Origin of the sequence: Erwinia sp. PPS120 (assembly GCF_047918655.1) — a bacterium.
GTDB classification, from domain to species: domain Bacteria; phylum Pseudomonadota; class Gammaproteobacteria; order Enterobacterales; family Enterobacteriaceae; genus Erwinia; species Erwinia tasmaniensis_A.
In genome coordinates, this window is the sequence record NZ_JBLREF010000023.1 from 1 (window position 1) to 57671 (window position 57671).

Here is a 57671-nt window from a genome sequence, read left to right on the forward strand (position 1 = left end):
GAGCCCGTCATCACCCACCACTTCGGGTCGTTAGCTCAGTTGGTAGAGCAGTTGACTTTTAATCAATTGGTCGCAGGTTCGAATCCTGCACGACCCACCAATGTCAAAAGGCGCCCTAAAGGCGCCTTTTTGCTTTTCTGCATGTGCTCAGTATTTGCCCCTGCGGCATCATTACTTTCACTGACAGTCAGAGAGATAAACCCATGGCTTGCCGTACGGCGCAGAGTTAATATCCGGCGGCATAGCCACCGAGTAGAAGTTCTGCCTGTAAATTTTCTCTTTATATGAAACCTCTTCGCCATAAACACTGTAGATTTTTTTACTCTCCCACTCAGTGTAGCCCGGACAGTTACCTGAAGGATTGGGAACGGGATCGGGAGAAGTGGTATAAAAGTTTGCAACCGTTTCGCGGCGTTCATTTAGCCGACGGGCATTATCCTCATATTTGGCACTCCCCATGGGAACACCATTGTAGGTGATGCGCGGATTAGAAAAATAATTCAGGCGCGTACAGTTCCCGGTCTGACAATTATAGGACATAATAGTACGCCACTTAGCCTTATTCGCTTCCCCTTCATATTTAAATCCATGCCGGTAACAGGGCTCACGCGTTGGCGCTCCCCCGCTTTGATACAGATCGTGGCTGGCCCCTATGTTGTGCCCCATTTCATGAGCAAAAGTATAGGTGCCCGTCAGAGACGAATATCGGATAACCGACGCAGCATTTGCCCTGGTGGCATCTATCGTTCCATTCCCTACACCCGAGGTATCTTTCACCACCATCATTACCAGATCGGCACCGGTTTTATCCCTGAAGGCATCAATCTCTTTACTCAGCGCGGAACCCGAGCTGACCAGCATTTGCGTGCGCATACTGGAATAACTCCCCGTTTCATCATATGTCGCATCCAATATGCCCGCGTTTTCAAAGGTTATTTTAACATCACTGTTTTTCGCGCCCTGATTCGCCTCTGTAAAGGCGACCGATGCGATAGTGTCGATGTCCAGTGAAGCCATGACAGCTCGGGACTGATTGGTCGTCACTAATGCCACTCTGATCGTACTTTGCTCTTTAACCGGATCAATAAATTGTCCTGGATTATCCGGGCAGACAATAGCCGCTTTGCTGCCCGAAAAAACAGGCAAGGATTCATCGTTGCTATCTTCCAAAACTTTAGCTTCATCAACCCTGACGATAGCAACCTGCCCGGTACTACCTCTGAGCGGGAAGATTTGATAAAGCTGCCCGAGGGTTCTGAACGTTCCCGCCAGCGTATTATGTTTAAATACCAGCGTTGCCACATTTTCAGGATCGATAATCGCCCCTTTCCCCGTTTCGCCTCTTACCGATATCGGATCTGTTGAAGCAGGCTTTGCTGCTGTCCCCGTCCAGGTATAACTCCCATCGTTGTTAACAGTGGAGGACCAACGCTTATATTCAACGATATCACCTGCCGTAGTCAGCAACGTCAGTCTGACGGCATCGGGATTTAATAAGGCATAGTCAACACTTGCTAAACGTAATTCACGAGTGGAACGAGTTGCAGTAATATCTGAAATAAATGTTTTATTTGATTGATTAACGCTACCCTTCACGTCTGGGTTTTGCAGATGATAAATAACAGGAGATGCAGCATGTGCCAGCGTAACCAGACATATTGCGATATAAAAGATACTAAATATAAACGTTCCGATCGCCCATTTTTTTGGCATTATAGTTTACCTGTCTGAAATAAAAAGAAGTCAGTCGCCTGATAGGCCCCGTTTTCTTATTTTGGCAAAAAGTGGAGGGATAGCAAATTCACTCAGAGATAATCTTAATTATTTTTTATTGATAAATTAATTATTATTACCCTCTAAAAACAGTAAATATATTATTTACACCTACACTCTTACCTCATATTTTTTCTACTACCCAGGCGCGGCGTTTATCGTCTCTCTCACCCTGCACGCCACCGGGTTTTGAGCCCTTCCTGTGCGCCTTTTCGAATTTTTAGCGAATTTTTTACGAATTCTCTTATCAAGTATCTCCGCTTACCCTCCGATAACCGTACTGGTCTATTACAAAGGAGAATACGATGACAACTATCAGTGGTAGCAGCACAAGTTCAATTGGATCGGCAAGCTCGGGCGGCGGTTCAACCTCCCAGATTGCCACGCTGACCAAGCAGATTACTCAGCTGGAAAATCAGCTGAAGAGTCTGGGCACTGACGATTCGCTCACGACCGAGCAAAAGTCAGAGCAGGAACAGCTTATTCAGAGCCAGATTCAGATGATTGAATCTCAAATCGCCCAGATTGAGCAGCAGCAGGCGCAGAAAGCTCAGGAAAAGCAGGAAGCGAAAAAAGAGACGGCCGCCACCAACGTAGCCGATGGTATCAACCGCCCCACCGCAACTAACTCAATTAATGTTTACGTCTAAAACGCCGGCATGATGCGGCGTTGCTGCGTCAGCAGGATTGCCTGCTGACGCACTTCCTGCCAGATAGCTTCTGCTGCCGGTGTAAGCGAGCGGTTTTTACGTCGTACCAGCATAATCGTCCTGTTGATTTCCGGTACCATTCGCCTGACAAGTAGCGGTCTGCCCCGCGGCAACGGTAGCGCAAGGGCGGGCAAAATGCTGATACCTATCCCCGCCTCGACCATCGGATAGAGCGTAGCCGGATGACCGATCTCCTGCACAATCTCCGCCCTCACCTGCTGTGCGCGCAACGCTTCATCGATCAGTACCCGACTGCCAGAGGTATAATCCTGAAGCACCAGCGCCCGGTCGTTCAGCATTTTCCAGCTGATGATTTGCTCTGCGGCCAGCGGGTCGTCCTGACGGCAAAGCAGGAGAAAAGGCTCATCAAGGATTGGTTCACAGGTGAAATCTTCAACCGTTAAGGGGCCAATGACGATGCCGAAATCGACTTCCGCATTACGCACGCTTTGCAGCACCCACTGCTGAGGCCGGTCACGCAGCATTATTCTGATGTCAGGATAATTTTGCTGGCTGGCCGCCAGGCACTGAGGCATTAAATGGGCCGATATCGTCTGGCTGGCCGCCACTCTAACCGTACCGCTGCGCTGCTGCCCATAGCTGCGAACATCCAGCAGCGTGGTATTCAGCTCTTCCAGCAAACGTTCGAGCCGACTGGCAAGCTGTTCGCCCGCCTCGGTCAGCATCACTTCCCGGGTGGTGCGGTCCAGCAGGCGAATCCCCATTTCCCCCTCCAGCTCCTTGATGCTGTGACTGACCGCCGACTGGCTCAGACCAATCTGTTGACCCGCCTGGCTAAAGCTGCCCTGCTGTGCGACGGCGACAAATACCCGCAGCTGACGAAGCGTATAATTCATCTGTTTTATTCATATATGGATTCAATAAATCAATTTTATTTCTAAACCCGTCCGGCGCACAATAGCCACATTGTTTTTTAACCAGGCATTAACAATGGGACTCTTCCGCATTGATCCACTGATGTTAAAATTGATTATTACCGTGCTGCTGGCGACGTTTATCCCTGCTCGCGGTCATTTCGTCGATATATTTGAATGGCTGACGACGGCGGCTATCGCCCTGCTCTTCTTTATGCATGGCGCCAAACTGTCGCGGGAGAAAATTATCGCGGGCGGCGGTCACTGGCGGCTTCATCTCTGGGTGATGTGCAGCACCTTCGTGCTCTTTCCCCTGCTTGGGCTGCTGTTTGTCTGGTGGCATCCCCTGCCGGTCAGCGCAGAGATTTACACCGGTTTCCTCTATTTATGCATCCTGCCCGCAACCGTTCAGTCGGCTATTGCCCTGACTTCACTGGCAGGGGGTAACGTGGCGGCAGCTGTGTGTAGCGCCTCAGCCTCCAGCCTGCTGGGCGTGTTTATCTCCCCGCTGCTGGTCAGCCTGGTGATGGACGTCCATAACGATGCCGCCAGTGGTAACCTGGAGCAGATAGGTAAGATTATGCTGCAGCTGCTGGTACCCTTTTTAGTCGGTCATCTGTCACGACGCTGGATTGCCGGATGGGTGGAAAAGCACCGTGGGCTGATTGGCAAGACTGACCAGGCCTCCATTCTGCTGGTTGTCTATTCCGCCTTTAGTGAAGCCGTCGTAAATGGTATCTGGCACCGCGTCGGCGTCAGCACCCTTCTGTATATCGTGGCGGGCAGCCTTGGGATCCTGTTTGTGGTGTTACTGATCAACCTGCTGGTGGCCAGGATTTTCGGATTCAACCGCCCGGATGAGATTACCATTCTGTTCTGCGGCTCGAAAAAAAGCCTCGCAAACGGTGTCCCTATGGCCAATATCCTGTTCCCATCGGCATCAGTGGGGATTATCGTGCTGCCGCTGATGATCTTCCATCAGGTGCAGCTGATGGTCTGTTCACTGCTGGCACAGCGCTATAAGAAGGCCGGAGAAAAACTGGCGCAGGAGCAGCAGGCGCAGAATGAAAAAGCGCCTTCAGGTGTGGTGCCATCGCAAAAATAGCCACAGTAAGAGTACAGCGGAGGAAAAGCGTTTACCGGCTTGCCTCCGCTGGCGTCAAAGCGACACCTTCCTGTTTTCCGCCCTTCGTTTTTACTGTGCCCGGCTCAGCCCGCGACCTGGCAACGTCTGGCAGGCACCGCCCTTATCCAGGGGCGCAGCATCAGGATAGCTTTCATCCGGCGTAACATAGACTTCCGTAGTCGCTACATAGCCATCCCTGAATATCGCTTCAACGTAAGCGGCCTGCCAGCCTTTATCCGGCTTCACCAGCGTCAGCGTTATATTACTTTTTATCGGCAGACCAGAGGACTCATAGTGAACGCCGCACGCCAGACGGAAGTCGCGAGCGTCAGCATTATAGGCCCGCCACAGGGTTAACTTTTTAGGATGTTCCGTAAACTTAATATCCAGCAGCCCTTTTTTTAACGACGTATGGATTTTGGGTAAGGGCTTGCCGCTCTGAATACGGTTGATAAAGGGGATCAGTGACTGTTCGGTAAACCGGCGGATACCGGCATGGTCGCTATTGGGCACGACCCTGAGAGACTTCATACCCGGTAGTTGGTGATAATAGTAGCGGGAATTATCAGGCACGTAGAAATCGTCACCGCTGGCATTAATAATGTATTTTTTAATGGCCAGCCGTTTTTTATAGGCCGAAAACTGATATTCAAGCGGATCCTGTATCTTCAACAGCATGCTGAAATTCGGCATATTAATGCTGGTGTCAATCCCCTCCTGATAATAAGGCGAGAACGCTACTGGCCAGTTGTGACCGTAGACCCGATACATGTGCCTGAGTGCCTGCCCGGTACCCAACATGTCCATCACAAAGGGCGCGATTGCCTCGACCCGCGGATCGGCAATGGCAGCGAGCCAGCTGCTCCAGCCACGTTTGGAAAGCCCGGTGACGATGAACTCTGAAATTCTCCACTCCCTTAGCTCCCTTTCTGCCAGTGACATCGCCTGAGATACGCTGGCGGCCATAGGGATATGAAGCGGTAAAAGCGATCGCTCCGTTGGGTTTTGCATAAATAAAGACCAGCTGTGGGCCACGCTGTCATCCTCCGCCCGTGTTTTATTATCGTCACGCCAGGTCTGATACTGATTGGGGACATCACTCAGAGAGAGAATAATGGTGCGCGTTGCCTGAGCCAGTGCCATCAGCTGGGCGGGTGTCATATCGCTGGGTGCAACGGGCGGCTTATTGTCGATATTATTACTAGTGCCATTATTAACAAATATAACTGCCTTCCCACTTTTAGCTCTGGGAGGGATATAAATATCCACATTATGCTGCCACTTTTCAGGCTGTACCAGACCAGCAGGCGACCATGACTGCGAATTCATGCGATAATGTAAAATATCAATCCCCGCCACCTGTTCATCGCTTACCCTGCTGTATTTCGGCCGAAACTCGGTAATACGTTTAATATAACAGGGTAGTACATCACTAAAGTCTCGCCTGTCACTGAAGCAGCGGTCGTTGTGCCTGCTCGCTTCAGCCGCTGAACTAATAGTGATAAACAGCAGTAAGGCTGTTCCATATTTTATTTTCATCACATTACCTCCTCGCCCACTATTGTCCTGAGCTGAGTGTTAATATGAATCATAATTTTTAATGGTACAAATTAATTAATAATGTTAAAGGCATATTTAAGCATTAGTGACGCAGCGGCGTAATAAGCCCCTCAAGCCCCTCTATTTTAATGGCCAGCGTCAGCTGCATCAGCTCGCCCAGTCTTCCCTCAGGAAATTCGCCCTTACGGGCGAACCATAGCAGATAAGGCTCCGGCAGATCGATAAGTCGCCGCCCTTTGTATTTACCAAAGGGCATTTCTGTGTTGGCAATGTCAATCAGCTGCTCTTTTTCCATCTCAGTTATCCAGCAGGCGAATAAGCTCAGCCTCGTCGATAATCTTAATATCCAGCGCCTGCGCCTTCACCAGCTTAGAGCCTGCCGCTTCACCGACGATAACCAGATCCGTTTTCTTCGACACGCTGCCGCTGACCTTAGCGCCCAGCGCAGCCAGGCGATCTTTTGCCTCATCGCGAGACAGAATGGTCAGAGAACCCGTCAGCACCACGGTTTTTCCGGCGAAGGGGCTGTCAATTTCGTCTTTATTAACCACCTCAACTGCTGGCCAGGTGACGCCTGCCACCTCTGTCAGCTGACGAATCACTTCCCGGTTACTCTCTTCATCCATAAAGTTTCGCACGTGGCTGGCAACAACGGTGCCGACGTCCTGCACGTCGATTAGCGCCTCCAGGGAGGCATTGATAATGCGGTCAAGCGTACCAAAATGTGCGGCCAGGTTGGCGGCGGTCGCTTCGCCCACTTCGGTAATTCCCAGCGAATAGAGGAAACGCGCCAGCGTGGTCTGTTTCGCTTTTTCCAGCGAGCTGACCAGGTTTTGTGCCGATTTTGGTCCCATACGATCCAGGCCCGTCAGCTTACCGGCTGTCAGGCTGAATAAATCGGCGGGCGTTTCGACATACTGTTTCTCCACCAGCTGGTCGATAAGTTTGTCGCCCAGACCATCAATATCCATCGCCCGGCGTGAAACAAAGTGCTTCAGTGCGCCTTTACGCTGCGCGCCACAGATCAGGCCACCGGTACAGCGTGCAACCACTTCTCCTTCTACCCGCTCAACGTCTGAGCCACAAACCGGGCAGTGGCCTGGGAACGCTATCGCACGGGCATCATCCGGGCGATCCGCCTCTACCACGCCCACAACCTGGGGGATCACATCTCCGGCGCGGCGGATAATAACCCGATCGCCAATACGCAGCCCCAGACGCTCAATTTCATCGGCATTGTGCAGCGTGGCATTGCTGACCATCACCCCCGCCACCTGCACCGGCTCCAGTCGGGCGACCGGCGTAATCGCGCCGGTACGCCCCACCTGAAACTCTACGTCCCGCACCCAGGTCAGCTGTTCCTGCGCCGGGAACTTAAACGCAATCGCCCAGCGCGGCGCGCGGGCGACATAGCCAAGCTGTTCCTGCAGTTCCTGAGAATCCACTTTGATGACCACGCCATCAATGTCAAAACCGAGCGTCCCGCGCTCCGCTTCCACCTGATGATAAAACGCCAGCACCTCTTCCGGCGTGTGGCACAGCCGGATACGATCGCTCACTGGCACCCCCCAGGCTTTAAGCTGCTGGAGTCGGGCGTGATGCGTACGCGGCATATCACCGCCTTCCAGCAGGCCGAAACCGTAGCAGAAAAACGTCAGGGGGCGTCTGGCTGTAATGCGGGGGTCAAGCTGACGCAGCGAGCCTGCCGCAGCATTGCGCGGATTGGCGAATACCTTGCTCTCTTTGCGGCGCGCTTCCTCATTCATCGCCTCAAATCCCGCCTGCGGCATAAAGACCTCACCCCGCACTTCGATACGCGCAGGAATGTTGTCCCCCCTCAAACGCAGGGGGATGGCACGTATTGTGCGCACGTTGGCGGTAATGTCTTCACCGGTAGTGCCGTCACCGCGCGTTGCCGCCCGCACCAGCAGGCCATTTTCGTATAGCAGGCTGACGGCAAGACCGTCCAGCTTCAGTTCACAACAGAAGGTAATGTTACCGCTATTTTTCAGCCGATCCTGTACCCGCTTGTTAAAGGCGAGATAGCTCTCATCATCAAACGCATTATCCAGCGACAGCATCGGCACTTCATGCCGTATCTGTCCAAATGCGCTAAGCGGTGCAGCCCCCACGCGCTGCGTCGGCGAATCCGGGGTAATCAGCTCAGGATGCGCCGCTTCCAGTGCCTTTAGCTCCTGCATCAGACGATCGTACTCTGCGTCAGGCACCTCCGGCGCATCCAGAACATGATACTGGTATTCATGATGGCGGAGCGTAGTTTGAAGCGCGATAATTTGGTCTTGAACGGGTTGCATAGCGGCACCATAACGATAAAAAACCCCCGGCAGGCGGGGGTCTTGTCAAACGTAAATTCAGGGTATCAGCCCGATCCGTTTGCGGTTCAGGCGTTAGCCTCAATCACATCACGAATACGGTTTTTATAAGTTTCCAGCTTTTGCGGCGTCATCATGCGACGCTCATCATCCAGAACCACGCCGCCAACGTCGTCGGCAATACGCTGTGCGGACTGAAGCATCAGCTTGAAGTTCTGATTGGCATCGCCGTAAGAGGGCACCATCATAAAAATTGAAATGCCGGGCGTGGAGAAGTCAGACATCTCATCCGGATTGAAGGAGCCGGGCTTAACCATATTTGCCAGACTAAAGAGCACTGGCCCACTGCCTGCCGGGCTGAGATGGCGATGGAATATGTTCATTTCACCAAACTGGAAGCCCGCCTGCAGGACCCCTTGCAGCAGCGCCTCTCCGTTTAACACACCGCCTGCATGTGCACCGACGTGCAGCACCAGCACGGTCTCTTTTGCGCGCTCCTGACGTTGAGGCTCAGGTTTTTCAACCGGCGCACTGGGTTTACTCTCTTCTTCAATGGCCGGAGCGAAAGTCGGTTCAACGGGCTCTGGCGGCACGGCCACGGTCTTAACCGGCGGAGTTTGTGGGCGCACAGGCTGAGGACGCTGAACGGGTTCGGCCACGAATTCAGGTTCCTCCGGTTCAGGCGCATGAGGAAGCTCACCGCTAAACAGGGGATCCAGCTCCGGCTGCGTATCAGCCAGCGGCTGATGCCGTACAGGCTCTGCGGGTGCGCGAGTCTTTAACGGCCGCGATGGCGCTTCATCAACGCTGCGGGCATCGAATGGTGGCTCAACCTCGTCATCTCCGCGCGAGCGTGAGCGCTGTACCCGCACTTCCCCCACGCCATCATCAACGTTGTCAAAAGACTCTTCTTTATCCTGTTTTAAACGCTTGTGCGGGCGATCGCGAAAAACGGATGAGCGCTCTTTACGGCTGGTCCAGAGGCCATGAAGTAAGAGCGCTATTATGGCGATCGCGCCAACAACGATTAATATCAGACGCAAATCCTGCATCATTGTATTCTCTGTTGTTCCAATACCTTGCCACCGCGGCAAACTTTATCCTCTAACTGTATTTGCCCTGGGTAACAAGTGCAAGTCCATGCAGTATTTTCTGACAAATAAGCGTGCATCGACACGGTTTTTTGCTGCTTTTTCATGCAAAAGCCTCTCGGCCTGCATAAATGATCGCGTTATGATAGCGCCGCATAGCCGCATAAAGGAGAAAAGCAGCCTATGAACCCACATCACTCCCCCGCTCGCTCGCAGGGCATTCACTATTTTTCCGAAGGGTGGAGGCTGGTTCGTCTGCCCGGTATTCGCCGCTTCGTCATTGTCCCACTGCTGCTCAATATTGTGCTGATGGGGGGCGCGTTTATCTGGCTGTTCTGGCAGCTCGGCAAATGGGTTCCCGCGCTGATGACGCTCATACCTGGCTGGCTACAGTGGCTGAGCTATCTGCTATGGCCACTATGCGTGATTTCGATTGTGCTGGTGTTCAGCTATTTTTTCTCAACGGTCGCCAACTGGATAGCCGCCCCGTTCTGCGGCCTGCTGGCTGAACAGCTTGAGGCAAGGCTGACCGGCAAACCGCTGCCCGATAGCGGCTGGGCCGCGCTGGTCCGGGATTTACCGCGCATTATGAAGCGCGAATGGCAAAAGTTCGTCTGGTATCTTCCGCGCGCCCTTGGGCTGTTGCTGCTCCACGTTATTCCGGGATTTGGCCAGACGGTAGCACCGTTGTTGTGGTTTCTCTTCAGCGCCTGGATGCTATCTATCCAATACTGCGATTACCCATTCGATAATCATAAGGTCAGCTTCCAGCAAATGCGTCAGGCGCTAAAACAGCACAAAACCGACAATATGCAGTTTGGTGCTCTGGTCAGCCTCTTTACGCTGGTGCCCATTTTGAATTTGGCGATTATGCCAGTAGCCGTTTGTGGGGCAACGGCGATGTGGGTGGATCGCTACCGTGGACAGTACAGCCGGCAGTAGACGCCGCTTATGCCATTTCATTAATCCTTATTGCTGCATAACATATATATATACGATTTCTTCACTTCCTTGAGAAATTGAACGGGGTATGCTCTTAGCATTCCCAAAATTTCATACAGTAAGGACGGGCTATGAGTAAGATTTATGAAGACAACTCGTTAACAATCGGTCATACGCCGCTGGTACGACTGAACCGCATCGGTAACGGCCGCATTCTGGCAAAAGTTGAGTCGCGCAACCCCAGCTTCAGCGTTAAATGCCGTATCGGTGCCAGTATGATTTGGGACGCCGAAAAGCGCGGTATTCTTAAACCCGGTATTGAACTGGTTGAGCCAACCAGCGGTAACACCGGTATTGCGCTGGCCTACGTGGCTGCCGCGCGTGGCTATAAGCTCACGCTGACCATGCCTGAAACCATGAGCGTGGAGCGCCGCAAACTGCTGAAAGCGCTGGGTGCGAGGCTGATCCTGACCGAAGGCGCTAAAGGAATGAAAGGCGCAATCTCCAAAGCCGAGGAGATCGTTGCCAACGAGCCGGATAAATTTGTCCTGCTTCAGCAGTTCAGCAACCCGGCTAATCCGGAAATTCATGAGAAAACCACCGGCCCTGAAATATGGGATGATACCGATGGTGAGGTCGACGTCTTTATTGCCGGCGTTGGCACCGGCGGCACGCTGACCGGCGTGAGTCGCTATATTAAGAACACTAAGGGTAAAAAAGATCTGATAACGATCGCGGTGGAGCCTGTCGATTCTCCGGTTATCGCCCAGGCGCTGGCGGGTGAAGAGATTAAGCCCGGCCCTCACAAAATCCAGGGGATTGGCGCCGGTTTCATTCCGGGCAATCTCGATCTGAATTTGATTGATCGCGTGGTGGCTATTTCTAATGAAGAGTCCATTTCAACGGCCCGTCGTCTGATGGAAGAAGAAGGTATTCTTGCCGGTATCTCATCCGGTGCTGCCGTGGCGGCCGCGCTGAAGCTTCAGCAGGAGGAGGCATTTGCGAATAAAAATATTGTCGTGATCCTGCCCTCCTCCGGTGAGCGCTACCTGAGTACGGCACTTTTTGCCGACCTTTTTACTGAGAAAGAATTGCAGCAGTAATGCCATTTGCGCTGAATTGAGTAAAAAAGCACCCAAATGGGTGCTTTTTTGTGGGCTGTGTCAAAGTTTTACCTGGATGCAGATTGCAATTACCTGCCAGTGTCTGTTATCTAAGCAACCAATTAATTCGGCCCGTGAAATTAATCACCCTTTGAACTGGATCAAGCTGAATCGATTTACTGGTTTGGCGCGGCAGCGCAAATAGCGGCATAATGGGTCAGAGGAAAGCGAGGCGTGAATCACTGACTGCACGCCGCCGTTTCCGGCCTGATCCGCGCAGTTTTTGGCGCGTTATCGAACGCAGGCCAGCGCGACACATCCAGGCTAAAGTCCCGGTCTCGGACTAGACTTTAGTTCAACAACATCAAACTAAATAAGTTGGGGAAAAATAATGTTTCAGCAAGAAGTTACTATTACCGCACCGAACGGCCTGCATACCCGCCCTGCTGCGCAGTTTGTGAAAGAAGCGAAAGCGTTCACCTCAGAAATTACCGTCACGTCTAACGGCAAATCAGCCAGCGCAAAAAGCCTGTTTAAGCTGCAAACGCTGGGTCTGACTCAGGGCACCGTTGTCACGCTGTCTGCGGAAGGTGAAGACGAGCAGAAAGCGGTGGAGCATCTGGTTAAGCTGATGGCCGAGCTCGAGTAAACTCCCTGACTGTCTGCTCACCGCCTTATCAGGTGAAATTAATGCAAACATATTGATCGCGGACAGCCTGTCCGCGTTGTCGCTTTCGTAAACTCCTTTGCGGGCCAGCCGAAGGCAATGATCAAATTGCAGAAAGCCTGATGCGCCCGGCTCGCTGAGTAGATCAGCCGACAGTCCAGGATTAATCGCCTCAGGTGATTATCAGTTATAAAAAAAGGTAGGGTTATGATTTCAGGAATTTTAGCATCACCGGGTATCGCTTTTGGTAAGGCTCTTCTGCTGAAAGAAGATGAGATAGTTATCAACCGGAAAAAGATTTCTGCCGACCAGGTCGGTCAGGAAGTTCAGCGCTTTCTCGATGGTCGTAAAAAGGCTTCAACGCAGCTGGAAGCGATCAAAATCAAAGCCGGAGAAACCTTCGGTGAAGAGAAGGAAGCCATCTTCGAAGGGCATATTATGCTGCTGGAAGATGAAGAGCTGGAGCAGGAAATCATAGCCCTGATTAAAGACGATCTGGCTTCTGCTGACGCGGCCGCGTTCTCTGTGATTGAAGGCCAGGCGAAAGCGCTGGAGGAGCTGGACGACGAATACCTGAAAGAGCGTGCGGCGGATGTGCGTGATATTGGTAAGCGCCTGTTACAGAACATCCTTGGGCTGCATATCGTTGACCTGAGCGCCATTGCGGAAGAGGTTCTGCTGGTCGCTAAAGATCTGACGCCGTCAGAAACGGCTCAGCTCAACCTGGACAAAGTCCTGGGCTTTATCACCGATCTTGGAGGGCGCACTTCCCATACTTCGATCATGGCGCGCTCGCTTGAGCTGCCGGCTATCGTGGGCACCGGAAACGTGACCAGCCAGGTTAAAAATGGCGACTTCCTGATCCTCGACGGGGTAAATAACAGTATTTACATTAACCCGACTTCGGAAAAAATTGACGAACTGAAAGCGATCCAGACTCAGTACGTTACCGAAAAGAACGATCTCGCCAAGCTTAAAGATCTGCCAGCCATTACGCTGGATGGGCATCAGGTTGAAGTCTGTGCCAACATCGGTACCGTGCGCGACGTTGCGGGTGCAGAACGCAACGGGGCAGAAGGCGTTGGCCTTTATCGCACCGAGTTTCTGTTTATGGACCGTGAATCACTGCCCACCGAAGAAGAGCAGTTCCAGGCCTATAAAGCTGTTGCAGAGGCGATGGGCTCACAGGCGGTGATTGTTCGTACGATGGACATCGGCGGTGATAAAGACCTGCCCTATATGAACCTGCCAAAAGAGGATAACCCCTTCCTCGGCTGGCGTGCAATCCGCATCGCGATGGATCGTCCGGAAATTCTGCATGCTCAGCTCCGTGCCATTCTGCGCGCCTCTGCTTTCGGTAAGCTGCGCATTATGTTCCCGATGGTGATCTCCGTTGAGGAAGTGCGCATCCTGAAGGGGGAACTTGAGACCCTGAAAAGCCAGCTGCGCGAAGAAGGCAAGGCTTTTGATGAAAGCATTGAGATGGGCATCATGGTTGAGACCCCGGCCTCCGCCGCGATTGCCCATCATCTGGCAAAAGAAGTGGATTTCTTCAGTATCGGTACTAACGACCTGACTCAGTACACACTGGCGGTCGATCGTGGCAATGAATTAATCTCCCATCTGTATAACCCTATGTCCCCTTCGGTGCTGACGCTTATTAAGCAAGTTATTGATGCATCTCATGCTGAAGGTAAATGGACAGGTATGTGTGGCGAGCTGGCAGGCGATGAACGTGCTACACTACTGTTATTGGGAATGGGGCTGGACGAGTTCAGCATGAGTGCCATTTCTATCCCACGCATCAAGAAAATTATTCGTAACACGAATTATGAGGATGCGAAGGCATTAGCAGAGCAGGCAATGGCTCAACCTACAGCGGACGAGTTGATGAACCTGGTCAATAAGTTCATTGAAGAAAAAACACTCTGCTGAGACCTCGTGACGCTGGCCCAATATTACTGCTTAGGAGAAAATCATGGGTTTGTTTTCAAAGCTTTTTGGCGATAAGTCAGATACCTCAACTGGAGCCATTGAGATCGTTGCACCGCTGTCAGGAGAGATCGTCAATATCGAAGACGTACCGGACGTGGTGTTCGCAGAAAAAATTGTTGGCGACGGCATCGCTATCAAACCGACTGGCAATAAAATGGTTGCGCCGGTTGATGGTACCATCGGCAAGATTTTCGAAACCAATCATGCATTTTCCATTGAATCCGACAACGGCATCGAGCTGTTCGTTCATTTCGGAATTGATACGGTTGAACTGAAGGGTGAAGGCTTTAAGCGTATCGCTGAAGAAGGGCAGAAGGTTAAGAAAGGTGACGTCGTCATCGAGTTTGACCTGGCGCTTCTGGAAGAAAAAGCGAAATCAACGCTAACGCCGGTGGTCATATCTAATATGGATGAGATCAAAGAGCTGGTTAAACTGACAGGCAACGTTGTCGTGGGTGAAACCCCGGTTATCCGCATCAGAAAATAATTAGCCCCCTAAAAGCAAAGCCCTCTGAGCGATCAGGGGGCTTTTTTTTGCCTCTTTTCGTCTCAAGCGCGATCAGGCGCTTATCCGCAATACCTGCCGCAAATCAAATACCTCAGGAGAAGTCGTGAGATCAAGCTGCCGCTCAATAACATTCAGATGCTGTTCCATCAGTGTCTGAGCAAGCCGGATATCGCCTGTTTTCAACGCCTCAATGATGTCGCTGTGCTCGTTGCACTTACAATCAGAGATATCATGACGGTGATAGAGCGACACAATAAGCGAACTGCGTACCATCAGATTGGCCAGTATCTCTCGTAGCACCCGATTATCACTAATCTCCGCCAGCAGCAGATGAAATTCACTCAGTTCGCGAATAATACCCTGCCGATCGCGACGATTGATTACGTCACGCTCCATTTGATGCTGCTGTTCGAGTTTGTGACGCCAGGCGTGAATTTTTTCCTGCGTAACGCAGCTGATAATGGCGCTTTCGATTGCGCGTCGTGCGATGAAGACCTCCTGTGCTTCCCTTACTTCAGGCTGCGCGACTCGCGCGCCGCGGTTAGGCTCGATAGTCACAATATGCTGAAGCGCCATCCGCTGCAGCGCCGACTGAACGTGATTGCGATTGGCGTCCAGCGCCTCCACGATTTGCGTCTCTACCAACCGGGTACCCGGCTTTAGCCTGTGCTGAGCAATGGCCTGTGACAATACCTCAACGATACGCTGAACTTCCTGCTGCTTACTGGGAGCTGCTTTACTCATCCCTACCTCATTTGAAGTGATGTGCAAACGATTGCCTCTGCCGATGATACCACCGTACCAAGAGGCTACACTACCCAGTGCGGCAGTTTGATGGTCAATTCCAGGCCGCCATTTCTGCCGTTCACCGCACTTACCTCCCCCTGATGAGCCAGTACCACCTTGCGTACAATGGAAAGTCCCAGCCCGTAACCCTTGCCGGAGAGGGGCGTATTAACCCGCACAAAAGGATCAAAGATGCTTGAAAGTTTATCGGCATCGACGCCTGGCCCCTGGTCGCTCACGTTCACCGACAGCCAGTCGTTTTCCTGCCGCAGGGTCACGCTGACCTGTTGTCCCTGAAGAGAAAAACGTAGCGCGTTGCGGATGACATTCTCCAGCGCTGAGCGGATCAGCTTGGCATCACCCTTAACGGTGTAGTCAGCAGACCTGTCAGCGAAGAGCAAAATATCTACGCCGGGTATCTGCGCCTCATAGCGCGCATCGTTGACCACCGCCTCTAATAATCCGAACAGATCAAAGTACTGCTCATCCGGCAGACTTTCATGTTCGGCTCTGGAAAGCGTCAGCAGTTCGCCAATCATTTTATCCAGGCGCCGCGCTTCTTCATCAATTCTGTCCAGCGACTGCCCGACTGATTCCGGCGTCTGCCGGGCCAGTCCGGTAGCCAGTTGCAGCCGCGCCAGAGGTGAACGAAGCTCATGGGAGACATCGTGCAGCAGCTCCTCACGCGCGCTGACCAGCACGGATAACCGCTCAACCATTGAATCGAAATCCTGCGCCACGGCAGACAGTTCATCGTGACGACGGCGCATCGCCGGAAACAGGCGTACCGAAAGATCGCCCTTGGATACCCGATCAAAACCTTTCCGCAGCTGACGCATGGGGCGAGTCAGGTTCCAGGCCAGAAAAAGACTGAATAACAGGCCGCCAAAGCCCGCCATAAACAGCAGCGGTTCCGGAACGTTAAGAAAATGTCTGGGTGGCCCGCCCATATTGCTGTCATTACGCAGTCCCTCCACGTCATAGCGCAGCTGATACTGACGGCCATCTGCCCCGCTTACCCATTCGATGACCTCTTTTGGAAACTCACCGTTCAGTACATCAGGATTGAGATCCCTGCGCGACTTCTCCTGAGGAGGCTTATCCATCATCTGAATTGAAAAGAAGCGCCGGTCGCTGGCTGGCCAGTCTGCCATCATATCGTTGAGCGCTTCTATACCCCCACGCTGCAGCACGGATACAGCAGAAGTCATTTGCAGGTTTACGATGCGCCTGGCGGTCAGGTTTTCTGGTGGCTCATGATGCTTGCCGTACAGTGAAAAACTTAGCCATAGCAGCTGGCTCATCAGCAGAAACGTCAGCCAGAACCCCAGCAGGATCTTCCAGAAAAGCAGCCCGCGAAATCCAGCCGTCATCGTATGCGATAGCCTATGCTGCGGACGGTCTCGATGGTGACCGTATCCTGGGTCAGGGCCGCGAGCTTCTGGCGAATATTGCTGATATGCACATCTACGCTGCGATCGTAGGCTTCCCGAGGACGGCCAAGCCCTTTTTCGGATAGCTCATCCTTAGATACCACACGATCCGGTGCGCGGATAAGCAGATCCAGCAGATTAAATTCCGAAGCGGTCAGATCGAACGGCTGCTGCTTCCACTCGCTGATACGCGTGGCAGGATTAAGGGTCAGGTCACTCCAGACCGCCATCTCTTTGCTCTCGACGATGACGGGCTGCTCATCAACCCGGCGCAGCACGGCGCGCAGCCTGGCAACCAGTTCGCGTGGGTAGCAGGGTTTAGGCACATAGTCGTCTGCCCCCATTTCCAGTCCGATCACCCGATCGATATTGTCACCCTTCGCCGTCAGCATAATGACCGGCAGACGGCAGTTTTGACGAACCTGGCGAAGCACGTCGATACCACTCATATCCGGCAGCATAATATCGAGGATCATCGCGCTGTATTCACCCGACATAGCCCCTTCAATTCCGGCCTTGCCGTTTAACACCAGTGAAGCATCAAATCCTTCTGTAATCAGATACTGACTGAGCATCGTGCCCAGTTCGAGATCATCGTCAACCAGTAAAATTTTCATGCGCACTCTCTAATAGATTCAGCCGCTATTTTCACCTGTTATCGGAACAATAGCAGCTTGTTTTACCCAATCCTTACATGTTAACTCAAGGGGTGAAAGAGATGATGTTCTTTACAGGTTAACAGACAGATTAACCGACCGGGTAACCCTCGGTCTAAGTAAAACAGATGAGATTAACTATAATAACGAAGGGAGAGTTATTCAGACGCATCACTTAATAATGCTGAACAGAAAGAGATAACAGGTGGGACGGCAAATATTTTTATTATTTTAAGCACGTTCATACCGCGTCGTAGACTCCCGTAGATAAATAACGGTCCCCCCGATCGCACACTATTGCCACAACCACACTATCCGGCGTGCTTTTCGCCACCTGTATTGCACCGGCGACCGCGCCGCCGGAACTCACCCCGCAAAAAATCCCTTCGCATCGGGCCAGCTGGCGCGTCATATTTTCTGCCTCCTGCTGGCTCATACTAATCATGCTGTCTACCAGCTCTGGTCGAAAAATACCCGGCTGATAATCCTTCGACCACCGGCGAATACCCGGAATGCTGCTGCCCTCTGCGGGCTGAAGCCCAATAATCCGCACTTCGCGACTCTGCTCTTTGAGAAAAGCCCCCACGCCGGTAATTGTGCCTGTCGTTCCCATACTGCTGACAAAATGGGTGAGTCGCCCCTGCGTCTGCCGCCAGATTTCCGGCCCGGTAGTGGTGTAATGCCCTAGCGGATTATCCGGATTATTAAACTGATCGAGAAGCTTACCCTCGCCTCGTGCCGCCATACCTGCCGCCAAATCGCGAGCGCCCTCCATGCCCACTTCGCGGCTGACAAGGATCAGCTCTGCGCCGTAAGCCCCCATTGCCGCCTGCCGCTCCAGACTCATATTTTCCGGCATCAGCAGGCGAAGCCCATAACCTTTCATGGCGGCAATCATCGCCAGTGCAATGCCGGTATTACCGCTGGTCGCTTCGATAAGCCTGTCGCCCGGCTGAATCTCACCCCGCCTTTCAGCCTGCTGGACCATCGAAAGTACGGCGCGATCCTTCACCGAACCTGCAGGATTATTCCCCTCCATCTTTAGCCAGATTTCACTGCCGTTGTCGGGCATCAGCCGCTGGAGCTTAATCAGCGGCGTATTACCGATGGTATTTTCAAGGGTGGTCACAACGTTATTCCCGAATCAGGCAGAAAAGCGGCAAAAAAAAAGTCAGGCAAGCCTGACCCGGTTCCAGATGAAAATATCAGGCGCTTTGCGCAAAGGCAACCTGTCGCAGTGGCGTGTCGCCTTTATATAACCGAGCCTGCTGCAGGCCAACAAAGAGGCGCTCGCCGCGAACCGGCGCAGCCTGGGAACCCTCGACTACCAGCGTTACAGGCTCCTGTCCCCAGCCGGATGGCTGTGCCACTACCTGCCAGAAATGACCACGCGGGCTGACCTCCAGGATTTGCACGGGCAGTGGCGTTTCAAGACTGCTTTGCGGGCTGACGTCTATCTCCCAGGGACGCAGAAACAGCTCCACGGCTCCCTGATGTGCCGATGCATAACCCAGTGGCCAGTGATGTGCGCCTACCTGGAATTGGGCGCCATGGACCTCGCCATCAAAGCGGTTTATCTCTCCGAGGAACTCCAGCACAAAGCGCGTTGCCGGATCGCGCCAGACATCGTCCGGGGTGCCAACCTGCTCAATATTGCCCTGGCTCATCACCACCACCCGGTCGGCCACTTCCATCGCCTCCTCCTGGTCATGGGTAACAAACACGCTGGTAAATTTGAGTTCCTCATGCAGCTGCCGAAGCCAGCGACGCAGCTCTTTGCGCACCTGCGCATCCAGTGCACCAAAGGGTTCGTCCAGCAGAAGTATCTGTGGCTCGACCGCAAGCGCACGTGCCAGAGCGACCCGTTGCTTTTGGCCGCCCGAAAGCTGCGCAGGAAAGCGGGATGCAAGATGTCCCAGCTGTACCATCTCCAACAGGCGGGTAACCTTCTCTTTAATCACCGCAGACGATGGCCGCTCACGGCGCGGAAGTACCGTCAGACCGAAGGCGATATTATCGAACACCGTCATATGGCGGAATAACGCATAGTGCTGAAAAACAAAGCCGACCTGACGATCGCGCGCGTGCAGATGGCTCACATCCTTACCATGAAAGCTGAGGCGCCCACTGCTCTGATTTTCCAGACCGGCAATAATGCGGAGCAGCGTCGTTTTTCCTGAGCCGGAAGGCCCCAGTAATGCCACCATCTGGCCGGAAGGGATATCCAGCGAAATATCGTTCAGCACCCGGGTGCGACCGAATGATTTGTTAATGCTACTGATTTCAATGCTCATGATTCCCCTCCTGTTCCAGACGCTTATGCTGATGCTCTAACCGCCACTGCACAGCACTTTTGACAAACAGCGTCGCTATTGCCATCAGGGTCAGCAGGCCAGCAGCCGTAAACGCGCCAACAATGTTGTAGTCCTGATGAAGTAATTCCACCTGTAGCGGCAGCGTATAGGTTTCGCCGCGAATGGAGCCTGACACAACTGAGACTGCACCAAATTCGCCAATCGCGCGGGCATTAGTTAACACCAGCCCGTAAAGCAGCGCCCAGCGTATATTAGGCAGCGTCACCCGGCAGAACATTTTCCAGCCGGATGCCCCCAGCAGTATTGCCGCTTCATCTTCATTGCTGCCCTGACTGAGCATGACCGGCACCAGTTCGCGGACCACGAATGGACAGGTGACGAAAATCGTTACCATCGCCATGCCCGGCCATGAAAACATCAGCTGAATGTTATGCGCATCCAGCCAGCCACCCGCCGGGCCATTAACGCCCCAGAAGAGCAAATACATCAGGCCTGCCACCACGGGCGACACGGCGAAAGGAATATCAAAAAGCGTCAGCAAAAGCTGGCGGCCAGGAAAGTCAAATCTGGTGACCAGCCACGCCAGCAGCGTCCCGAACACCAGGTTCACCGGCACAGTAATCAGCGCCATCAGTATCGTTAGCCAAATCGAATGCAGCATATCGCCGTCTTTGATATTGCTTAAGATGGCGCCAATGCCGCCGGAGAACGCACTGACAAAAATAGCAATCAGCGGCACCACCAGCAGGCCAAGTGAGATTACCATCCCCAGTGCAATGAGAACCCATTTTCCCCAGCTGGCGCGGCTTTGCCGGATACTGTTAAGTGCGGTGACATCCGCCATTAGTGACCTCCAATACGACGGCCAAATCGGCTCTGTAAAGTATTAATCGCAAACAGCAGCAGCAGCGAGGCGGCAAGAATGACTGAGGCAATTGCGCTGGCTGCGGGATAGTCAAATTCCTGGAGCTTGACGAATATCATTAGCGAGGTCACTTCGGTTTTCCACGCAATGTTCCCGGCGATGAAGATGACTGCGCCAAATTCTCCCAGGCTTCGGGTAAAAGAGAGAGCGGTACCTGCCAGCAGCGCCGGAGCCACTTCCGGCAGCACCACGCGTCGGAAGCTCTGCCACGGCGTGGCCCCTAAGGTTTCCGCGGCCTCTTCGTATTCCGGCCCCAGCTCTTCCAGCACGGGCTGTACGGTTCGCACCACAAAGGGAATGCTGGTGAAGGCCATCGCTACGGCAATGCCCAGCCAGGTGTATGACACTTTTATATCAAACTGGGCTAACCACTGGCCGTACCAGCCATTGACCGAGAACAGACCCGCCAGGGTCAGCCCGGCTACCGCAGTCGGCAAAGCGAAAGGCAGATCCATCAGGCCATCAAGCAGGGCGCGGCCCGGAAAACGATACCGCGTCAGGATCCAGGCCATCAGCATGCCGAAAAAGGCATTAAAAACAGAGGCAGCGCCTGCTGAAAGCAGCGTGACTTTATAGGCGGCGATCATTTGTGGGTTGGTCACCACCTGCCAGTACTCATTCAGCGTCATTTTCGAGAGCTGCATTAATAATGCGCTGATCGGTAACAAAAGAATCAGGCAGGTAAAAAACAGGCTGCTGCCGAGGCTGAGTCCGAAGCCAGGCAGCACGCGCTTACTTTTGGAGGCAAACATTACTGATGTCCTGCTGCTAATAATTTATCCAGCTCACCACCGTTAGCAAACTGGGTTTTCATCACCTGCTGCCAGCCGCCGAAGGCCTCTTCTACCCGAAACAGGTCAACCTGAGGAAAGCGCTCCTTCTGCTGCGCCATCAGTTTTGGATTGTTCACACGGTAGTAATATTGCGTCATGATCTTTTGCGCAGGTGGGCTATAGAGATAATTCAGGTAGGCTTTCGCCGCCGTTTCGGTGTGGTTAGCCGCGACATTCGCGTCAACCCAGGTTACCGGGAATTCAGCAAGGATGTTGCTTTTCGGTACGATGACTTCGTAATCCCCTTTCGGGTACTGATTACGAATATTGTTGACCTCAGATTCGAAGCTTATCAGCACGTCTCCCAGCCCGCGCTCAACGAAGGTGGTGGTCGCCCCGCGCCCGCCGGTGTCAAGAACCTGAACATTTTTAACAAACTGCGTCATAAATGCTGCCGTTTTTACCCGATCCCTGCCATCAGCCCTGTCGGCAGCCCCCCAGGCGGCAAGCCAGGTGTAGCGCCCATTACCTGAGGTTTTGGGGTTAGGAAAAATCAATTTCACGTCGTTTCTGACTAAATCGCGCCAGTCATGAATATTTTTTGGATTACCCTTGCGAACCAGGAAGGCCATCGTCGAATAAAAGGGTGAGCTGTTATTGGGCAGACGCTGCTGCCAGTTTGCCGGAATAAGGTTACCGCGATCGTGCAGGATCTGGACGTCGGTTATCTGGTTGTAGGTGACCACATCCGCCTTAAGGCCCTGCAGAATGGCGAGCGCCTGTTTGGAGGAACCTGCATGAGACTGTCTGATAGTCAGTTCGTCGTTGCTGTGCTGCGCGTTCCACTGCTGTTCAAAAGGCGCATTCAGGGTGACAAACAGCTCACGTGAAACGTCATATGAGCTGTTAAGCAGTTCGGTAGCCTGGGCTGAACTGGCCAGCAGCAGCAAGAGAGCGAAACCGCCTGTGCTTTTTTTCTGGTTCGCTAACGTCATTATCCACCCTGGTCATTCCAACTGGCCGTACGCCTTTGCAGAGCGATCAGTGTATTTATAACCAGACGAAAAGCAGTAACGGTTTTATATACCGTTTGGTGATTTACAAGTTTAAAACGCTATAAGGGTATGGAATTATTTATGCAGGCGGCAGAAAAGGCGTTCGCTCAGGTGACAGTGCTATGTCGTTTGCCAGAAGGCCAAAACCCGCTCCGGAGTTATGGCTGATGCGGGCCAGACGCCGGTACGCCGTAACCCCCTCCCTGGGGGCTTCACCGCCGCCTCCCTGCGGCAGAGCCCCCTCGAACTACAGCGCAGCCAGCTGTGCCAGCGATGGTGCGTAGAAATAGCTGCCGCTGACCGGCTTAGTGAAACGTAACAGCGCATCGAACTTGCCGTCCGCCTCACCAAACATACTCATCAACTGACGCTCGATATTATAAAGCGTGGCGCAGTAGGCCAGAAAGAACAGCCCGCTGGCACCGCTGGCTGTGCCCCAGGGCAAACTCTGACGTAAAATCTTCAACCCTCTCCCCTCTTCCTTCAGATCCACCCGGGAGACGTGGGAGGTCGCGGGGCGGGCATCTCCGTCCAGCTCCTCGTCAGTCACCTTGCTGCGGCCAATAATCTGCTCCTGCTTACTCACCGGCAGGCGATTAAACATGTTCAGATTATGCGCCCAGCGCTGACTGAAGACATAACTTCCCCCCGCATTCTCACCTGCATCAATAATCGCTACGCGCTGGCGCTGCTCCCCTTTTGGATTCTCCGTTCCGTCAACAAAGCCGCTTAAATCGCGATCTTCGAGACAGCGGAAGCCGTGCGTCTCTTCCTCTACATGCCATGCTTCACCAAAAGCGCCCATCGCCGCCTGGGCGAGATTGAAATTCACATCGTGACGAGCGGACTGGATGTGGATCAGAATATCGCGCTGGGTAGCTGGCGCGATACCCTTGCCCAGCGGCAGGAAATCCTTAAGTTCATCCACGGAGTGAGAGGGGTTCAAATCGCGCCACAGTGCGCTGCCAAAAGCAATAACCGCACCGAGTGCGGCATCGGGGAACCGCTGTTGAAGCTGCGCCAGCTGGCGCAAAAACGCCCCGCAGGCATGGCGGATATGCGCCAGATCCCCCCGCACGGTCGCTTCAAGATAAATGGCAAAACGGCAGTGTTCGGGCAAAATGCCGCTCTGAAACTGGAACATCCGGTAATTCTCCCTGGTAAATTGTCTGCAACAGGTGGTGGCAGACAGTTTACCCGGATTTTAAGGCGGTACGTTTTTTGACGGTAAAAATTGTACTTACCTTTGATACTACTCAAAAAAGGGGAAGATTAGCTGCGCCAGATTATTTTGCTGATGGTCCATTTTTTTAATGTATCATCCGCTGGCATCAGGCCTTCAGGACCGTGCCACTCTCCGCGAAACAGATAGCTGATATGCTGACTGCCGGGAGCCTTACACTCCACGCCGTCCGCGTCACTGCCGGTGCCCTTCTGACAGACGTTAAAGGCTTTGCTATAAAGGTCACTAAACGGCGTGCCGATTTTTTTGCCGTCTGTGGTAGCAATATCACTATCCATGACGTCAATACGGGAAACCGTGGTATTCCCGGTCACTTCAACTTTGACCTGCTTCTCTTTAACCGCCTGGAAAAAGGTGACCACGCCGCCATTTTCGCCGCGCATGCCTTTACGCACCTCATAGTTTCCGCTCAGGCCATCGCTAACAGCCGCTTCATTCATTGCGGTAGCGCCATTCAGGCCGCCTACTCCCTGCTCCGTTACTTCCGGTGAAGAACCGAACCAGTGCCATGGAGCCAGACTCGACCAGGAGTAGGTCAGCGGATTCCACCAGGTGGCTCCGCTGCTGGCCTCAGAAGAGGAGCCGCTGCTGGCGCAGCCCGTCAGAACCAGAGCAATGGCAAGAAGCGCCGGGCGAACAGTTTTCATTACAACTCCTGAGATAATCAAAAACGACTAGTGCTATGAGTGCCGATCGACGAAAAAGTTTTATACCGCGTATCCGGCATGACCAATAAAGCCGGACAGGCGGGTTTATTGTCCAGAATGAAGCGGTTTTAACCTGCGTTCCGGGCCGGGTCAAAACAGTCATGCAGACGCTGATTCAGCCACAGATAGCCCAGCGCGAGCAGATCGAAGCCGCTAAAAAGGATTGCCAGCGGGGAGAGATCTTCTTCGCCCAGCCAGAGGGCTATGCCCTGCACCAGCAATGTGGTTAACAGCGTCAGGCACAGCACGCCGCGCCAGGCGCACCACAGGCGGGGAAACCGTTGGCGATACCCGGTCAGCAGCAGTCCCAGTGCGGCCGGAACGCCCAGTCCCAGTCCGGTCCAGAATACCCGGGAGTCAGGATAAAACAGCTCAAGAAGAGAAGCGCTCTGCTGCTTCGAGGCCGCCGCCGCGGCAAACAAAACCCATGTTCGCGCCTGCAACAGCAAAACGGCCCAGAAACCCAGCGGTAGCGTCAGCTGACCTTTAGCATCGTAATCATCGGGAGTGTACGTGTGGATCACCTCAACAACCCCTCCGGCAGATCGTGGGTAAGCTTCTTGCTTAACAAAATATTAGTACTCACGATCTTCAATCAGACGTTTGCCGAGCAAAACGCTGTCCTGCATTTCGTAATCGAGCTTTTCATAAAAGCCCAGCACCGCATCATTCTCCTCGCGCACCATCACGTTGATTTTCGGGCAGCCGCGCGCAATCAGTTTCTTCTCCAGTCGGTTAATCAGCGCATTGGCAAAGCCACGCCCCTGATAGTCAGGGTGAACCCCCAAATAATACGCCGATCCCCGATGACCATCGTAGCCTCCCATCAGCGTACCGACAATTTCACCGCCAACGACGGCCACCAGAAAAAGGTCGGGATCGTGATTAAGCTTTCTTTCGATATCCATTTCAGGATCGTTCCATGGTCGTAACAAATCACACCGCTCCCAGAGCGTAATAACTTCTTCAAAATCGTCCTGGCTGAAAACGCGGATTTCCATGGCGTTGCCCCTGATGTTAATAATAATTTGCTGATTATCACGCTTTCTTCTGCGGGCGCAAGTCTGCAATCCCCGGAAACGGCAAAAAAGCGCCGCTGCATAAGTAGCTGGCTGAAATAAAAAGTAAAAGGTTGCAATAGTTCCCTTCTCGCGCTGGCCCAATTGTTACGATATAACAACAGGCAAATTGTGCCCCGAGGACGCAGTAATGACTAAATTCGGCCTGATGACCCCCTTAACGACCCGCCGCCAGCTGCTGCTTTCCGGCCTGGCGCTGGCCCTTCTGGCCCGGAACCCGGCCAGTGCAAAAGAAGAGCCGCTGCCCAAAGCAGCCTTGCGCAATCCCCGCGCGCATACTTCGCCCCCGCCTGCGGCAGCGGGTAAGAAAATTGTCATGATTGATCCGGGTCACGGCGGTATTGATTCAGGCGCCGTCGGTGAAGAGGGGTCAGAAGAGAAGCACGTGGTGCTGGAGATCGCTAATCATATCCGTCAGATGCTGAGCAGCCATCCCCATATCGAAGCCCGACTGACCCGGGAAAGCGACCATTTCATCCCGCTAGGCGAGCGGGTAGAGATTGCCCATCAGCACGGCGCGAACCTGTTTATGTCCATCCACGCGGATGGTTTCACCAGCCCGGATGCCAACGGTGCATCGGTATTTGCGCTGTCGAATCGCGGTGCCAGCAGCAGCATGGCACGCTACCTCTCCAAAAGAGAAAACGCCGCAGATGAGGTGGGCGGCGTTAAGTCGTCGCAAAAAGATCATTATCTGCAGCAGGTGCTGTTCGACCTGGTACAAACGGATACCATCAAAAACAGCCTGACGCTGGGCAAGCACGTACTGAACCAAATCCGCCCGGTTCACCATCTGCACAGCCAGCATACCGAGCAGGCGGCCTTCGCCGTGTTGAAGTCGCCCTCTATCCCGTCGGTACTGGTGGAAACGTCCTTTATCACCAACCCTTCGGAAGAACGGCTGCTGGGCAGCACGGCGTTTCGCCAGAAAATTGCCAGTGCCATTGTTGGCGGCATTATCAGCTACTTTAATGAGTTCGATGCCAATAACCGCCGCCCATAAAAACAAATTTGACGTATACTGCGCACGTTGTTTTTTAATGCAGGCTAAGCCATGAACGCACCCGATATTGCCCAGGTTAAACAGTTTTTACTGAGTTTACAGGATCGTATTTGTCATCAGCTGGCACAGGCTGACGGTGGCGCCCGGTTTGAAGAAGACAGCTGGACGCGCGAAGGCGGCGGCGGCGGACGCAGTCGGGTTTTGCGCAAAGGCGCTATTTTTGAGCAGGCCGGGGTGAATTTCTCCCACGTTCATGGCGATATGATGCCGGCCTCTGCCACGGCGCACCGCCCCGAGCTGGCGGGCCGAAGTTTTGAAGCGATGGGCGTGTCGCTGGTTATCCACCCGGAAAACCCTTACGTGCCTACCAGTCATGCTAACGTGCGCTTTTTTATCGCCGAGAAGCCGGGTACCGAGCCGGTTTGGTGGTTTGGCGGCGGCTTTGATATGACGCCCTACTATGGTTTTGTAGAAGATGCGGTGCACTGGCATCAGACCGCCTTCGACCTCTGTCAGCCGTTTGGGGAAGATGTTTATCCGCGCTATAAAAAGTGGTGCGACGACTACTTTTTTATCAAACACCGCAACGAACAGCGCGGTATCGGCGGGCTGTTCTTTGACGACCTGAATACGCCGGATTTTGAATACTGCTTCCGTTTTATCCAGGCCGTAGGCCAGGGCTTTTTACAGGCCTATCTGCCGGTGGTTGAGCGGCGTAAAGCGCTAACCTGGGGAGAGCGTGAGCGCGACTTCCAGCTTTACCGTCGCGGACGCTACGTAGAGTTTAATCTGGTCTGGGACCGGGGTACGCTCTTTGGCCTGCAAACAGGTGGCCGTACCGAATCCATTCTGATGTCCATGCCACCGCTGGTACGCTGGGAATATGACTTTCAGCCGCAGTCTGGGTCGCCAGAGGCTGCGCTCTATACTGACTTCCTGCCCGTGAAAGCGTGGGTTTAAACGTTATCCGCAGCGGCCCGCTTATGCGTCGGCCGCTGAGACAGTCCCCCCTGCTGCTCCAGGCAAAATATCCTGGCACACGTCCTGCGCGGCTTCGGGCTTAAGCGCATTCAAACGCGCCACGCCAGATTTGCCCCCCGTCATCCCCGAATGCCCCGTCTGTTCCCCCTGCGCAGGAAGGGACGCCCCGGCGAAAATCTCTGCGAGTGCTACACTTATGGATGCGACGATTTTTACCCGTCAGATTTCCAGTCATTGGGTCAACCCATTGCAACAATCAGAGAAAACGCATTTCCATTACCGCACGTCTGATGCAATGTTTGGCCCAAGAATATAATACCGTGGTGGTGAGACGCGCTGTTATCAGGCGTACCGTCGCGGTGATTTGCTTTGCAGATTGCCCATCAAGGAGCCAAGAGATGAACCAGCTAGACGCACTGAAACAATACACCACCGTAGTGGCTGACAGTGGCGATATCGAATCGATTCGTAACTACCATCCGGAAGATGCCACCACCAACCCGTCTCTGATCCTGAAAGCCTCCGGCCTCGATTCCTACAAGCATCTGATGACTGACGCCATTGACTACGCTAAAAAGCAGGGCGGCAGCAAAGAAACGCAGATAATCAACGCCAGCGATAAAGTCGCCATCAACCTCGGTATGGAAATACTTAAGAGCGTCCCAGGACGCGTCTCTACCGAAGTGGATGCACGCCTCTCATTTGACCGCGGTATGTGTGTCACGAAAGCAGAGAAGCTGGTGAGAATGTATGAAGACAACGGTATTGACCGTTCACGCATTCTGATTAAGCTGGCCTCCACCTGGGAAGGCATCCGTGCGGCTGAAGAGCTGGAAAAAAACGGTATCAACTGTAACCTGACGCTGCTGTTTTCCTTCGCTCAGGCGCGCGCCTGCGCTGAAGCCGGCGTATTCCTGATTTCTCCCTTCGTTGGCCGTATTTATGACTGGTACAACAGCCGTAAACCACTGGACCCCTACGTGGTGGACGAAGATCCGGGCGTGGTTTCCGTACGTAAAATTTACGAATACTACAAGCAGCATCGTTATAACACGGTCATTATGGGTGCCAGCTTCCGTAACGTGGAGCAGATCCTGGCGCTGGCTGGCTGCGACCGTCTGACCATTTCACCTAACCTGCTTAAAGAACTGCAGGCCAGCGATGCCCCGGTTGAACGCAAACTGACGCCATCAACCGAGTGTTTCCACCAGCCCGCACAGCTTTCCGAAGCCGAGTTCCGTTGGGAACATAATCAGGATCCGATGGCAGTGGATAAGCTGGCTGACGGTATCCGTCAGTTTGCCGTTGACCAGCAGAACCTGGAAAACGTGCTGTCCGCCAGACTGTAAATCATTCCAGAATGGGCGGCATTAGCCTTGTAGCCAATCAGGCCGTAGGTAAACCGGGCGATGATATTCGCCCTTAATGCGTTATACCGCCCATTTTATCCCACAAAAAAACCAGGGAGAACAATATGTCTTCACGTAGAGAGCTGGCTAATGCTATTCGTGCGCTGAGCATGGATGCCGTGCAGAAAGCCAAAAGTGGTCATCCGGGCGCCCCAATGGGCATGGCCGATATCGCCGAAGTGCTGTGGCGCGATTTTATGCATCACAACCCGACCAATCCGGCCTGGGCCGATCGTGACCGCTTTATCCTGTCCAATGGCCATGGCTCCATGCTGCTGTACAGCCTGCTGCACCTGACCGGCTATGACCTGCCGATGGAAGAACTGAAAAACTTCCGTCAGCTGCACTCAAAAACGCCGGGCCACCCGGAACTTGGGTACACCCCAGGCGTTGAAACCACCACTGGCCCGCTGGGTCAGGGTCTGGCTAATGCCGTTGGACTGGCGATTGCCGAGCGCACCCTGGGCGCGCAGTTTAACCGTCCGGGCCATGACGTCGTTGACCATCACACCTATGTCTTTATGGGCGACGGCTGTCTGATGGAAGGCATTTCTCATGAAGTGTGCTCGCTGGCTGGTACCCTGGGCCTGGGCAAGCTGATTGGCTTCTACGATCACAACGGCATCTCAATTGATGGTGAAACTGAAGGCTGGTTCACCGACGATACCGCTAAGCGTTTTGAAGCCTATAACTGGCACGTCGTGCATGAAATTGACGGTCATGATGCTGACGCCGTCGCCAATGCTATTAAAGAGGCGCAAAGCGTTACTGACAAGCCATCCCTGATTATCTGTAAAACGATTATCGGCTTCGGCTCGCCGAATAAAGCAGGCAAAGAAGAGGCCCACGGTGCCGCGCTGGGCGATGAAGAGATTGCGCTGACCCGTAAGCAGCTGGGCTGGAACTATCCACCGTTTGAAATCCCACAGGAGATTTACGCTCAGTGGGATGCCAAAGAGGCCGGCGCTAAGGCTGAGAAAGCCTGGAATGAGAAGTTCGCCGCTTATAAAGCCGCGCATCCTGAACTGGCAAAAGAGTACGCCCGCCGTATGGACGGGGGAATGCCGGAAAACTGGCAGCAGGAAACGCAGAAGTTCATCGAAGAATTGCAGGCTAACCCGCAGAAAATCGCCAGCCGTAAAGCGTCTCAGAATACGCTGGAAGCCTGGGGTAAAATTCTGCCTGAATTCCTTGGCGGCTCCGCTGACCTGGCACCGAGCAACCTGACGATGTGGTCTGGCTCTAAGTCCATCAAAGAAGATCATGCCGGTAACTATATTCACTATGGCGTGCGTGAATTTGGTATGACCGCCATCGGCAACGGCATTGCGCATCACGGCGGGTTTGTTCCTTATACCGCTACCTTCCTGATGTTTGTAGAATATGCCCGTAACGCTGTGCGTATGGCCGCACTGATGAAAGCCCGACAGATTATGGTCTACACCCATGACTCTATTGGCCTGGGCGAAGATGGTCCGACCCACCAGCCGGTTGAGCAGATCGCCAGCCTGCGCGTGACGCCAAATATGAGCGTCTGGCGCCCCTGTGACCAGGTTGAGACGGCGGTCGCGTGGAAACATGCGGTTGAGCGTCATCATGGCCCCACGGCGCTGATCCTGTCACGTCAGAATCTGGCACAGCCAGAACGTACCAAAGAGCAGCTGGAGAATATCTCCCGCGGCGCGTACGTGCTGAAAGATAGCGAGGGTACGCCAGATGTGATTCTGATAGCGACCGGCTCGGAAGTTGAAATTACGCTGGGCGCAGCTGAAAAACTGACGGCGGAAGGCCACAAGGTCCGCGTCGTCTCTATGCCTTCAACCGACCTGTTCGATAAGCAGGATGTGGGCTACCGCGAATCCGTATTACCTTCCACGGTAAGCGCTCGCGTGGCCGTAGAGGCCGGAATTGCCGACTACTGGTATAAATATGTCGGTCTGAATGGCGCTATCGTCGGTATGACCACCTTCGGTGAGTCTGCCCCTGCGCCGCAGCTGTTTAATGAATTTGGCTTTACCGTTGAAAACATTGTCAGTCATGCTGAGGCGCTGCTGAAGCCCCACTGATTGTTTTCTGTATGATAAAAGCCCGGCTTCTTAGCCGGGCTTTTTTTGCCCTCCACCCGCCTGCCCCTTACTGTGGTGTCATCTCGACGCTGGCGATGGGTGGCTGTTGCGTAGTCCATAGCGATGGCCAGTCATCACTACCGTGCCAGGCATCGCAGGTACTCTCTTCTGCATAGTCAGCCAGCTCAAACTCCCTGCCATCATACTGCCAGCGCGTCGCCAAACCGCAGTCTCCCAGTCCCCTGCCCTTGTTATAGGTTAACAGCGCGCCACTGCTGGCATCATATTCGGCGTTGACCAGCTCTAACTGCTTTTCGGTATGCGACGGGGGAATAAAGGGTAGCGTCAGCGTCACCCCTTTCGCCACATAGGGCAGCGAACGCGTCACCTCAAATGCTAAATCAATGACGTTGTAAGCGCCCATTTCGCAGCTGATAAGCAGGAGCGCTTTCTGGTCGCTTAGCGGTGCCACACTCACCTCGCGCCGCTGCGGATCAAGCGAGCATTCGTCCGTGTTGATACGCCAGGTACCAAAATCAATCAGCCCCGTTGTCTCATCGCGCGTCAGGGCCAGCGGCGGATGGCTGAGAGGCATAATGACGGGCACGTCAGGTACGGGGGTGACATCCTCGGCGGCGCGGCTGCCCCGTTTTACCCAGGCGCTCATTCCATTAACTCTTCCCTGGATATCATCCATCAGTAGTAGCGCAGCCTTAAGGCCATGTAAGGAAATGCCCGCATCGGGCCGGTACAGTAGCTGAATAGCGCCCGCATCCATCACCTGCTGTAAAAATTCGTCAATTGAGATGGCGTGTGACGTCGTCAGATGATGAGGTTCGACTTCCCAGTGTTTCAGATCGAGCCGGAGCCGCTGCCCGTCAAGCAGCAGATTATCTTTCAGCGGCGCGCCATTAAGCTCACCGCTGTAGGGGTTACCATAATCTATTGAAATAAGGGGGCGGTCGTTGATGCCAGCGTGACGACTGACGGTCATAACCAGACCTTTATCGCCAGGGAAACTTCTGGCCACACAGCTATTAAGGTTATTACAGGTAATCTGCCAGTTAGAAAATATTTTATGCAGCGGCTCGGCGTGCAGCGACAAAGCCGTCAGAAATAATGAAACAAAAGGCAATATCATCCAGTAAGGCATTGATCACGGGTATCCCAGAGTTACGTGAAGCAATAAGCGTAGCCTAATGGTTCACCTTTAGGTGAAGTTTATCAATTGAGCGCCCATATCATGACGCAAAGTTAGAATTACCGGTAAAAAAAGAACCAGTCATTACTGGAGTCATCTTCGCCGCTGACTGAAAAGACCTCAATCAGATTAATCGGACATGGTAGAAAATGAGACATCACGCTCTACGCTATACTCACAGTCAATAAGGGCGGGATGTCACACTGGTTCAGTTTAAAATCCACCCACGCTGTTAACGGGTTAACCATGCCTGTAAGGTTTATTTTTCAACAAAAACCATGGCACTACCATTAATAAATTACGCTTTACGAACTTATTAAATATAATGAATGAGTTCTTTCAGATCTGCCAACTAATGACCACCTCACCTTTCACCCCCCACTTAAAATACACGCGTACTGGCATACGCAATAATAAAAATAAAAATAACCTATTTTCAATAAGTTAAAGATAGACTCACGATCATGATACTGCCCCTGTTTGACAAATAAAACCAAATTGGCTTTACTCGAAATAATAAAATAAATAGAATAAGAAATAAAAATGCGTGGAAAATACTTTTCTACCGCTTTCACAATACCATTTATAAACAGAGTGAAGACACTACACAATTGATTCTAAATGACTGCCAATCATTCCACAGTGAGATAGTCCACCCGGCGCTTTGTGCTACAGCTGATGACTTTTGAAAATTATTAGCCATTATTTGGCCATAAAATCCAAAAACATTAACCCCTTATTCACCAGACTGAATATGAAAAAGATATGTAGCATGTCAGCCTTTCGCCTTATCCCTGGGCTGAATACTATCCACTGACAGTACCAATAGATAGCTAAGGATAATGCCCGTGCAAACTTCAAAAATTAAAACCCGGCCCCTCAAAACTAACAGGCACCAAAAAGATATAATTAAAATATTAACGTTCAATATTATTAGCAGTCTTCTGATATCCCCTGCGCATGCTATTTTATTAACCGATGGTAAAACAGGATATGTTACTGAAAACAGTACACGAAATTTCTGGGATGTGCGGGATGCTACGCTCAAGGTCAATCAGGGAGGTAAAACGCAGGGTATAACTTTACGGGGGGGAGTGCTCAACATGGAGGGTGGGGATACTTATATCGAGCCCGACGCAAGACAAATCTCTCAGGCTATATCGTTACAGGATAACAGTCAGGCAACCATTAACAACTCGACTATTACAAACGAAATGCCAGAACGTGGTGTGGCCATTGGCGTCAATGGCGGCTCTAAAGCAACAGTAACCTCATCTGTGCTGAATGCTAATGGTCGGGGTTTTACTACCAGTGGATTAAACTCCCTCCTGATCTTAAATGACGCTGTAGTCAATGGTAAGGACGATGGTTTAACCAGTCAGTTTGGAGGCGGGATTGGCGGCACGATTTTCGGTGGAACTCTGCAGGCATCAAACAGTGCGATAACCGGCGACAAGCTCGGGCTGATGCTTTTGCTCGATGACGACGATTCTCAACCGGTCGCGATACTTAATAATACACATATAACAAGCAGTAACGGCAGCGCTATTCTGGCGGGGGCAAGGAGCGCTTATAGTACAGGAGTGATAGGCTTACAAATCAATGCTGGCAGCGTTTTAACGGCAGGCAATGGCACACTTGTAGAAGTGATTAATGGAAATACGCTTAATCTTTCCATTGATAACAGTGACCTTCGCGGTAATCTCATCGCCGACCAGACATCGGTTCTCAATGCCGTACTGAATAATAATGCTGCTTTACATGGAAATATCGAAAACCTTAATACGCTGGCCGCCGATAAAAGCGAAATCGAGGGTAATATCGGTTTCAAAATGGGTTCGGAGGGACGGGTTCAGTTAAATAACAATACCACTATTCAGGGGGATATCACCGGCGTAAAGATACTTGAAGCCCGTAACAGCCGCATAACGGGGAACATCAATCCAGAAGACGCCCAGGCTGCCGAAGTCACCCTGCAAGATAACAGCACGATTAACGGCGACTTAAAAAATATTAACAAACTGACACTGGCTCACAGTACTGTCATCGGACGGGTATGGGCAGATTCACCTGGTTTTACTGCGGCTGAACTTTCTGACGACTCCCTGATTGAAGGTAACCTGAGCCAGATTTCATCTCTGAGCCTTAACGCCAGCCGTATAACAGGCGATATTATTGGCAGCGAGGACAACGCCACAGCGGTGTCATTAGCCAATAAATCTGCTATTGAAGGTAACCTCATTCTGCCAGCCTCCGTCACGCTTGATAACAGCCGAGTAACAGGCGATATCACTGGCAGCGAAACCCACCCCACAACGGTATCTCTGACAAACGGATCCCTCATTGACGGTAACCTCAATGCTATCCATACCCTGGCGTTACAGGACAGCCAGCTTACGGGTAACGTGACTGCAGATGGTACAACCGGGTCTTCAGTCAGCCTGAGTGGCAAAACATCGCTGCTGGGGAATCTGGAAAACTATGACAGTATCTCGGTCAGGGATAATGCCAGGTGGTCGCTGATTCAGTCAGCAAACATTCGTAGCTTAGCGCTAAATTCGGGTAGCGTTAACCTGAATAGTCAGGGTAACAATTACCGCACTCTGACGGTAAATAACCTCGACGGAGAGGGGCTTTTCTTACTTCGCACAGATATTGCTGCCAGCAAGGGGGATCAGCTGATTATCAATGGTCAGACGCGGGGATCTCATCTTCTGTCGATAACGAATACGGGAGACGAGCCAGACCATTCGCTGCCGCTGACGGTGGTGAGAACAGCAGATGGAGGAGGAGATTTCAGTCTGCAAAATGGCCGGGTTGATGCCGGTGTCTATCAATACAGACTTCAGCATCAGGGTAACGACTGGGATCTGTTAAAAACAGAGGAATTGACGCCCTCAACTGAAACAGTGCTGAGTGTGGTTAACGCATCGCCTGCCGTATGGACAGGGGAACTTAATACCGTCCGGGGACGACTGGGCGACCTGCGGACGACAGCAAAACATGATGGAGGCCTGTGGGCTCAATACATGGGACAGGAGACCCACGTGAGTCCCGGTGGCGGAATCAGCTACCAACAAAAACAGTCTGGCCTGGCAATAGGGGGAGATAAAGCTTTCGATGTGAGAGAAGGCAAACTCCTGACAGGTCTGTTTACCGGTTACAGCGATAATGACATTACTGCTCATTATGGCAACAGCAATATTGACAGCTACTTTATCGGTGGATACACCACATGGATGGCAGACTCAGGTTGGTTTGTGGATTTGATGCTGAAAGGCAATAAATTTCATAATAATGTCGAAGCCACGATGAGCAATGGCGTTGTATCAAAGGGTAATTATAATAATTACGGTATAGGGTTTTCAGGTGAGTTTGGGAAAAACATTCTTCTGTCTCAGGGCTGGTTTATTGAACCTTCCTTACAACTTTCATCATTGTGGATGTCTGGCAAAGAGTTCAGGCTTGATAATGGCCTGAATGTCCGTAATGACAGCGCCAGATCCAAACAGGCCGCTCTGAATATGGCCCTTGGTAAAAATCTTACATTGAATAACGGAATGTCATTATCACCCTATGTGCGCGTCTCTTATCAGCATGAATTTGCGAAAGATAATGATGTTTCCGTCAATGATATCGCTTTTAGCAACGATATGTCCGGCGGCAATGGAATGTATGAAGTTGGCCTGAATGCACAGGTATCAGAAAAGGCTTATATTTACACCGATGCCAGTTACAGCAAAGGTAACAAAGTCGAATCACCGTGGGCGACACATATTGGCGTTCGTATAAACTGGTAAAATGCATCTGCCCGGGCACGCAGAGATAACACCGCTTAATGGGTCAATATAAAGGCGTGGGATGCCTGAATTAAGACATCCCACCTTTATTCCTGCTACCTTTGTTTCATCGCGAGTAGGAAATTAAACCATTGAGCCGTGCGGCGACCTCTTCGTTATCTCCACCTGCATCAGTGCTTCCCCATGAAACAACCCGTTGATCTTCTGTGATCGCGGAAAAAGCCCCGCTACTGCTATAGATTGCCCGGCACCTGTTCAGCTGAGTGCTAACGGGTTGGGTGTTTCCGCCAGAAAGGGGGTCGCCCCAGGCCACTACCGTGCCATTAGCCCGAAGCGCAGCAAAGGCGGTGGCCGTAGCGGAAATTTGTACAACATCCTCCAGTGAAGCAATCTCGCGAGTCAATACTCCTCCAGCAGCTTCATCACCCCAGGCAACAATACTCCCGTTACTCATCAGAGCAGCAAAGGCGCTCCATGTTGATACAACTTCAATAACACTATTCATGACAGAAAGACTTACGGGCAGTTGGCCTCCATGTGTGTCTGCTCCCCATGCTACCAGTAGACCATTCGTCCGCCTGACCACAAACGCCCCATTATTGGACGCCATGATATCGCTGAAATCTTTCATCTGACGTAAAGTGGTGGGTAATACTCCACCAAATTCACTGTTACCCCAACATAACAGACTATTATCATAATTAAGTGCAACAAAAGCTGACAGGGTTGAAGCAATGTCCCGGGCATTACGGTGATTGATCACAGCGGTAGGAAGAAGGCCGCCATAACTGGAATTCCCCCACGCACAGATTCGCTTATCTGCACGGAGTGCAGCAAAGGCGCCGCCAGAGCCTACAACTTTAAGGATATTATCGTAAGAACTAACAGGAGATACCACGTTACCCCCGTTTCTCCGGTTCCCCCAGGCTACCACCTTACCGGTAGACAATAACGCGCAAAATGCTTGCGCTGTACCACTCAGAGAGACGATATTTTTAAGTTTAGCGATGGCTGTTGGCACGGTACCCCCGCCTTCAGCGTCTCCCCAGGCGACTACGCTGTTATCAGAACGACGCGCAGCGACAGCAACACCAGACGTATAAATCTCTTTATAGTCATCATTTGTAGATAACCCTAAAGGCAGCTCCCCTCCAACGGCAGAATTTCCCCAACCCACTACCCTGCCAGAATCAAGAATGGCGACCATTGCAGCTTTACCGCTGTTTGTGGGGTCATCACCATTTCCAAATATATTCCCGGGTGAAAGTTCAGTTTCATCTGTGGCTGACGAGACGGTTAACTTCAGCCAGGGCTGAGTATCCCTGAACCATTCTGTCGTTATGGTTTCCGTATCATCTTCATAACGCCAATCCAGTATGGTCTTTTTACCGGTGCTTTTATCATACCCAATCAAATACTGTGATTTTCCTGAATAGTGATAGGAGTGGCTGGGAGCGCGAGCACCGAAAACAAGGATTTTGCTGTTTACCAGCTCACTGGTGATGCTATAACGCTTTGATGGTGACGTTGTGCTTTCCCCTGCTCGTGTCAGGATATAGTTAATCCGTACAGTGTTGCCCTCGGACGAGAGCACGACGTCGTAAGGGACGACGAACTGTAAAGCGGCCTTTGAGTCGCTGTCAGTTATCGTAATTAGCTTATTCCAGCTATTTTCATCTGTCGCACCCAGCCAAAATATTTCAACTGTATCGCCCAATTGAAAACGCGCGGAGAGAGGGATGATGACGGTCGCGCCAGATTTAACGCTCCCTGTATTAATGATATCTTCCTGTGCTTCTTTAATATAAGGCGAAGGTAGCGCGGAACTGATAATGGCGAGGGTTAATACTTTCGACAGGTTCTCTTTTCCATCAAATGAGTCAACCCGATAGCTAACATTAATCGTCTTACCATTGTGAACTTTAACTTCATTGTAGGGTACCTGGAAAGTCACAGGATTGCCCAACATATTGCTGCTAATGGCCGTGTAAAGACTAAAATGGGTTCCCCAGAAAAGTTTTACGCCGTCACCGGATGCCATGCTATCCCATGCGGGGATCCTCACCTCAACCCCAGTGACATTTATCACGGTGAAATCCAGCATGCCCTCAATAACATGCTCCACCACTGGCTCAGGTAAACTGATACCGGCCGCTCTGACCTGTAACGTCAGTTTTTCTGACGAGGCTATCTGACCAGAAATGTAATTTACCTGATAGTTTAAATTAACCGCATTATTTAATGAAGATTCAAAGTATTTCTTAGGGATATTAAAGACAATATCCCTGGATACTGCATTACCTGACACCGGAAGGTAATCTTCCCAGGATTCAACGCCATTAAGATAGGCTGATAACATGTCACCAGCAGCCATATTGCTATAAGGAGGAACCCGGAATGTAGCAAAACGTAAAAGGTTTTCAGGAATGATGACGCCATTAACATTTTCGTCAACTTTCGGCGCAGGAAGTATTTGAGCAGTAGACATTACGGTAATTATTAGGTCAACAGAGGATGCTTTGGTGCCGTCGAATCTATCTATTTCGTAGTGTAATGAGATATCACTGTTGTTATTGAGCAAAAGAACAGCATAGGGTAACTCAAAGGTGATCTCTTCATTCAACATTCCCGCAGTGATAGTCAGAAAGTCATGCCAGCTTGCCACGCCTTCCAGGTAGAGGTATACCGTATCACCTGCCTGCATTTCATCATAGGCGGGGATTTTTGCCAAAACACCTGTCGTTGTGCTCTCCAGCAGGAGAATACCATCAGACACTTTTTCAACGGTTGGAGCAGGAAGTGCTTCATTGAGCCATGACCTGATGCGCAGTGACAGCATTTCTGATGACAGACTGTTACCATTCTCATCCGTAACCTGGTAGCTAACTCTGACACTATTATTAATATTGAGGTCGATATACTTTTTGGGAACGCGAAAATTAACTGGCTTATTGAGAATCGAAGATGAGACGCGTAGCCAGTCAGCAAAGTTACCTTCAGGAACAGCTGATGCCCATTTAAGATCTATGCGGTCATTCAACGTCATACCATTCCAGGGGAGGATCCTTACGGTAAGAGCAGTTTTAATCGTATCGGGGTCGATCAGATCGCCACTAATGTCAGGAATTAAAGGTGCAGCTAAACGTTTGATAACTTTTAGCTGCAATTTTTCAGATGTCAGAATACTGCTAGCGCTCGTGTTATACTGATAATAGAGGGTAACAACCCCGCCAGCCAGGATTTTAATCGCTGCCTCATCAATAATAAATGAAACAGGAGAACTTATTGACGTTATTTTTTCGGATAAGAAACGATTAAAGTTATCTCCGTTATGGGTCACCCCAGACCAGTTAAGAATAATTTCCGCGCCTGGTACCATTGCGGTGAAGAGGGGAACAGTGACTGTGACGGCACTGAGATTGCCGTCAAGTGTACCCGACACCGCTTCCGCAACCTCTGGTATGGGTAGAAGAGCACTCTGCGCACCCGAAACTGAAATAGTCACTTTTCTTGAGTTTATTTTGCTGCTGTCAGAGGCGCTTATCAATGTATAAGAGACAATAAACTCCCCCTGGACCAGGGCCAGTAACTGCGAGTATGGAATAGCGAATTCAAGTATAGAAGGAAACCGACTTATAGTGAGGTAATCCTCAAAATAAGTGGGGCTACCCGAAGCGGTTCGCCCAATGACAACGAGCTGAACTGAGTCATTAATGTTAAAACTATCCGTATCAATCGTAACCTGGATGATTGCGGCGCGTTGCCCGAGACTGTCGATATTTATAATATAATCAACCGAATCCTTAACAATCGGGGCTTTAAGATAGTAGCCACTGGCACTGACGGAAACTGCTTTGGAAGGTGACCATTTGGAGTAGTTATTCACCTCGTCCCGCACTTCATAAGTAACCAGTAAGTTATCACTGTCCCCAGCCTTATTAATAGTATTTTCGCCAACCGTTATCGTAATTGGTTTAATAAAATCATTTTCACTTACAACGTGGCTGATGATTTCCCCTCCCCAGCTGAGGTTTATTTTATCCCTGACGCGCATATTAATATAGGGTTCAATACTGATCGGAACCCCTTTTTTTGCCTCATTAGCCCCAACGCCGTTATAAATAATTGATGGTGGAATGCCGGGTGGTGAAAAATTCTCATTCACATTTTGAGTTTGAGGATTAGGGTCGATCCCCCCTGGTTTATCCAATTTAATCCAAAGTGCGGAGGTGTTTGATCTGTCGCTTATCCCACTGTCAGTATGTGTCACCGTATAGTATATTTTAAACCATCCAGCCTTAATATTTACTGGGGGGACAATAATGTGAATGGAATCATTCACCTCCTCTTCAGACAAGATATAACTTTTAACGGGATATAATGCTGAATCATCATCTGACTGATAAATATAGACATCAATAAGGTCCCCTTTCCTCATAATAGAATAAGCCTCGCAAATTAGCAGAAGGCCATCTATTGATGTAGTAAAACCAACCCCGACCCCACCGACAACCGGATGACTAAGAGGAATTATAATATCACTCAATTTATTTTCGGAAAAAATTCCATTAAGGTTATTGTTACTCATATTTACTCCCTTTTCCAGGATGTAAGGGTTGGTTTTTTAAACGAATAATTTAGATATTACTCACCCGCAGGGCCTTCAAGATCAATTTTTACAGAGCTAACTTCGGAGTCAAAGACATAACCTAGCTGCCCTATAGAATAATAACATCTGGCAGATCCATAAACGACATCCCGAATAAAAGGTTCATAAGGAATGACCATTGCCAAAGATTTATTCAAATTCGCTTTAGTGATAGTCGTTGTCGTAGAGAATTTGGTACTGCTAATATCCTCACCTTTGCCGTTCGTTTTAGAGTTTCCAATCCAGTGTAAGGTAACCACGTCCCCTTCTGCCATATTTTCATAGGCATTGATCAGGACTGATGTTGATGGATTAATCAGGTCGCCTTCGATAAACCATCCACGGGCGTTCCTTCCCAGTAAATCGGGAGCTAAAAGACCATCTGGACCGCCTGGTCCGGCTAAATGAACATCAACATATGTCGTCTGACCCAAATTATCGTTGGTGGCATTGATGAGATCATAGGTTACTTCCCACGCTGAATTTTCTGGCGTGCTATCAACAATGTCAGAATCAATTTCAATATCAAATGCTGCTTTACTTGCATTGATATCTTCTATTTTTACTTTAAAGTCTATATATACACCCGATGACCGCCCCCCCCAATAAACACGTATAGTATCGTCTACTACTGGTGTTTCATAGTATGGAACAGTCACCACAGCCCCTCTGCGAAGGTCGCCGGGTCGTAATTTATTAGTTTCTTTTACGCCATTACCTACAACTATAGGTTCGGCTAAATTTTCATTAACGTCCGTCGTTTTATCAGGATCCTCAGGTCCAGGTATATTCAGATCGACTATCACAGGATTGACATCGGACGTTGTTACTATCTTACCGCGCGTAACCTGATAATCTACTTCCCATGTTCCGCTCTTGGTTTCCCATATTTTTTCCCTGGGAATGACAAACTCAAGTACGTAAGCATCAAGAGGCAATGGAAAAGGTACAAGAAGTGAAGGCAAAATCGGTGTGCTACGCCATCTCAAAGTAATAAGATCGCCGGGCAAAATATTAGTGTATTTTGGTATAAGTGCAGTCACTGGCGTGCGTGTTGCAGCATCAGTAATGGGACCGTTTTCTGCCAGCGGCACTCGTGCTTGCGTAAGGAATTTAGCCGCAGGGTGGATTATAACCGATATCGAATAATCAGGGGATCTAACGCTGACATTTCCCGCCCTGTCGATCAGGTTATAGTATATAATTGCACTCCCTTCCCCACCATCTATAATATCCTGTTCCGGCACATCTATAGTAATATAGTCTTTGTTAACATCCTCTTTAGTAACTATATAATTTGGTAAGCGTTTCGCCGTGCTATTACCGCCAATCCAGATTACTCTTATCGTATCACCGGCATCAATACGAGTGTACGAAGGTATAAACACGGGAAATTTATTACCTAGAGAGATAATGTCTTCCCTTGTGATCGTGTTTTCATATTCGTCCGCGATGAAAGCAGGACCAGAGGGGCTGGGAGCATCACGATCGACTATCACATTCAGAGGAAAACTTAAGCTCGAGGCACCCGACGCAGCTTCAACAACATACTGGATCTTATAGGGTCCAAAGGTTAAGTATCGCTCTGATAATCTTAATTTAATAGGAAAATCTGTCTCATCTGGATCGCCCATAACATAGCTTGCTATAAATGTCGAATCATTATCATCTAAGTAGACAAAAACCGCATCGCCTTCATCCATCCTTCTCCAGGCAGGGACCTGCAGTTCCAACCCCTGATTAAATAGATCTACCGGGACAGTACCATCAGCCAGCAGCCCTTCAATCACTGGTGCTTCCAAAACCGGCACTGTAGGTCTTCTTATTAAACCCTTAAACGACTGTAGCTTTCTTTTTCTTTCTTCCAATCGTTTAGATATATCATTCTCATGGAAATCATTAATTGCTGACATACCCTTCTCCTCTTGATTTAACTTTAATTTAACTTCAATTTATTCATCATCTTCACTTTTTCTGTAAACCAGGCCCTGCATGATGATTTCACCGTAGTTAATAAAAGGCTCCTCAACGAAGATCCCGGTTGAGCTATTCATTACTGTAACCTTATTAGCTATTAAATTATACTGACTGGTCCAGTAGGGTGTATTCGGTAGCCATTCACTGTAAACCGAAAGGTCACCCCACTGGTCGTATATTGTTTTCAGCGCTGATTTTGAGAGTAGCCTTTTATCTTTATCCTGAATAACTTCCTGTAAGCCTATTTTATTTTTAGTCGGGTAGAGGTAATTATGAACATAAAATATATGATTTGACGTTTCCCCTGTTACTTTATCTTTAGCAATTACTTCACAGCTTCCTGTGAAGTAGGAAATAGCCGTGGCCTCAGCGGAACCATAATCATCACTTACAAGGCTAATATTATTTTTTTTCTCATCTCCAACACTCCATTCAACCTCTCCTGAGCCACCACTGGTGTGCAGCAGGATACTGGCACCCTCCCAAATAAAGTTCGGCTCACCATAATAAAGCGTTTGGTTCCGGCTCTGCACTCGATCAATTTTAAATATATCTCGTATTTTGATAAAATCAAAACCCGTAAAGACAACGTTTTGTTTGTCTTCAACAATAAAGCAGCTCAATTCAACATGTTCAATTTTAGTACTGGTGAAACTAACTTCTACAAAACCATCCTGGTTACTGCTAGTGGCATAGACGCCAGCCCTGCTAGTGACAAAAATGGCTGCACCATCAACTTCAAATACCACACGAATATTAGCCACAGGTGCATCTTTACTTTCTATATAAAGACCAACGGTATTGATATCCCTGCCGTCAGATACTGCATTATTTTTAACTTTTTCAAGACGTAACGTCATTTCGGCTATCTGGGTATCTTTCATAATTTACATCCTGCCAGGTTAGTTTAAAATAAAAGAATACTGCACTCTCTACGTTATTACTTTTTTATATCCCCCAGGACTATTAACAAGCAGGGCGTCAATATGAACCTACTCTGTAGGCCACATTCAAAACAGTTGCATTTACTTCCCATTCCTGCGTGCCGTCTGTGATATTAAAAGATGTAGTAGTAATTAAGCCGGTATCATTCGTCCAGAACCTGGCCCGGGTAATCCTATTCCAGGGAGCGTATGCCCTTAAGTTGCCCCATTGGTTCAACAATGTTTTGTATGCTCCAGGACTCAGAATATTACTGCCATAGATACTTTCTGTCTGGTAGATAGACCGCCGGGTTGCATCCATATTGACAAAACTAGTAATCTGGAAGTTGTAGGCGACTTTCTCTTTTGTTACGCGATCTGTCCCTTCAATCAGACAAATCTGTCGGGGTCGATTGTGTATCGTCACTATCCCACTCCCTTGGCTGTCACTTTCGATGGTGACTTCAGCAGACGACTGGACGACGTTCCATTCTACATTGCCACTCCCACCGGTGGTATCTATCCGAAAGCTTGCTCCCGGCCAGGCAGTCGTTGGCTCACCCGTTAATCTGAATAGCCGGTTAGTATTGACTACCTGACTTATTTTCATGACATTGCTGTTTGCAATAAAATTAACTGGTAAAACCTGTTGCGTAGATTCTTCTCTGAATACCTCTGAAGTTACATTCACCTGTTCTGCCACTTTGTTAATCACAGAAAAGCGCACCAGGCCTGCAGGATCGGTATAATAATGGTCAACCATTTGGCCATTACGTTTCAAAAGGGCATTACCACTCACTCTTACTAAAATATCTACGTTTCTTGCAGAATAGTAATCATCATCCATACAGTACACTTCAACAATATTTTCTGCTGTCCCGTCAGCTTTAGCATCGTTTTCAATTATTTTGGCGACCAGGTGAAAGCCGCTCTCTGATCTCAAATGAATTCTATTCATTAAACACCTCTAAGGATTGTTTTAAACAGTCTACAGCTACAATAATATGAATATCCAAAGTCGATGACTCCAAATACCAGCCTATATATAACCTCACCCGTAAATACTTGAACAATCTGACTTCCTTGTTACACACTAAATCCATCTGTAAACATTAATAGAGAAAATTCGCATTCCGTTAGCTCTTTAAAGCTAGCATTTTCTCAGCTAAATTAAACAGGCGTTAGTTTTATTATTTGTTGTTTAAGGCTGTTAAATTTTTAACTTCCATAATAAGCATACCAATCAACTCGTTACCCTGGAAAAACAGCACTTTCATTTAATCCTGCTTTAACACCTGCTATATTTTAAAATTACATGGCCAGACAACAGAAAATATATTTATTTTCCGCAGGTATAAATTTTTGTTCGGTTTTTAAGTCTATAAAGGTGCTGACCGATCGCTTGACACCAGTCAGCACGGGTTGATCAGGCGAGACGCAGCCACCCTTCAATCAGGGCATGCTGTAGCAGCATCACTGTTTTTCCATCTTTAATCTGTCCTTCGCCAATCATCGTCCACGCCTCTGGAAAAGAGACTTCCATGACGTCAATGTCCTCATCCTCTACGCCACCGCCTGCGTTTTCACGCAGCGAGTCGTCATATTCGGCGGCGAAGAAATGCAGCAGTTCGGTGACCCCGCCCGGTGACATATACATATCATAGAGCTTCCTGACCTCGCCCACGGCGAAGCCCGTTTCCTCAATTGCTTCTTTACGAATACAGTCTTCCGGGGAATCGTCATCCAGCAGGCCTGCACAGGCTTCCACCAGCATCCCGCTCTCATTGCCGTTAAGCCAGGTGGCAATACGAAACTGCCGGGTGAGGATGACGCTGTTCTTGTCGCGGTTATAGAGAAGGATGGTTGCGCCATTTCCGCGATCGTAGACTTCGCGCTTATGCCGAATCGTTGAGCCATTGCGGGCGGTGAGATCGTAGGTGTAGTTACGCAGTACAAACCAGTTTTCTGACAGGACTTTGTTCTTAATGACTTCGATTTTGGCGGACATCTGGACTCCATTGCGTTGCCGGGAGTCTGTCATCTTAAGTCTGCAAGGCAGGGAAAACTATCTCAATTCTGAAGGTGCGGCCTGGCTGGATTGCTCACACTGATGCTTATCAGGCCGGGAGCTTAAAAAAAGGCGGCTCCAGAGAGCCGCCTTTTTATGCCGTAAAAGCAGTGGATCCCTTTACTCAGCCTTAGGCTGCTGGTGCTCAGTTGCGGCCACGGCATGAACCCGTTTGCGAACACCAAACCACCCCAGGATCAGCAGGAGCGCAATCAGCGGAATCGACGCAATAGTCCAGGTCCCGTTCGGGTAGTCAAATGCCATCAGCACCAGTACGCTGGCCAGGAACAGCAGCGTCAGCCACGAGGTAAAGGGTGCCCAGGGGAGCTTAAAGCTAACGTCCTCAGCCTTGCCCTCTTTGATCGCTTTACGCAGGCGCATCTGACAGACCACGATAAACGCCCATGAGGAGATAATGCCCAGCGAGGCAATGTTCAGGACAATTTCAAACACCCGCGACGGAACGATGTAGTTCAGCCAGACACCAACGACATAGACGCCGATAGTGACCAGAATGCCCATATAGGGAACCTGCTGACCGCTCATCTTCGACATAAACTTTGGTGCTGAGCCGCCCATCGACATCGATCGCAGAATGCGTCCGGTCGAATAAAGTCCAGAGTTAAGGCTGGAGAGCGCGGCGCTCAGCACCACGATATTCATAATGCTACCGACGTAGGGCACGCCCAGCTTGCTGAAGAAGGTCACGAACGGGCTTTGACCCGCCTGGTAAGCGTTCCAAGGCAGCAGCAGCACTAGCAGGACCACCGAGCCAACATAGAACAGACCGATACGCCAGATAACGCTATTAATCGCTTTCGGCAGCATGGTTTTCGGATCTTTGCATTCCCCGGCTGCAGTGCCGACCAGCTCAATGGAGGCAAAGGCAAAGACCACACCCTGCACCAGCACCAGCGCAGGCAGCAGCCCATGAGGGAAGAAGCCGCCGTTGTCACTGATTAAATGAAAGCCGGTGGCATTGCCATCCAGCGGCTTACCGCTGCCGAGGAACACCACGCCGACAATCAGGAAGACAGCAATAGCCAGGACTTTGATCAGGGCAAACCAGAACTCCATTTCGGCAAACCACTTCACGCCGATCATATTCATGGTGCCGACGATCGCCAGCGCGCCCAGGGCAAATACCCACTGTGGCACGTCGCCAAACGCTCCCCAGTAGTGCATATACAGCGCGACAGCGGTGATATCCACAATACCGGTCATGGCCCAGTTGACAAAATACATCCAGCCCGCAACGTAAGAGGCTTTTTCGCCAAGGAACTCACGCGCATAAGAGACAAAGTTGCCGCTGGAGGGCCGGTGTAACACCAGTTCGCCCAGCGCACGCAGAATAAAAAACGAGAAGATGCCACACACTAAATAGACTATCGCCAGCGCAGGGCCGGCTATTTGCAGACGTGCGCCTGCCCCGAGAAACAGACCCGTACCGATCGCACCACCAATGGCAATCATCTGAACGTGACGATTATCCATTGCTTTGTGATAGCCGGAGTCATGAGAGTTTAACCAACGTCTTCTGGCGGCGCGTTTATCCGCCCCTGCTTTTTTATCAGCTTTCATTATCTGTCCTATTAACCTGTCCACAGTGATAGGCGCAATCAACCCGGTGATCTGATCTGTTGCTGACCGACCAAACGATTGCGCGGCAGCACGAACGCCCCGGCACCAGCCCACTTTCTGTAATTATAGGCCTGTTGAAAGTGGGAAAATTGCGGCGATGCATCCTAACCGTTCTACAAAGATGACGCAAAAAATCTGCAGCGGAAATCGTGTGCTTTTGTAATTTTTGCTCTTCAACGCAAAAAACCCTGAGACCGCGCATGTACGACTGACTTTCACCCGCGGCTTTTAGCACCCCTTGTTTTCAGCGTGGCGAGGCGGACGGAACGCGATATACTCACTCGCCTTCAGGGGAGGTCAATCATGTTAAAACGCTCAGTGACGGGCAGTCTGGCTCGCGTACTGTTTGCCATTGTGCTGCTTTCGGTTCTGTCTGGCAGTCTGGCCCTGCTTACGCTGTCAGCCAGCCTGAATGATGCAGAGGCGATAAATATTGCGGGTTCGCTACGAATGCAAAGCTACCGCATCGCGCTGAACGCCTCGACCGAAACGTCGGGGATTAATGAAGATATCCTGCGCTATCGGGAAACCCTTGAGGCACCGGCGCTGCGGGCGATCGATAAAGGCTATGTGCCCTTTAGCGTCCGTGAACGCTATCATGAATTACTGCATAGCTGGCAATCCCTTCAGCCTGCGTTGCAGACGGGGAACACGCTACCCTATCGGCAAAACGTTGCCCTTTATGTCGACCAGATCGATCGTTTTGTGCTGGCGCTACAGCGCTGGGCAGAACTCAAAATGAAACTGGTTGCCGCAACCAGCCTGTTAGGCTTTGTAACCATTACTCTGCTGGTATTCTGGACGCTGCGTTCGGTGCGCCGCCAGGTGGTAGTACCGCTGCAGACGCTGGTCACGGCCAGCGAGCAGATCGAGCGCGCCCATTTTCGACACGTGCCGCTGGATACCGCGCTGCAGAACGAGCTGGGGGTACTGGCGCGGACGTTTACCCGCATGTCCGGTGAGCTGGAAAAACACTACCACCTGCTGGAGGAGACGGTGAGGGAGAAAACCCGTGATTTGCGGCAGGCTAACCGTCGTCTCTCCCTGCTTTATCGCTGTTCCGAAACTCTGGGAAGCCATCCTGATATCACCCACAGCCTGCCGCTGGTGCTCCAGCAGATCCTCCAGTATGAGGATCTTAGCTGTATCTCTCTGAACGCACCGCCCCTTGGTGAGATAACCGCGGGCATGCCGGATCGGGCGATGCCGTGGCACAGCCAGCCTCTATCGCCTGCCACAGGAAATGCAATCGAACTGCGCTGGCAGGCAAAAAAGAGCAAATCACGGCTGATGCAGGGATTAGCCCCCCTGCTGTCGCGCTCGCTTCAGCTGGCTCAGGCCCAGCAAAAAGTTCAGCATCTTATGCTGATGGAGGAGCGCGCCACCATCGCCCGGGAGTTACACGATTCCCTCGCGCAGTCACTTGCCTGGCTTCGCATCCAAATCGCCCGTCTGAAACGCGTGGTCAGGGAGGATAACGCCCCCGCCAGGGCGATCGTGAGTGAAATGGATCAGGCGCTAAACGAAGCCAATCGTCAGCTCCGTGAACTGCTCACCACCTTTCGCCTCTCCGTAGAACCGGGTGAATTAGTGGCTGCCCTTCACCAGGTGATTAACCCGCTGCGTGAGCAAACGCGCGCGGTCATTACGCTCACCGGGGAACCCGCCAGCCGCCAGCTGGAACCGCAAAAGCAGATCCACGTGCTGCAAATCGTTCGGGAAGCCTTACTGAATGCTATCCGCCACGCTGAGGCTTCGGAAATTATTGTGCGATGTGGTATGGGTAAAGGCGGCGATAACCGGATTGAAATTAGTGATAATGGCTGCGGGATCCCCCCCCTGCACAGCCCGGAAGGACACTATGGGCTGTCCATTATGCAGCAGCGGGCCAGAGGTCTTAACGGACGGCTGGATATCACGCCCTCGCCGGGTGGCGGCACAAGCATACTGCTACAGTTTCCGGCGGCCTGGGAGTGAGCCAGCGGCGGATAAAAGGCGGTACGCTAATTTACATTTTCTCCTAAATTTCTCCACGATTCTTCACCGCCTGACGGGTAAAGTGAAATCGGTAAGGCGACATCGAACAAATAAAAACGCGATAAATGGACTTCGGCGATGCCTGCCAGCAGACAGGACGGACGCAATACCCATCCCAATTAATTAGCCCGGAGCGCCCTTTAATGGCGAATTTTTTTATCGATCGCCCAATTTTTGCCTGGGTGATAGCGATTTTGCTTTGCCTGACCGGCACACTGGCGATATTTTCCCTTCCCGTAGAGCAATACCCGCAGCTGGCTCCGCCTAATGTACGCATCACGGCGAACTATCCTGGCGCCTCAGCGAAAACGCTGGAAAACACCGTTACCCAGGTGATTGAGCAGAACATGACCGGGATAGACAACCTGATGTATATGTCTTCCCAGAGTAGCAATACCGGTCAGGCGACCGTTACGCTGACGTTTACCGCCGGCACCAACCCCGACGAGGCGCGCCAGCAGGTGCAGAACCAGTTGCAGAGCGCCGTGCGCAAGCTGCCACAGGCGGTACAGTCGCAGGGCGTAACGGTGACTAAAACGGGTGACACCAATATCCTGATGGTGGCATTTGTCTCAACGGACGGCAGCATGAAGAAACAGGATATTGCCGACTACGTAGCCAGTAACATCCAGGAGCCGCTGAGCCGCATTGACGGCGTGGGTGAAGTGGATACCTACGGATCGCAGTATGCTATGCGCATCTGGCTCGACCCCAATAAGATGATCAGCTACGCGCTGACCACCTCCGATATCGTCAACGCTATAAAGTCGCAGAACAGTCAGGTGGCGGTGGGCCAGCTGGGTGGGCTGCCCTCGGTTGACCGACAGGCGCTTAATGCCACCATTAACTCGCAGTCGCTGCTAACCACCCCCGAACAGTTCAGAAATATCACCCTGCGCGTCAATCCGGATGGTTCGGAGGTCAGGCTGGGCGATGTGGCCGAGGTCGGGCTGGGAGCTGAAAAGTATGATCTTCTCAGCCAGTATAATGGCCAGCAGGCCTCAGGGCTGGGGATCAAACTGGCCTCCGGGGCCAATGAGTTAGATACGGATAAGCGGGTGCGGGCGCGTATCGACGAGTTGTCCCACTATTTCCCCCCGGGCCTTGAGGCGAAGGTCGCTTATGAAACCACGCCATTTGTTACCGCATCCATTGAAGACGTGGTGAAAACCCTGATCGAAGCGATACTGCTGGTCTTCGTGGTGATGTATCTGTTTCTGCAAAATCTTCGTGCAACCTTAATCCCCACCCTCGCGGTACCGGTTGTGCTGCTTGGCACCTTTGCCATCCTCTCCGCCTGTGGATTCAGTATCAATACGCTGACTATGTTTGCCATGGTGCTGGCGATTGGACTGCTGGTAGATGATGCAATTGTGGTGGTTGAAAACGTTGAGCGAATAATGAGCGAGGAGGGACTTACGCCCCGCGACGCGACGCGTAAATCCATGGGGCAGATCCAGGGGGCGCTGGTGGGCATCGCGCTGGTGCTGTCGGCGGTATTTATTCCCATGGCGTTTTTTAGCGGTACAACGGGTGCTATCTACCGCCAGTTTTCGGTCACAATCGTTTCTGCAATGGTGCTGTCGGTGCTGGTGGCAATGATCCTGACCCCGGCCCTGTGCGCTACTCTGCTGAAACCGCTCGAAAAAGGTCATCATCATGGCCGGCGCGGTTTCTTCGGCTGGTTTAACCGGTTGTTCAATCGCAACGCTGAACGCTATGAGCGCGGGGTGGGGAAAATTCTCGCCAGGGCTGGTCGCTGGCTACTGCTGTACATGGCGATTATCGCCATTATGGTACTGCTTTTTCTGCATCTGCCCACCTCGTTTCTGCCGCTGGAGGACAGGGGCATCTTTACCACCCAGATACAGCTGCCGCCAGGATCGACTCTGCAGGAGACTAACCGGGTGGTTGATAAGGTTGAAAAGTACTATCTGACGCAGGAAAAAAACAATGTTGTGTCGGTTTTTTCCACCATCGGCGCTGGCCCGGGCGGTAACGGACAAAACGTTGCGCGCATGTTCGTGCGGCTGAAGGACTGGCAGGAACGTACCGGCGCCAGCAATTCCTCATTTGCCATTATTGAGCGGGCGACAAACGCCTTCCGCAATATCAAAGAGGGCCGGGTTATTGCCAGCAGCCCGCCAGCCATAACGGGTATGGGCAGCGCCGCGGGTTTTGATATGGAGCTACAGGATCATGCTGGAGCGGGCCACGCTGCGCTGATGAAGGCACGCGATCTGCTGCTGGCAAAGGCGGACGCCAATCCTTTGCTGACGCGTGTGCGCCATAATGGTCTGGATGACACGCCGCAGCTGCGGATAGATATCGACAAGCATAAGGCACAGGCGCTTGGCGTCTCACTGGACGATATTAACAACACGCTACAGACCGGCTGGGGGTCCACCTATGTTAATGACTTCCTGGACCGGGGCCGGGTGAAAAAAGTTTATGTTCAGGCTGCCGCCCCCTATCGCATGCTGCCGGACGATATCGGGAAATGGTACGTGCGCAACAGCAGTGGCAGCATGGTGCCGTTTAGCGCTTTCGCCACCACCGCCTGGGAAACGGGCTCGCCCCGGCTGGAACGCTATAATGGCTACGCGTCGCTGGAGATTGTGGGAGAATCAGTCCCCGGCGTGAGCACCGGTACCGCAATGGACATCATGCAAAAGCTGGTCAGCCAGCTGCCCGGCGGCATTGGCCTGCAATGGACCGGTGCCTCACTGCAGGAGCGAATGACCGGTTCCCAGGCCCCGGCGCTCTATGCTATTTCGCTGCTGGTCGTATTCCTTAGCCTGGCTGCGCTTTATGAAAGCTGGTCTATCCCATTTTCCGTGATGCTGGTGGTGCCGCTGGGCGTAATCGGTGCGCTGGTAGCCACCTGGCTACGTGGGTTGGAAAACGACGTCTATTTCCAGGTCGGACTGTTAACGGTTATCGGCCTGTCAGCGAAGAACGCCATTCTGATTGTTGAATTTGCTAACGATATGAACAGTCAGGGCCGCGCTCTGCTGAAATCGACCCTGGAAGCAGCCCGGCAGCGTTTACGCCCAATACTGATGACCTCGCTGGCCTTCATTTTCGGCGTACTGCCCATGGCTATCAGTAATGGCGCAGGTTCAGGTAGTCAGCATGCAGTGGGCACCGGCGTAATTGGCGGGATGATCTCGGCGACGATACTGGCAATATTCTTTGTGCCGCTGTTTTTTGTACTGGTTCGCCAGCGCTTTCCGGCCAGCGCGAAACCCGCAGGCGAGCAGAACAGATAACGGGATCCAATAGAAAAGGCAGCAACGGGGCTAATCTTCGCCAACTACGAGGCGAGGATTAGCCTGCCGCTGCCTTGCATTGGGTTCAGGTACGCAGAAAAGTGCCACCGCTACTTCCTTATCCCGGATGAAGATAGCGCGATATTAGCGCGCCAGCATCGCTTCTATAAATTCTTTCCAGTTCCCCAGTTCGACATCAATCATGCTACACCCCCGCGTTAAGATGGCTTTATTATAAGAATATTCCTAATTTTATAAATGCACTTTTACTCACTTACTGCTATCGGCAACGCTTATCAAAACTGTAATGGCGACGGCACCCGCGATAAGCGGTATGACCTGGGTTTCGGCCAACGGACAACTGGCATGACCTATGCGAAGGGTGAGGGTGAGGCGCAACTGAGACTGGAGGAAGAGGGGTTTATTACATCTTTGGATCGGGGAGCCTGAAGCGCTCCCTTATCGTTTACCTGGCTATGCAGGACACTATTTCAGCACAATGACCTTATCGTAACCCCCGCTTTCGCTGTCGATATGAGTCTTTGCATCAGGATGATCGGCCAGCACGGCCTCAACAATGTGGTTAAACTCTTCGCAGCGGCTCGGCTGCTTACGAATAATCACGATCGTAGACTGGGTCTCTTCTACCGTATGGGCAGAAGACGCTTTCATGTAGTTCATATTGTCCCTCCGTTGCTGAGTCTGCTGCTTTAATGATATCCCCGCCTTCCCTGCTGCCATGCAGGCGCATCCGATGTAGACTAACCGCCTGAACCGTCTTGAATAGTATAGAAAACCACAGAAAAAAGAAGGGAACCGTTATGCTTACAATGTATGGCATTAAAAACTGCGACACAATCCGAAAAGCGCGTAAATACCTTGAGGCACACGGCGTGGCGTATCAGTTTCATGACTATCGCGCAGAGGGTGTGGATGCGGCCCTGGTGCAAAAATTTATTGCTGCGCTGGGCTGGGAGGTGCTGTTAAATACGCGCGGCACCACCTGGCGTAAACTGAGCGACGAGCAGCGCAACGCGGTGAATAATGCCGACAGCGCCCTGGCACTGATGGTCGAACAGCCTGCCACGATCAAACGCCCGTTGCTCTGCGGCGCAGACGGCTCTATGCTGCTGGGTTTCAGTGAAAGCACCTATACGCCGTTTATCCAGGAGAAGCCGTAATTATGTTTTGTCCGGTCATTGCGCTGACGCAGCAGCTTATTCGACGCCCCTCCCTCAGCCCGGATGATGCTGGCTGCCAGGCCATTATGATCGAACGCCTGCGGGCGATGGGCTTCACCATAGAGCTGATGCCCTTTGGCGATACGCTAAATTTCTGGGCCTGGCGTGGGCAAGGCGAGACGCTGGCGTTTGCCGGCCATACCGATGTCGTCCCTCCCGGAGACGGCAACCGCTGGATTAACCCCCCCTTTGAGCCGACGATTCGTGACGGCATGCTCTACGGTCGTGGCGCAGCAGATATGAAAGGTTCGCTGGCGGCGATGATTGTCGCAGCGGAGCGCTTCGTCAGGGCTTTCCCTGACCACAAAGGCAGGCTGGCCTTTCTGATCACTTCAGATGAAGAAGCCAGCGCCACGTACGGTACGGTAAAAGTGGTCGAGGCGCTGATGGCCCGTCAGGAACGGCTGGACTACTGTCTGGTCGGTGAGCCATCCAGTACCGAAGTTGTCGGAGACATCGTGAAAAATGGTCGCCGCGGCTCCATGACCGCCAATCTGACTATCCACGGCGTTCAGGGACACGTTGCTTATCCTCATCTGGCCGATAATCCTGTTCACCGCGTGCTGCCCGCGCTAAATGAGCTGGTGGCGATTGAGTGGGATCGGGGCAATGAATTTTTCCCGCCCACCAGCATGCAAATTGCTAACGTGCAGGCCGGGACCGGCAGCAATAACGTTATTCCCGGCGAATGTTTCGTGCAGTTCAACTTTCGCTTCAGCACGGAGCTAACCGATGAGCAGATTAAACAGCGCGTAGAGGCGCTGCTGGAAGGCCACCAGCTACGCTATAGCCTGAAGTGGAAAGTCTCCGGGCAGCCGTTCCTGACGCCAACCGGGGATCTGGTGAATGCGGTGGTGAACGCCGTTGCGCACTATAATGAAATTAAGCCGCAGCTGCTGACCACTGGCGGCACCTCGGACGGCCGCTTCATTGCCCGAATGGGCGCACAGGTGGTCGAGCTTGGTCCGGTAAATGCCACCATTCATAAAATCAATGAGTGCGTTAAGGCGTCGGACCTGCAACTGCTGAGCAGGATGTATCAGCGTATTATGGAACAGTTAATCGCTTAAAGGAGTAGATATGGAATTATTGAAAGAGTACTGGTGGGTACTGGTCATCGTGGTCATGGTAGGCATACTGATGAACGTCTACAAAGACCTTAAGCGCATCGATCCCAAAAAATATCTGGATAATAAGCCCGATCTTCCTCCGCATCGTGATTTTAATGATAAGTGGGACGATGGCGATGACTGGCCGAAGAAAAAATAGGGTCCGGATTGAAAAATTAAGCGGCTTTACTCATTACGCAGTGGGCACAACGCTGCTGCAGTCGCGTATCATCGCCATTTCCGCTTTCAAACGCTGACTGCGCAACGCATCCAGCGCTTCCAGGGCCTGCTGGGTCTCCCGACGCCAGCCGGCCAGCAGCGCTTTACGCCCACTCAGCCCGTGCCGTTCGCAAAGTATGGCGGCTTCCACACCCTCCTCTACCGCCCCGTGCAGTAATGCCAAATCGACCACGCGGTGGTCCAGCAGACGCCCCAGCGATCCTACGCAGGCCTCAAGCGGACGCTGTGCCCACGCAAAGCCGGCCAGCTCATACCAGTCATCGTCACTAAGTCGCCGATCGGCTACAACCGGAAAGTCGAGGCCGGGCAGATCCATCCTTGTTTTCAGCCACGGCCAGTCGCGCGCCAGCCGCTCTGCTGCGCGGGTGCAAAGCGCTCTACCCCGATCGCTCACCGGCAGCATCGCCATGGCGGTATAGCAGCCGCTGCTGGCCTCTTTCTGACTGCCCAGCCGTATCAGAGAGAAGCCACATGCCTGCCAGAACGCCCACAGCGACGCCGTAAAGCCAAAACTGACCGAGAGAAAATCGAGCTGCCCGGCGTTGTGCAGGGTGCGCAGCACCATCTCCCGCCCTACGCCCTGACGACGCAGCGCGGGGGCGATGGCAATGCGGCTGATGCGACGCGAGCGCATCTGCGCGGCCTCTGCAAAACCCGCATGGGCCGCAAGCGACTGCGCAACCAGATTACCGCGCGGCCGACGAAAGCCAGCCCAGACGGCGTTGGATAGCGTATCCGACAGCCCGCCTTCATCCGTCAGCCACAGTGCCCCCTGGACCTGCCCGCCCTGTAACGCGGCGCTGAAGTGCATCCCCGGGGCATCCATCATCCGCCGCAGATCCAGCGGCGACGTACGATAGTGCGCGCTCGCCAGCAGCTGGTACATTTCCGGAAGCGGAGAAGGATTAAGCTGCCAGTCAGCCTGCTCAGGAAAAATATAGCAAACGTCGCCTGCTCCAGGTTCGGGTACGCTGTCTGCGAACAGCAGCGCATCTGCAGTAAAACGCTCGAGCGGATCGTCGGCGGCCCAGCGCAGCGGCTCGTCCAGCGTCAGCAGCGTTGCATCCGGAAGGGTGGCACAAAACTTCAGTAAAAAACCGCGCCCCGTTCCCTCATACCCCTGAAGCGTAGTGGTCAGCAACACGCGCGGATAAAGCCTGACCAGCCGGGTAAGAAGCGGCGTGGGGATGGCGGCCGCCTCATCGATCAGCAGCCAGTCGATGCCTGCCGGAAGGTCATCTGGAGGCATTTCCAGCAGGCGGTCCGGTGCGATAAACGCAAACTGTTCGCCCGCGAACTGCTCCAGCACGGCGGTTGAGACTTTTCCCGGTGCCGTAACCAGGCAGCGTCCAGGCCAGCGCGCGGCCAGCTGGCCCGCCAGCGCCGATTTCCCCCTGCCCCGAGAGGCAATCAGTACGAAAATCCCCGGTTCGCTGGTCAGCAGCCCGTTCAACAGCCTCTGCTGCTGTAGCGTATGCGTCGGCTGCCAGTCAGATTCTGTAGGAAGGGGAGAACCGGATGAGAAGTGAGAAGGCCTTGTAGCCTGCGGACAGACAGCCCCGTCGGGTAAGGCGGGCATCGGCATCGGCATCGGCATCGGTGAAGGCTGATCCGGCTGACAGAGCAGCGCAACGTCATTATCCTGCTGAATCAGCCGCTGTAGCCGCCGGATAAAGTTTGGCGCGGCGACAGGTGAATCACATTCACTCCAGCGCAGCGAATCGTTATCCGGTAGCGTCGGCCAGCTCTGCCAGGCGGGCACCAGCATCAGCAGCCAGCTCCCGGCTTCCAGCGTCCCGGCGAGTACCGCCAGCGCCTCGGCGTGAAAGCCCTGCCGCGCATCGAAAACCGCGTGACGAAACTCGCGCCCCAGTAGCGTGCGCAGCGCAGAAAAGGCGCAGTGCTGTGGGCTTTGCGGTTTATCGCCCAGCCACAGCCAGTCGCCTGGAAGCGCCTTGATCCACTGCCGTGCCTGCGCTTCTGCCCAGTCTGGCGCACCGCTTAATACCAGCAGGCGGCGCTTACCCTGCCGCTTAAGCTGTGCTGTGTGCTGCTGTAAGGCTTCATCCTGCTGCGTTAATACTTCAGTTGTAAGCTGTAAGGCTTCATCCTGCTGCGCGAACGCTTTCGCTGGCCGTAATGCGCTATCCGTGTGGCCAGGCGCGCCAGATTTCTCAGGCGGCATCTGGCTGTGCTGTTCCGGCGTTCGGCGTCCCGTCATGGATTACTGCGCAAAGGTATCGCATTGCCCCTGGTCGCCGCTGTCATAACCTTTTTTAAACCAGCTGTAGCGCTGCTGTGAGGTGCCGTGGGTAAAGCTGTCCGGCACCACGCGCCCCTGACTCTGCTGTTGCAGACGATCGTCACCAATCGCTTCGGCCGCGTTAAGCGCCTCCTGCA

Annotated in this window: 46 protein-coding genes and 1 tRNA gene (1 of these 47 running past the window's edge); 18 read left to right on the plus strand and 29 right to left on the minus strand. The window is 52.0% G+C overall.

Annotated elements, in window-relative coordinates:
• Positions 1-24 precede the first annotated feature (24 nt).
• Positions 25-100, plus strand: a tRNA-Lys gene (locus tag ACLRGG_RS13510).
• A 77-nt stretch (positions 101-177) separates the two neighbouring features.
• On the opposite strand, the gene ACLRGG_RS13515 is transcribed toward ACLRGG_RS13510, so the two are convergent.
• Complete coding sequence (locus ACLRGG_RS13515) at positions 178-1713, minus strand: M12 family metallo-peptidase (RefSeq protein WP_416250260.1); 1536 nt, start codon at positions 1711-1713, stop codon at positions 178-180.
• Between the two features lie 365 nt (positions 1714-2078).
• On the opposite strand from ACLRGG_RS13515, the gene ACLRGG_RS13520 reads away from it, so the two are divergent.
• Entirely contained in the window at positions 2079-2423 is a 345-nt protein-coding gene (locus ACLRGG_RS13520) for a FlxA-like family protein (protein WP_416250261.1), read from the plus strand.
• Here the strand turns inward: ACLRGG_RS13520 and ACLRGG_RS13525 are convergent.
• Positions 2420-3340: a LysR family transcriptional regulator gene (locus ACLRGG_RS13525; RefSeq protein WP_416250262.1), complete on the minus strand. Its 921-nt coding sequence runs from the start codon at positions 3338-3340 to the stop codon at positions 2420-2422. The two genes, ACLRGG_RS13520 and ACLRGG_RS13525, sit on opposite strands and share 4 nt — an antisense overlap.
• 94 nt (positions 3341-3434) lie before the next feature.
• On the opposite strand from ACLRGG_RS13525, the gene ACLRGG_RS13530 reads away from it, so the two are divergent.
• Entirely contained in the window at positions 3435-4463 is a 1029-nt protein-coding gene (locus tag ACLRGG_RS13530) for a bile acid:sodium symporter family protein (protein ID WP_416250263.1), read from the plus strand.
• A 90-nt stretch (positions 4464-4553) separates the two neighbouring features.
• Here ACLRGG_RS13530 and ACLRGG_RS13535 read toward each other — a convergent pair whose 3' ends face one another.
• From ACLRGG_RS13535 to zipA, 4 genes are all read right to left on the minus strand, one after another.
• Positions 4554-6023 carry a PhoPQ-activated pathogenicity-related family protein gene (locus ACLRGG_RS13535; RefSeq protein ID WP_416250264.1) on the minus strand — a complete coding sequence of 490 codons (1470 nt, stop codon included), beginning with the start codon at positions 6021-6023 and terminating at the stop codon, positions 4554-4556.
• A 103-nt stretch (positions 6024-6126) separates the two neighbouring features.
• Complete coding sequence (locus ACLRGG_RS13540; RefSeq protein ID WP_416250265.1) at positions 6127-6339, minus strand: DUF3820 family protein; 213 nt, start codon at positions 6337-6339, stop codon at positions 6127-6129.
• A gap of 1 nt (position 6340) precedes the next feature.
• Positions 6341-8359: an NAD-dependent DNA ligase LigA gene (gene ligA / locus ACLRGG_RS13545; protein WP_416250266.1), complete on the minus strand. Its 2019-nt coding sequence runs from the start codon at positions 8357-8359 to the stop codon at positions 6341-6343.
• Positions 8360-8445: 86 nt separating this feature from the next.
• Positions 8446-9432 carry a cell division protein ZipA gene (gene zipA / locus ACLRGG_RS13550; protein ID WP_416250267.1) on the minus strand — a complete coding sequence of 329 codons (987 nt, stop codon included), beginning with the start codon at positions 9430-9432 and terminating at the stop codon, positions 8446-8448.
• A gap of 219 nt (positions 9433-9651) precedes the next feature.
• Between zipA and cysZ the strand changes: the two genes are divergently transcribed.
• The 5 genes from cysZ to crr all read left to right on the plus strand — a co-directional run bounded on the left by cysZ (position 9652) and on the right by crr (position 14662).
• Positions 9652-10410 carry a sulfate transporter CysZ gene (gene cysZ, locus ACLRGG_RS13555; protein ID WP_416250268.1) on the plus strand — a complete coding sequence of 253 codons (759 nt, stop codon included), beginning with the start codon at positions 9652-9654 and terminating at the stop codon, positions 10408-10410.
• A 131-nt stretch (positions 10411-10541) separates the two neighbouring features.
• Complete coding sequence (gene cysK / locus ACLRGG_RS13560) at positions 10542-11513, plus strand: cysteine synthase A (RefSeq protein ID WP_416250269.1); 972 nt, start codon at positions 10542-10544, stop codon at positions 11511-11513.
• Between the two features lie 391 nt (positions 11514-11904).
• Positions 11905-12162, plus strand: coding sequence for a phosphocarrier protein Hpr (gene ptsH / locus ACLRGG_RS13565; protein ID WP_416250270.1), 258 nt, complete (start codon positions 11905-11907; stop codon positions 12160-12162).
• Between the two features lie 225 nt (positions 12163-12387).
• Complete coding sequence (gene ptsI, locus ACLRGG_RS13570; protein WP_416250271.1) at positions 12388-14115, plus strand: phosphoenolpyruvate-protein phosphotransferase PtsI; 1728 nt, start codon at positions 12388-12390, stop codon at positions 14113-14115.
• A gap of 43 nt (positions 14116-14158) precedes the next feature.
• On the plus strand, positions 14159-14662 hold the full coding sequence (gene crr / locus ACLRGG_RS13575; RefSeq protein ID WP_416250272.1) for a PTS glucose transporter subunit IIA: 504 nt from the start codon (positions 14159-14161) through the stop codon (positions 14660-14662).
• Between the two features lie 72 nt (positions 14663-14734).
• Here the strand turns inward: crr and ACLRGG_RS13580 are convergent, their stop codons facing one another.
• The 12 genes from ACLRGG_RS13580 to ACLRGG_RS13635 all read right to left on the minus strand — a co-directional run bounded on the left by ACLRGG_RS13580 (position 14735) and on the right by ACLRGG_RS13635 (position 25577).
• Positions 14735-15427, minus strand: coding sequence for a GntR family transcriptional regulator (locus ACLRGG_RS13580; protein WP_416250273.1), 693 nt, complete (start codon positions 15425-15427; stop codon positions 14735-14737).
• A gap of 65 nt (positions 15428-15492) precedes the next feature.
• Entirely contained in the window at positions 15493-16842 is a 1350-nt protein-coding gene (locus ACLRGG_RS13585; protein ID WP_416250274.1) for an ATP-binding protein, read from the minus strand.
• Positions 16839-17519: a response regulator transcription factor gene (locus tag ACLRGG_RS13590; protein ID WP_416250275.1), complete on the minus strand. Its 681-nt coding sequence runs from the start codon at positions 17517-17519 to the stop codon at positions 16839-16841. The genes ACLRGG_RS13585 and ACLRGG_RS13590 overlap by 4 nt, the downstream gene beginning before the upstream one ends.
• Before the next feature lie 280 nt (positions 17520-17799).
• Positions 17800-18687, minus strand: coding sequence for a cysteine synthase CysM (cysM, locus tag ACLRGG_RS13595; RefSeq protein WP_416250276.1), 888 nt, complete (start codon positions 18685-18687; stop codon positions 17800-17802).
• 76 nt (positions 18688-18763) lie between these two features.
• Complete coding sequence (gene cysA / locus ACLRGG_RS13600; protein ID WP_416250277.1) at positions 18764-19852, minus strand: sulfate/thiosulfate ABC transporter ATP-binding protein CysA; 1089 nt, start codon at positions 19850-19852, stop codon at positions 18764-18766.
• A complete protein-coding gene (gene cysW / locus ACLRGG_RS13605; protein WP_416250278.1) occupies positions 19842-20717 on the minus strand; it encodes a sulfate/thiosulfate ABC transporter permease CysW in 876 nt (291 codons plus the stop codon). Before cysW ends, cysA begins: the two co-directional genes overlap by 11 nt.
• Positions 20717-21550 (minus strand): sulfate/thiosulfate ABC transporter permease CysT, encoded by an 834-nt coding sequence (gene cysT, locus ACLRGG_RS13610; RefSeq protein ID WP_416250279.1) that lies wholly within the window; start codon positions 21548-21550, stop codon positions 20717-20719. The genes cysW and cysT overlap by 1 nt, the downstream gene beginning before the upstream one ends.
• Positions 21550-22566 carry a thiosulfate ABC transporter substrate-binding protein CysP gene (gene cysP / locus ACLRGG_RS13615; RefSeq protein WP_416250280.1) on the minus strand — a complete coding sequence of 339 codons (1017 nt, stop codon included), beginning with the start codon at positions 22564-22566 and terminating at the stop codon, positions 21550-21552. Before cysP ends, cysT begins: the two co-directional genes overlap by 1 nt.
• 307 nt (positions 22567-22873) lie before the next feature.
• Complete coding sequence (locus tag ACLRGG_RS13620; protein ID WP_416250282.1) at positions 22874-23770, minus strand: Dyp-type peroxidase; 897 nt, start codon at positions 23768-23770, stop codon at positions 22874-22876.
• A gap of 128 nt (positions 23771-23898) precedes the next feature.
• Positions 23899-24516, minus strand: a complete 618-nt coding sequence (locus tag ACLRGG_RS13625; protein WP_416250283.1) for an RpoE-regulated lipoprotein — start codon at positions 24514-24516, stop codon at positions 23899-23901.
• 128 nt (positions 24517-24644) lie between these two features.
• Positions 24645-25100 carry a DUF2919 family protein gene (locus ACLRGG_RS13630; protein WP_416250284.1) on the minus strand — a complete coding sequence of 152 codons (456 nt, stop codon included), beginning with the start codon at positions 25098-25100 and terminating at the stop codon, positions 24645-24647.
• A 51-nt stretch (positions 25101-25151) separates the two neighbouring features.
• A complete protein-coding gene (locus ACLRGG_RS13635; RefSeq protein WP_067708187.1) occupies positions 25152-25577 on the minus strand; it encodes a GNAT family acetyltransferase in 426 nt (141 codons plus the stop codon).
• Positions 25578-25785: 208 nt separating this feature from the next.
• Between ACLRGG_RS13635 and amiA the strand changes: the two genes are divergently transcribed.
• From amiA to tkt, 4 genes are all read left to right on the plus strand, one after another.
• Positions 25786-26658 (plus strand): N-acetylmuramoyl-L-alanine amidase AmiA, encoded by an 873-nt coding sequence (gene amiA, locus ACLRGG_RS13640; RefSeq protein WP_416250285.1) that lies wholly within the window; start codon positions 25786-25788, stop codon positions 26656-26658.
• Between the two features lie 51 nt (positions 26659-26709).
• A complete protein-coding gene (gene hemF, locus ACLRGG_RS13645) occupies positions 26710-27618 on the plus strand; it encodes an oxygen-dependent coproporphyrinogen oxidase (RefSeq protein WP_416250286.1) in 909 nt (302 codons plus the stop codon).
• 419 nt (positions 27619-28037) lie between these two features.
• A complete protein-coding gene (gene tal / locus ACLRGG_RS13650; RefSeq protein ID WP_416250287.1) occupies positions 28038-28988 on the plus strand; it encodes a transaldolase in 951 nt (316 codons plus the stop codon).
• A gap of 125 nt (positions 28989-29113) precedes the next feature.
• Positions 29114-31114, plus strand: a complete 2001-nt coding sequence (gene tkt / locus ACLRGG_RS13655; protein WP_416250288.1) for a transketolase — start codon at positions 29114-29116, stop codon at positions 31112-31114.
• A 67-nt stretch (positions 31115-31181) separates the two neighbouring features.
• On the opposite strand, the gene ACLRGG_RS13660 is transcribed toward tkt, so the two are convergent.
• The gene (locus tag ACLRGG_RS13660) at positions 31182-32267 is read right to left on the minus strand and encodes a DUF1176 domain-containing protein (protein ID WP_416250289.1); all 1086 of its coding nucleotides are present in this window, start codon (positions 32265-32267) and stop codon (positions 31182-31184) included.
• A gap of 896 nt (positions 32268-33163) precedes the next feature.
• Here ACLRGG_RS13660 and ACLRGG_RS13665 point away from each other — a divergent pair.
• Positions 33164-36115 carry an autotransporter outer membrane beta-barrel domain-containing protein gene (locus tag ACLRGG_RS13665; RefSeq protein WP_416250290.1) on the plus strand — a complete coding sequence of 984 codons (2952 nt, stop codon included), beginning with the start codon at positions 33164-33166 and terminating at the stop codon, positions 36113-36115.
• 106 nt (positions 36116-36221) lie between these two features.
• Here ACLRGG_RS13665 and ACLRGG_RS13670 read toward each other — a convergent pair whose 3' ends face one another.
• The 6 genes from ACLRGG_RS13670 to ansP form a co-directional block, all read right to left on the minus strand.
• The gene (locus ACLRGG_RS13670) at positions 36222-40703 is read right to left on the minus strand and encodes an RCC1 domain-containing protein (protein ID WP_416250291.1); all 4482 of its coding nucleotides are present in this window, start codon (positions 40701-40703) and stop codon (positions 36222-36224) included.
• A gap of 56 nt (positions 40704-40759) precedes the next feature.
• Complete coding sequence (locus ACLRGG_RS13675; RefSeq protein WP_416250292.1) at positions 40760-42676, minus strand: hypothetical protein; 1917 nt, start codon at positions 42674-42676, stop codon at positions 40760-40762.
• 39 nt (positions 42677-42715) lie between these two features.
• Positions 42716-43624 carry an Ig-like domain-containing protein gene (locus ACLRGG_RS13680; protein WP_416250293.1) on the minus strand — a complete coding sequence of 303 codons (909 nt, stop codon included), beginning with the start codon at positions 43622-43624 and terminating at the stop codon, positions 42716-42718.
• Positions 43625-43721: 97 nt separating this feature from the next.
• A complete protein-coding gene (locus ACLRGG_RS13685; RefSeq protein ID WP_416250295.1) occupies positions 43722-44621 on the minus strand; it encodes a hypothetical protein in 900 nt (299 codons plus the stop codon).
• Between the two features lie 468 nt (positions 44622-45089).
• Positions 45090-45671: a GDP-mannose pyrophosphatase NudK gene (nudK, locus tag ACLRGG_RS13690; protein WP_416250296.1), complete on the minus strand. Its 582-nt coding sequence runs from the start codon at positions 45669-45671 to the stop codon at positions 45090-45092.
• A 180-nt stretch (positions 45672-45851) separates the two neighbouring features.
• On the minus strand, positions 45852-47312 hold the full coding sequence (ansP, locus tag ACLRGG_RS13695; protein ID WP_416250297.1) for an L-asparagine permease: 1461 nt from the start codon (positions 47310-47312) through the stop codon (positions 45852-45854).
• A 363-nt stretch (positions 47313-47675) separates the two neighbouring features.
• Between ansP and narQ the strand changes: the two genes are divergently transcribed.
• Together narQ and acrD are read left to right on the plus strand one after the other, a co-directional pair.
• Positions 47676-49349, plus strand: a complete 1674-nt coding sequence (narQ, locus tag ACLRGG_RS13700; protein ID WP_416250298.1) for a nitrate/nitrite two-component system sensor histidine kinase NarQ — start codon at positions 47676-47678, stop codon at positions 49347-49349.
• A gap of 203 nt (positions 49350-49552) precedes the next feature.
• Entirely contained in the window at positions 49553-52681 is a 3129-nt protein-coding gene (gene acrD / locus ACLRGG_RS13705) for a multidrug efflux RND transporter permease AcrD (RefSeq protein WP_416250299.1), read from the plus strand.
• 144 nt (positions 52682-52825) lie between these two features.
• Here acrD and ypfM read toward each other — a convergent pair whose 3' ends face one another.
• Both ypfM and ACLRGG_RS13715 read right to left on the minus strand, forming a co-directional pair.
• On the minus strand, positions 52826-52885 hold the full coding sequence (ypfM, locus tag ACLRGG_RS13710; protein WP_156485018.1) for a protein YpfM: 60 nt from the start codon (positions 52883-52885) through the stop codon (positions 52826-52828).
• 282 nt (positions 52886-53167) lie between these two features.
• Positions 53168-53362 (minus strand): hypothetical protein, encoded by a 195-nt coding sequence (locus tag ACLRGG_RS13715; protein ID WP_416250300.1) that lies wholly within the window; start codon positions 53360-53362, stop codon positions 53168-53170.
• 140 nt (positions 53363-53502) lie between these two features.
• On the opposite strand from ACLRGG_RS13715, the gene ACLRGG_RS13720 reads away from it, so the two are divergent.
• Genes ACLRGG_RS13720 through ACLRGG_RS13730 form a run of 3 tightly spaced genes read left to right on the plus strand, consistent with a single transcriptional unit; the run spans position 53503 to position 55191 of the window.
• Complete coding sequence (locus ACLRGG_RS13720) at positions 53503-53862, plus strand: ArsC family reductase (protein ID WP_416250301.1); 360 nt, start codon at positions 53503-53505, stop codon at positions 53860-53862.
• A gap of 2 nt (positions 53863-53864) precedes the next feature.
• Positions 53865-54992 carry a succinyl-diaminopimelate desuccinylase gene (gene dapE / locus ACLRGG_RS13725; protein ID WP_416250302.1) on the plus strand — a complete coding sequence of 376 codons (1128 nt, stop codon included), beginning with the start codon at positions 53865-53867 and terminating at the stop codon, positions 54990-54992.
• A gap of 10 nt (positions 54993-55002) precedes the next feature.
• A complete protein-coding gene (locus ACLRGG_RS13730) occupies positions 55003-55191 on the plus strand; it encodes a YpfN family protein (RefSeq protein ID WP_067708119.1) in 189 nt (62 codons plus the stop codon).
• Between the two features lie 33 nt (positions 55192-55224).
• Here ACLRGG_RS13730 and ACLRGG_RS13735 read toward each other — a convergent pair whose 3' ends face one another.
• Entirely contained in the window at positions 55225-57492 is a 2268-nt protein-coding gene (locus tag ACLRGG_RS13735) for a tRNA(Met) cytidine acetyltransferase TmcA (protein ID WP_416250303.1), read from the minus strand.
• A 3-nt stretch (positions 57493-57495) separates the two neighbouring features.
• A protein-coding gene (gene ypfJ / locus ACLRGG_RS13740) for a KPN_02809 family neutral zinc metallopeptidase (RefSeq protein ID WP_416250304.1) crosses the window boundary here: on the minus strand, positions 57496-57671 show its 3' portion. It continues 685 nt past the right edge of the window; only the last 176 of its 861 coding nucleotides appear in the window; its start codon lies off the right edge, out of view; the stop codon is at positions 57496-57498.

Bases quoted from the DNA above. Each gene is read 5' to 3' on its own strand.
- ACLRGG_RS13635 (WP_067708187.1), bottom strand. From the start codon at position 25,577: ATGGAAATCCGCGTTTTCAGCCAGGACGATTTTGAAGAAGTTATTACG.
- ACLRGG_RS13720 (WP_416250301.1), top strand. From the start codon at position 53,503: ATGCTTACAATGTATGGCATTAAAAACTGCGACACAATCCGAAAAGCG.
- ACLRGG_RS13520 (WP_416250261.1), top strand. From the start codon at position 2,079: ATGACAACTATCAGTGGTAGCAGCACAAGTTCAATTGGATCGGCAAGC.
- tkt (WP_416250288.1), top strand. From the start codon at position 29,114: ATGTCTTCACGTAGAGAGCTGGCTAATGCTATTCGTGCGCTGAGCATG.
- dapE (WP_416250302.1), top strand. From the start codon at position 53,865: ATGTTTTGTCCGGTCATTGCGCTGACGCAGCAGCTTATTCGACGCCCC.
- ACLRGG_RS13540 (WP_416250265.1), bottom strand. From the start codon at position 6,339: ATGGAAAAAGAGCAGCTGATTGACATTGCCAACACAGAAATGCCCTTT.
- ACLRGG_RS13730 (WP_067708119.1), top strand. From the start codon at position 55,003: ATGGAATTATTGAAAGAGTACTGGTGGGTACTGGTCATCGTGGTCATG.
- acrD (WP_416250299.1), top strand. From the start codon at position 49,553: ATGGCGAATTTTTTTATCGATCGCCCAATTTTTGCCTGGGTGATAGCG.
- ACLRGG_RS13675 (WP_416250292.1), bottom strand. From the start codon at position 42,676: ATGTCAGCAATTAATGATTTCCATGAGAATGATATATCTAAACGATTG.
- ptsI (WP_416250271.1), top strand. From the start codon at position 12,388: ATGATTTCAGGAATTTTAGCATCACCGGGTATCGCTTTTGGTAAGGCT.
- ACLRGG_RS13525 (WP_416250262.1), bottom strand. From the start codon at position 3,340: ATGAATTATACGCTTCGTCAGCTGCGGGTATTTGTCGCCGTCGCACAG.
- cysW (WP_416250278.1), bottom strand. From the start codon at position 20,717: ATGGCGGATGTCACCGCACTTAACAGTATCCGGCAAAGCCGCGCCAGC.
- tal (WP_416250287.1), top strand. From the start codon at position 28,038: ATGAACCAGCTAGACGCACTGAAACAATACACCACCGTAGTGGCTGAC.
- nudK (WP_416250296.1), bottom strand. From the start codon at position 45,671: ATGTCCGCCAAAATCGAAGTCATTAAGAACAAAGTCCTGTCAGAAAAC.
- ACLRGG_RS13685 (WP_416250295.1), bottom strand. From the start codon at position 44,621: ATGAATAGAATTCATTTGAGATCAGAGAGCGGCTTTCACCTGGTCGCC.
- hemF (WP_416250286.1), top strand. From the start codon at position 26,710: ATGAACGCACCCGATATTGCCCAGGTTAAACAGTTTTTACTGAGTTTA.
- ACLRGG_RS13625 (WP_416250283.1), bottom strand. From the start codon at position 24,516: ATGAAAACTGTTCGCCCGGCGCTTCTTGCCATTGCTCTGGTTCTGACG.
- cysK (WP_416250269.1), top strand. From the start codon at position 10,542: ATGAGTAAGATTTATGAAGACAACTCGTTAACAATCGGTCATACGCCG.
- ACLRGG_RS13670 (WP_416250291.1), bottom strand. From the start codon at position 40,703: ATGAGTAACAATAACCTTAATGGAATTTTTTCCGAAAATAAATTGAGT.
- ACLRGG_RS13535 (WP_416250264.1), bottom strand. From the start codon at position 6,023: ATGAAAATAAAATATGGAACAGCCTTACTGCTGTTTATCACTATTAGT.
- cysA (WP_416250277.1), bottom strand. From the start codon at position 19,852: ATGAGCATTGAAATCAGTAGCATTAACAAATCATTCGGTCGCACCCGG.
- zipA (WP_416250267.1), bottom strand. From the start codon at position 9,432: ATGATGCAGGATTTGCGTCTGATATTAATCGTTGTTGGCGCGATCGCC.
- cysZ (WP_416250268.1), top strand. From the start codon at position 9,652: ATGAACCCACATCACTCCCCCGCTCGCTCGCAGGGCATTCACTATTTT.
- ACLRGG_RS13515 (WP_416250260.1), bottom strand. From the start codon at position 1,713: ATGCCAAAAAAATGGGCGATCGGAACGTTTATATTTAGTATCTTTTAT.
- ACLRGG_RS13580 (WP_416250273.1), bottom strand. From the start codon at position 15,427: ATGAGTAAAGCAGCTCCCAGTAAGCAGCAGGAAGTTCAGCGTATCGTT.
- ACLRGG_RS13715 (WP_416250300.1), bottom strand. From the start codon at position 53,362: ATGAACTACATGAAAGCGTCTTCTGCCCATACGGTAGAAGAGACCCAG.
- cysT (WP_416250279.1), bottom strand. From the start codon at position 21,550: ATGTTTGCCTCCAAAAGTAAGCGCGTGCTGCCTGGCTTCGGACTCAGC.
- ACLRGG_RS13590 (WP_416250275.1), bottom strand. From the start codon at position 17,519: ATGAAAATTTTACTGGTTGACGATGATCTCGAACTGGGCACGATGCTC.
- ACLRGG_RS13620 (WP_416250282.1), bottom strand. From the start codon at position 23,770: ATGTTCCAGTTTCAGAGCGGCATTTTGCCCGAACACTGCCGTTTTGCC.
- narQ (WP_416250298.1), top strand. From the start codon at position 47,676: ATGTTAAAACGCTCAGTGACGGGCAGTCTGGCTCGCGTACTGTTTGCC.
- ptsH (WP_416250270.1), top strand. From the start codon at position 11,905: ATGTTTCAGCAAGAAGTTACTATTACCGCACCGAACGGCCTGCATACC.
- ACLRGG_RS13680 (WP_416250293.1), bottom strand. From the start codon at position 43,624: ATGAAAGATACCCAGATAGCCGAAATGACGTTACGTCTTGAAAAAGTT.
- cysP (WP_416250280.1), bottom strand. From the start codon at position 22,566: ATGACGTTAGCGAACCAGAAAAAAAGCACAGGCGGTTTCGCTCTCTTG.
- ACLRGG_RS13735 (WP_416250303.1), bottom strand. From the start codon at position 57,492: ATGACGGGACGCCGAACGCCGGAACAGCACAGCCAGATGCCGCCTGAG.
- ansP (WP_416250297.1), bottom strand. From the start codon at position 47,312: ATGAAAGCTGATAAAAAAGCAGGGGCGGATAAACGCGCCGCCAGAAGA.
- amiA (WP_416250285.1), top strand. From the start codon at position 25,786: ATGACTAAATTCGGCCTGATGACCCCCTTAACGACCCGCCGCCAGCTG.
- ACLRGG_RS13530 (WP_416250263.1), top strand. From the start codon at position 3,435: ATGGGACTCTTCCGCATTGATCCACTGATGTTAAAATTGATTATTACC.
- ligA (WP_416250266.1), bottom strand. From the start codon at position 8,359: ATGCAACCCGTTCAAGACCAAATTATCGCGCTTCAAACTACGCTCCGC.
- ACLRGG_RS13585 (WP_416250274.1), bottom strand. From the start codon at position 16,842: ATGACGGCTGGATTTCGCGGGCTGCTTTTCTGGAAGATCCTGCTGGGG.
- crr (WP_416250272.1), top strand. From the start codon at position 14,159: ATGGGTTTGTTTTCAAAGCTTTTTGGCGATAAGTCAGATACCTCAACT.
- ACLRGG_RS13660 (WP_416250289.1), bottom strand. From the start codon at position 32,267: ATGCCTTACTGGATGATATTGCCTTTTGTTTCATTATTTCTGACGGCT.